The 48,073-nt window shown below is 63.4% G+C and carries 41 protein-coding genes, 1 tRNA gene and 1 pseudogene; 12 read left to right on the top strand and 31 right to left on the bottom strand.

Annotated elements, in window-relative coordinates; genetic code table 11:
• Together FZZ93_RS16675 and glpK are read right to left on the bottom strand one after the other, a co-directional pair.
• Positions 1-77 (bottom strand) — tRNA-Val (locus FZZ93_RS16675).
• 106 nt (positions 78-183) lie between these two features.
• The gene (gene glpK / locus FZZ93_RS16670; protein ID WP_149323428.1) at positions 184-1,692 is read right to left on the bottom strand and encodes a glycerol kinase GlpK; all 1,509 of its coding nucleotides are present in this window, start codon (positions 1,690-1,692) and stop codon (positions 184-186) included.
• 222 nt (positions 1,693-1,914) lie between these two features.
• On the opposite strand from glpK, the gene FZZ93_RS16665 reads away from it, so the two are divergent.
• Both FZZ93_RS16665 and glpD read left to right on the top strand, forming a co-directional pair.
• Positions 1,915-2,673, top strand: a complete 759-nt coding sequence (locus FZZ93_RS16665; RefSeq protein WP_149323427.1) for a DeoR/GlpR family transcriptional regulator — start codon at positions 1,915-1,917, stop codon at positions 2,671-2,673.
• Between the two features lie 195 nt (positions 2,674-2,868).
• A complete protein-coding gene (gene glpD, locus FZZ93_RS16660; protein ID WP_149323426.1) occupies positions 2,869-4,383 on the top strand; it encodes a glycerol-3-phosphate dehydrogenase in 1,515 nt (504 codons plus the stop codon).
• Between the two features lie 170 nt (positions 4,384-4,553).
• Here glpD and FZZ93_RS16655 read toward each other — a convergent pair whose 3' ends face one another.
• The gene (locus tag FZZ93_RS16655) at positions 4,554-5,258 is read right to left on the bottom strand and encodes a histidine phosphatase family protein (protein WP_309676417.1); all 705 of its coding nucleotides are present in this window, start codon (positions 5,256-5,258) and stop codon (positions 4,554-4,556) included.
• Between FZZ93_RS16655 and phnD the strand changes: the two genes are divergently transcribed.
• From phnD to FZZ93_RS16630, 5 genes are all read left to right on the top strand, one after another.
• Positions 5,257-6,249: a phosphate/phosphite/phosphonate ABC transporter substrate-binding protein gene (gene phnD / locus FZZ93_RS16650; protein ID WP_149323425.1), complete on the top strand. Its 993-nt coding sequence runs from the start codon at positions 5,257-5,259 to the stop codon at positions 6,247-6,249. The two genes, FZZ93_RS16655 and phnD, sit on opposite strands and share 2 nt — an antisense overlap.
• Positions 6,250-6,327: 78 nt before the next feature.
• A complete protein-coding gene (phnC, locus tag FZZ93_RS16645; RefSeq protein ID WP_149323424.1) occupies positions 6,328-7,137 on the top strand; it encodes a phosphonate ABC transporter ATP-binding protein in 810 nt (269 codons plus the stop codon).
• Complete coding sequence (gene phnE, locus FZZ93_RS16640; RefSeq protein WP_149323423.1) at positions 7,124-7,924, top strand: phosphonate ABC transporter, permease protein PhnE; 801 nt, start codon at positions 7,124-7,126, stop codon at positions 7,922-7,924. The genes phnC and phnE (FZZ93_RS16640) overlap by 14 nt, the downstream gene beginning before the upstream one ends.
• Positions 7,918-8,730 carry a phosphonate ABC transporter, permease protein PhnE gene (phnE, locus tag FZZ93_RS16635; protein ID WP_149323422.1) on the top strand — a complete coding sequence of 271 codons (813 nt, stop codon included), beginning with the start codon at positions 7,918-7,920 and terminating at the stop codon, positions 8,728-8,730. The genes phnE (FZZ93_RS16640) and phnE (FZZ93_RS16635) overlap by 7 nt, the downstream gene beginning before the upstream one ends.
• 161 nt (positions 8,731-8,891) lie before the next feature.
• Complete coding sequence (locus FZZ93_RS16630; RefSeq protein WP_149323421.1) at positions 8,892-9,956, top strand: endonuclease/exonuclease/phosphatase family protein; 1,065 nt, start codon at positions 8,892-8,894, stop codon at positions 9,954-9,956.
• A 102-nt stretch (positions 9,957-10,058) separates the two neighbouring features.
• Here FZZ93_RS16630 and ppc read toward each other — a convergent pair whose 3' ends face one another.
• From ppc to cysM, 5 genes are all read right to left on the bottom strand, one after another.
• Positions 10,059-12,707: a phosphoenolpyruvate carboxylase gene (gene ppc, locus FZZ93_RS16625; RefSeq protein WP_149323420.1), complete on the bottom strand. Its 2,649-nt coding sequence runs from the start codon at positions 12,705-12,707 to the stop codon at positions 10,059-10,061.
• Positions 12,708-12,778: 71 nt separating this feature from the next.
• Positions 12,779-13,636: a nucleoside triphosphate pyrophosphohydrolase gene (mazG, locus tag FZZ93_RS16620; protein ID WP_149323419.1), complete on the bottom strand. Its 858-nt coding sequence runs from the start codon at positions 13,634-13,636 to the stop codon at positions 12,779-12,781.
• Positions 13,636-15,918, bottom strand: coding sequence for a GTP diphosphokinase (gene relA / locus FZZ93_RS16615; RefSeq protein ID WP_149323418.1), 2,283 nt, complete (start codon positions 15,916-15,918; stop codon positions 13,636-13,638). The genes mazG and relA overlap by 1 nt, the downstream gene beginning before the upstream one ends.
• Positions 15,911-17,362 carry a TRAM domain-containing protein gene (locus tag FZZ93_RS16610; protein ID WP_149323417.1) on the bottom strand — a complete coding sequence of 484 codons (1,452 nt, stop codon included), beginning with the start codon at positions 17,360-17,362 and terminating at the stop codon, positions 15,911-15,913. Before FZZ93_RS16610 ends, relA begins: the two co-directional genes overlap by 8 nt.
• 1 nt (position 17,363) lies before the next feature.
• Positions 17,364-18,260, bottom strand: a complete 897-nt coding sequence (gene cysM, locus FZZ93_RS16605) for a cysteine synthase CysM (RefSeq protein ID WP_149323416.1) — start codon at positions 18,258-18,260, stop codon at positions 17,364-17,366.
• Positions 18,261-18,425: 165 nt separating this feature from the next.
• On the opposite strand from cysM, the gene FZZ93_RS16600 reads away from it, so the two are divergent.
• Positions 18,426-21,170: a hybrid sensor histidine kinase/response regulator gene (locus FZZ93_RS16600; protein ID WP_149323415.1), complete on the top strand. Its 2,745-nt coding sequence runs from the start codon at positions 18,426-18,428 to the stop codon at positions 21,168-21,170.
• On the opposite strand, the gene acpS is transcribed toward FZZ93_RS16600, so the two are convergent.
• The 9 genes from acpS to FZZ93_RS16555 form a co-directional block, all read right to left on the bottom strand.
• Positions 21,110-21,487: a holo-ACP synthase gene (acpS, locus tag FZZ93_RS16595; protein WP_149323414.1), complete on the bottom strand. Its 378-nt coding sequence runs from the start codon at positions 21,485-21,487 to the stop codon at positions 21,110-21,112. The two genes, FZZ93_RS16600 and acpS, sit on opposite strands and share 61 nt — an antisense overlap.
• The gene (gene pdxJ, locus FZZ93_RS16590; protein WP_149323413.1) at positions 21,484-22,308 is read right to left on the bottom strand and encodes a pyridoxine 5'-phosphate synthase; all 825 of its coding nucleotides are present in this window, start codon (positions 22,306-22,308) and stop codon (positions 21,484-21,486) included. Before pdxJ ends, acpS begins: the two co-directional genes overlap by 4 nt.
• A 74-nt stretch (positions 22,309-22,382) precedes the next feature.
• Complete coding sequence (recO, locus tag FZZ93_RS16585) at positions 22,383-23,084, bottom strand: DNA repair protein RecO (protein ID WP_149323412.1); 702 nt, start codon at positions 23,082-23,084, stop codon at positions 22,383-22,385.
• 91 nt (positions 23,085-23,175) lie between these two features.
• Complete coding sequence (gene era, locus FZZ93_RS16580) at positions 23,176-24,075, bottom strand: GTPase Era (protein WP_149323411.1); 900 nt, start codon at positions 24,073-24,075, stop codon at positions 23,176-23,178.
• Positions 24,072-24,761, bottom strand: a complete 690-nt coding sequence (rnc, locus tag FZZ93_RS16575; protein ID WP_149323410.1) for a ribonuclease III — start codon at positions 24,759-24,761, stop codon at positions 24,072-24,074. The genes era and rnc overlap by 4 nt, the downstream gene beginning before the upstream one ends.
• Before the next feature lie 43 nt (positions 24,762-24,804).
• Positions 24,805-25,611, bottom strand: a complete 807-nt coding sequence (lepB, locus tag FZZ93_RS16570; RefSeq protein WP_149323409.1) for a signal peptidase I — start codon at positions 25,609-25,611, stop codon at positions 24,805-24,807.
• Positions 25,612-25,626: 15 nt separating this feature from the next.
• A complete protein-coding gene (gene lepA, locus FZZ93_RS16565) occupies positions 25,627-27,444 on the bottom strand; it encodes a translation elongation factor 4 (protein WP_149323408.1) in 1,818 nt (605 codons plus the stop codon).
• 276 nt (positions 27,445-27,720) lie between these two features.
• A complete protein-coding gene (locus FZZ93_RS16560) occupies positions 27,721-28,869 on the bottom strand; it encodes a DUF1501 domain-containing protein (RefSeq protein ID WP_149323407.1) in 1,149 nt (382 codons plus the stop codon).
• A gap of 35 nt (positions 28,870-28,904) precedes the next feature.
• Entirely contained in the window at positions 28,905-30,314 is a 1,410-nt protein-coding gene (locus tag FZZ93_RS16555; RefSeq protein WP_149323406.1) for a DUF1800 domain-containing protein, read from the bottom strand.
• Positions 30,315-30,585: 271 nt separating this feature from the next.
• On the opposite strand from FZZ93_RS16555, the gene FZZ93_RS16550 reads away from it, so the two are divergent.
• Entirely contained in the window at positions 30,586-31,038 is a 453-nt protein-coding gene (locus FZZ93_RS16550; protein WP_187774559.1) for a DUF2501 domain-containing protein, read from the top strand.
• Positions 31,039-31,237: 199 nt separating this feature from the next.
• Here FZZ93_RS16550 and FZZ93_RS16545 read toward each other — a convergent pair whose 3' ends face one another.
• The 4 genes from FZZ93_RS16545 to rpoE all read right to left on the bottom strand — a co-directional run bounded on the left by FZZ93_RS16545 (position 31,238) and on the right by rpoE (position 35,382).
• Complete coding sequence (locus FZZ93_RS16545; RefSeq protein ID WP_149323404.1) at positions 31,238-32,662, bottom strand: DegQ family serine endoprotease; 1,425 nt, start codon at positions 32,660-32,662, stop codon at positions 31,238-31,240.
• Between the two features lie 164 nt (positions 32,663-32,826).
• Positions 32,827-33,810, bottom strand: coding sequence for a MucB/RseB C-terminal domain-containing protein (locus FZZ93_RS16540; RefSeq protein WP_246146254.1), 984 nt, complete (start codon positions 33,808-33,810; stop codon positions 32,827-32,829).
• Between the two features lie 29 nt (positions 33,811-33,839).
• Positions 33,840-34,583, bottom strand: a complete 744-nt coding sequence (locus FZZ93_RS16535) for a sigma-E factor negative regulatory protein (RefSeq protein WP_149323402.1) — start codon at positions 34,581-34,583, stop codon at positions 33,840-33,842.
• Positions 34,584-34,773: 190 nt separating this feature from the next.
• Positions 34,774-35,382, bottom strand: coding sequence for an RNA polymerase sigma factor RpoE (rpoE, locus tag FZZ93_RS16530; protein WP_149323401.1), 609 nt, complete (start codon positions 35,380-35,382; stop codon positions 34,774-34,776).
• A gap of 328 nt (positions 35,383-35,710) precedes the next feature.
• On the opposite strand from rpoE, the gene FZZ93_RS16525 reads away from it, so the two are divergent.
• Positions 35,711-36,790 (top strand): 3-deoxy-7-phosphoheptulonate synthase, encoded by a 1,080-nt coding sequence (locus FZZ93_RS16525; protein WP_149323400.1) that lies wholly within the window; start codon positions 35,711-35,713, stop codon positions 36,788-36,790.
• A 64-nt stretch (positions 36,791-36,854) separates the two neighbouring features.
• On the opposite strand, the gene FZZ93_RS16520 is transcribed toward FZZ93_RS16525, so the two are convergent.
• The 3 genes from FZZ93_RS16520 to rhlB all read right to left on the bottom strand — a co-directional run bounded on the left by FZZ93_RS16520 (position 36,855) and on the right by rhlB (position 41,390).
• Complete coding sequence (locus tag FZZ93_RS16520; protein WP_149323399.1) at positions 36,855-37,703, bottom strand: Nmad3 family putative nucleotide modification protein; 849 nt, start codon at positions 37,701-37,703, stop codon at positions 36,855-36,857.
• 36 nt (positions 37,704-37,739) lie between these two features.
• Positions 37,740-39,881: an ATP-dependent DNA helicase DinG gene (gene dinG, locus FZZ93_RS16515; RefSeq protein ID WP_149323398.1), complete on the bottom strand. Its 2,142-nt coding sequence runs from the start codon at positions 39,879-39,881 to the stop codon at positions 37,740-37,742.
• Positions 39,882-40,115: 234 nt separating this feature from the next.
• Positions 40,116-41,390 (bottom strand): ATP-dependent RNA helicase RhlB, encoded by a 1,275-nt coding sequence (gene rhlB / locus FZZ93_RS16510; RefSeq protein ID WP_246146252.1) that lies wholly within the window; start codon positions 41,388-41,390, stop codon positions 40,116-40,118.
• 147 nt (positions 41,391-41,537) lie between these two features.
• On the opposite strand from rhlB, the gene FZZ93_RS16505 reads away from it, so the two are divergent.
• Entirely contained in the window at positions 41,538-41,786 is a 249-nt protein-coding gene (locus FZZ93_RS16505; RefSeq protein ID WP_149323396.1) for a hypothetical protein, read from the top strand.
• Positions 41,787-41,788: 2 nt separating this feature from the next.
• Positions 41,789-42,625, top strand: coding sequence for an exodeoxyribonuclease III (xthA, locus tag FZZ93_RS16500; RefSeq protein WP_149323395.1), 837 nt, complete (start codon positions 41,789-41,791; stop codon positions 42,623-42,625).
• Positions 42,626-42,810: 185 nt separating this feature from the next.
• Here the strand turns inward: xthA and FZZ93_RS16495 are convergent, their stop codons facing one another.
• From FZZ93_RS16495 to FZZ93_RS18580, 7 genes and pseudogenes are all read right to left on the bottom strand, one after another.
• Positions 42,811-43,944 carry a tetratricopeptide repeat protein gene (locus FZZ93_RS16495; protein WP_149323394.1) on the bottom strand — a complete coding sequence of 378 codons (1,134 nt, stop codon included), beginning with the start codon at positions 43,942-43,944 and terminating at the stop codon, positions 42,811-42,813.
• Between the two features lie 10 nt (positions 43,945-43,954).
• Positions 43,955-44,740 (bottom strand): energy transducer TonB, encoded by a 786-nt coding sequence (locus tag FZZ93_RS16490; RefSeq protein ID WP_149323393.1) that lies wholly within the window; start codon positions 44,738-44,740, stop codon positions 43,955-43,957.
• On the bottom strand, positions 44,740-45,144 hold the full coding sequence (locus FZZ93_RS16485; RefSeq protein WP_149323392.1) for an ExbD/TolR family protein: 405 nt from the start codon (positions 45,142-45,144) through the stop codon (positions 44,740-44,742). The genes FZZ93_RS16490 and FZZ93_RS16485 overlap by 1 nt, the downstream gene beginning before the upstream one ends.
• Positions 45,137-45,673 (bottom strand): MotA/TolQ/ExbB proton channel family protein, encoded by a 537-nt coding sequence (locus FZZ93_RS16480; RefSeq protein WP_407650242.1) that lies wholly within the window; start codon positions 45,671-45,673, stop codon positions 45,137-45,139. Before FZZ93_RS16480 ends, FZZ93_RS16485 begins: the two co-directional genes overlap by 8 nt.
• Positions 45,654-47,042 (bottom strand): MotA/TolQ/ExbB proton channel family protein, encoded by a 1,389-nt coding sequence (locus tag FZZ93_RS16475; RefSeq protein WP_149323391.1) that lies wholly within the window; start codon positions 47,040-47,042, stop codon positions 45,654-45,656. The genes FZZ93_RS16480 and FZZ93_RS16475 overlap by 20 nt, the downstream gene beginning before the upstream one ends.
• Entirely contained in the window at positions 47,039-47,806 is a 768-nt protein-coding gene (locus FZZ93_RS16470) for a DUF3450 domain-containing protein (RefSeq protein ID WP_149323390.1), read from the bottom strand. Before FZZ93_RS16470 ends, FZZ93_RS16475 begins: the two co-directional genes overlap by 4 nt.
• A 168-nt stretch (positions 47,807-47,974) precedes the next feature.
• Positions 47,975-48,073, bottom strand: a pseudogene (locus FZZ93_RS18580) (electron transfer flavoprotein subunit alpha/FixB family protein); the annotation flags it as partial.

The raw sequence follows: 48,073 nt of genomic DNA, 5'->3' as shown, positions 1-48,073 counted from the left end.
TGGTAGGACCAGGCGGATTTGAACCGCCGACCTCCACGATGTCAACGTGGCGCTCTAACCAACTGAGCTATGGTCCTACGTCCCAGGCAATGTTCGCCTCGACAACGGATGCGTATTCTACCCATCCCGAGCCAAAATGCAACCCCTGATCGGCACGAACAGCCCCCCGCAAGGGCCCGGGGATCAGTGACTTGAGTCATGCTCCGCGGGCGCCGAGCGTACCCTGCCCACCGCTTCCAGCCAACCGGCGTAAAGCTGGCTCCGCTCCTCTTCAGGCATCGTCGGCTCGAAGCTACGCTCGCAGCGCCACAGATCGGCAATTTCCTCGAGGTCCCGATACCAGCCAAGCCGCAACCCAGCCAGGTAGGCAGCCCCCAGGGCCGTGGTCTCCAGAATCGTGGGGCGATCGACCCGCACACCGAGCATGTCGGCAAGAAACTGCATCACCCAATTGTTGGCCACCATGCCACCGTCAACCCTCAGGGTGCCGGGCGCGGCCGTCATGTCGTCATTGATGCAAACCTGCAGGTCTCGAGTCTGGTAGCAGACCGCCTGCAGGCCGGCAGCGACGATTTCAGCGATGCCGGTATCCCTAGTCAGCCCGAAGATCGCGCCGCGCGCCTTGGGGTCCCAATACGGTGCTCCCAGGCCGGTGAAGGCCGGTACCAGGTAGACACTGTGCCCACGACGCGTCTTGCGCGCCAGGGCCTCGGTCTCGGCGGCGTCGGCGAACAGCTGCAGGCCGTCGCGCAGCCACTGAACGGTGGCCCCGGCAACGAAGATGCTGCCTTCCATGGCGTAGGTCGTCACACCATTCAACCGATACCCCACCGTCGTCAGCAGCCGATTGCGCGACACACCCGCCTCATGGCCGGTATTGACGATCATGAAGCATCCAGTGCCATAAGTGCTCTTGCCCATACCGGGGGAAAAGCAGGCCTGCCCGACCAGCGCCGCCTGCTGATCGCCCGCGACTCCCGCGATGGGCAGTTCGCTCCCCAGCCATTCGGCATCGGCATGACCGAAATCGTCACTGGAATCCTTGACCTCCGGCAGCAAGCTTTCGGGAATGCCAAAGAGTTCGAGCAATGACGGATCCCAGCGCTGCTCATGGATATTGAACAAGGCGGTGCGCGACGCATTGGTGGCGTCCGTGGCGTGCACACGCCCACCGGTCAAGCGCCAGATGAGAAAAGTATCGACGGTACCGAAGGCCAGCTCGCCTCGCTCGGCGCGCTCCCGGGCCCCGGCTACGTTATCCAGAATCCAGGCCAGCTTGGTGGCCGAGAAGTAGGGATCGATCAACAAACCGGTGCGCGACTGCACCACCTCGGTATGCCCCTCCTCGCGCAGCCGCTCGCAGACATCAGCGGTGCGCCTGTCCTGCCAGACGATGGCATTGTACAGGGGCTTGCCAGTAGCACGATCCCATACCAGAGTGGTTTCTCGCTGGTTGGTGATGCCGATACCGACGATATCGTCGATGGAGATATCCATGCTTGCGATGGCCTCTCGACAGGTATCGACTACCGTCTCCCAAAGCGCCTCGGGATCGTGCTCGACCCAACCATCCTCGGGAAACTGCTGCGGAAACTCACGCTGAGCGGTAGTGACGACATGTCCCTCGCGATCGAAGAGAATGGCGCGGGAACTGGTGGTGCCCTGATCGATGGCGAGCAGATGAGAAGCCATGAAAGCGTCCTGTCGTTGTGAGAAGCGCACCCTTCCGCGCCTCCAGATCGGCCAATTTCGTTTTGCAACGGCAATGTTCGTTTGCGATCACAAAGCCTACTCCAGTGATCCCGGCCACTCAATTGAAGAAAGCCCGTCATCCCTACGACCTTCGGCGTATACCGGCGACTCGCTGCATCGCCGCCACCGATACAGTAGAATCGTCGACATCAAGGAGTCGCCATGAATCAACAACAACGCCAGGCTAGTATTCTCGAACTGGTAGGACGCCAGGGCTATGCCAGCATCGAGCAGCTCACCGAGCACTTCGCAGTTACCCCGCAGACCATACGTCGGGACCTCAACCAACTCTCGAGCGAAGGCCGCATTCGCCGCGTCCATGGCGGCGCCGGGCTCGAATCGAGTACGGTCAACACCGCCTACTCGACCCGCAAGACACTGAACCTGGAAGCCAAGCAACGCATCGCTGCCCTTCTCGCCCGGCAGATCCCCGACCATGCCTCGCTGTTCATCAACATCGGCACCAGCAACGAGGTCATCGCCGAGGCTCTATTGCATCATCACGGCCTGGAGGTCATCACCAACAACCTCAATGTCGCGGCCATCCTGCAGCACAAGGAGGACTTCAACGTCATCATCGCCGGCGGCCAGATACGCTCCCGGGATGGTGGCATTATCGGCGAGGCCACCATCGACTTCATCAACCAGTTCAAGGTCGATTTCGGCATCATCGGTATCAGTGGCATCGACGAAGATGGCTCGTTGCTCGAGTTCGACTACCAGGAAGTGCGCGTCGCCCAGGCGATCATCCACAATTCCCGGCAAGTCTTCCTGGCCGCCGATCATTCCAAGTTCCAGCGCAATCCCGTGGTCCGCCAGGGCAACCTTTCTCAGCTCAATGCCCTGTTCACCGACCGCGAGCCTCCGGCAAGCATCAAGCGACTGTTGAAGCAGCACGACGTGACACTCTACCTAGCCTGACTCCTCATTTCCGTGGCGCTCGCCGGCGGCGGCGCGCCCTTCGCATCATCGCCCATCGACAGCCTCCCTCGCCCTCGTCTCGCTCGCCTGCTGGAACGGGCCGACTTGATGTTCGTTTTCGATTGCTATATTTTCGCTTTCAAACACATCATGTTCACCTATGAACCCGGCGGCTCGCCGGTCGGAGCTTGTGCGATGGGCACTTCCACGGACGACATCCTGGATCTTTTCGTCATCGGCGGCGGCATCAATGGCACCGGCATTGCGGCCGATGCCAGCGGCCGCGGCCTCTCGGTCGCGCTATGCGAACAGGCCGACCTGGCCAGCGCCACCTCCTCGGCCAGCAGCAAGCTGATCCATGGCGGCCTGCGCTATCTGGAACACCACGAGTTCCGGCTCGTCCGGGAAGCCCTGCGCGAACGCGAGGTTCTGCTCGCCAAGGCACCGCACATCATCCGCCCCCTGCGCTTCATACTGCCGCATCGCGCGCATCTGCGGCCAGCATGGATGCTGCGTGCCGGCCTGTTCCTCTACGACCACCTCGGCAAACGCCAGCGGCTCTCCGGCTCCCGGGGTATCCGCCTATCATCATTGGGCCTGAAACCGGACATCCGACGCGGCTTCGAATATTCGGACTGTTGGGTCGATGACGCCCGCCTGGTGGTGCTCAATGCCATGCACGCCAGGCAACATGGCGCCGACATCATGGTCAGAACACGCTGTGTGGCGGCACATGATCATGGAGATCATTGGGAAATCGAGCTGGAAGACGGCGACAACGGTCGACGCTTCACCCGCCGTGCCCGGACACTGGTCAATGCAGCAGGCCCCTGGGTCGATGGCGTAGTGCGCGGTCAAGCAGGTCGTGTTTCGCGTTACGGCGTGCGCATGATCCAGGGCAGTCACCTGGTCGTACCGCGCCGCAACGCCGACGAACGGGCCTTCATCCTGCAGAACACCGACCAGCGCATCGTCTTCGTCCTGCCCTACGAGGAAGACTTCAGCTTGATCGGCACGACCGATCGTCGTTATCAAGGCGACCCGTCGCGCGTCGAGGCCAGCGAGGAAGAGATCGACTATCTGCTCGACGTCGTCAACGAGCACTTCACTACGCCTCTGACGCGCCAGGATGTCCTGCGCACCTTCTCCGGCGTACGCCCGCTGTGCGACGACGAATCGGCGGACCCCTCCGCCATGACTCGCGACTATACGCTGGATCTGGACGACACCACCGGTGCGCCATTGCTGTCGGTGTTCGGTGGCAAGATCACCACCTACCGCAAACTCGCCGAAGCCGCTCTCGACGCCCTATCTCCCCACCTGCCCGGAATGGGTGAGCGTTGGACGGCAAACAGCGCGCTCCCCGGTGGTGATATCGGCGATCAGGAAAGCTTCGCTGCGCAACTGGAAGCCGACTTCCCCTTCCTCGGACCGGCCCAGGCGCAGCGCTTCGCGCGCAGCTACGGCACCCTGTGTCTGGCATTTCTGAACGGAGCGCGTCGCGCCGAAGACCTCGGCGAGTCATTCGGTGCCGGCCTGACTGCCGCCGAAGTCGACTACCTTGTGGAACATGAATGGGCGTGCAGCGCCGAGGACATCCTGTGGCGACGCACCAAGCTGGGGTTGCGGCTGACGGCCGCCCAACGGCAACGCTTGACGGAATACTTGTCGCAAAGCCGATCCACCGTAGCCTTGTGCAATGTCTCGTAGGCACTGTCCGAAAAGTGCTTGCACTCGACCATACAGCGTTAAAAATTATCTCAAGAGCCTCATTTACCGCTCGTAAACTCCGGACTTTCGACAATTTTTGCCTTGCCTGGTCATCGCTCGTCGACTTTTCAGACAGCGCCTAGGTACGGCGTGTTGCCACGCCATGATAGTCACTCGAACAACGCCACCACCTCGGCGGGCTGCAACGGCGGTCGGTCGCGGTGGTGGCGCAGGTCGACACCGGCCAGGGCGCTCAGCAGGATCTGCAACGGATCGCCATGGCTCACCAGCAACACCACTTCCCCCTCGTAACGCTTCTCCAGACCTTGCATGACCGCGACCATGCGTTCGGCAACCGCATCGACGGGCTCGACGCCGAATCGTTGATGGCTCGCATCGACGGCATCCCAGGCCCAAACATCCGCATAGCGGGCATCCTGCTCACCTTCGAGCTCGCCGAACTCGCGTTCGCGCAGACCGGTATCCATGCTCGTGGCAACGCCGAAGTGTTCCGCCACACGCATCGCCGTCTGGGTCGTGCGCAAAAAATCGGAATGCACGATCCGCGTCGGCCTGGCCCAGCGCCAGGCGACCAAGGCCTCGCTTATCTCTTTGCGCCCCCGGGCCGACAGCCCGAATGAGTCAATGCCCCGTGCCGGAGAGCTGACAATGCAGCCGTGTTGATTGGCTTCGCTGTGACCATGGCGCATCACCAGGAAGCGATTGCGGCAGCTCAGCGGATCCAACGGTAAAGTGTTTGACATCGAACTGAAACAAACCCTAGATTGCAGAAGAGGCTTTCGAAAAGAGACATTCATGTCAATTTTCGAAAAAAGCATTCTTTTTTTATAACAACAAACATCGAGGTACGCCATGCGATACTTCCCCGCTTCTGCGGTCCGGCCACGGCTGGCCGCATCCGCCCTGCTGCCACTTCTTCTGGTCATGGGGCCTGCCATGGCCCAGGAAGACTGTCCCCGCGGCGACCTGGATGCCATCTACTGCGACAGGGACGGCGATCTGGTCGCCGACCGGCCAGAAGACGAGTCCGAATGGACCAATCCCGAGACGTTGATTTTCGCCTATACCCCGGTCGAGGATCCGGCGATCTATTCGGACATCTGGCAACCCTTCATCGAGCACCTGGAAGATGTAACAGGGCGCGACGTACGCTTCTTCGCCGTCCAGTCCAACTCGGCCCAGGTCGAGGCGATGCGCAGCGGGCGCCTGCACGTTGCCGGCTTCTCCACTGGCCCTACGCCTTTCGCGGTCAATCTGGCGGGTGCTGTGCCCTTCGCCCTGATGGGCTCCGACGACGGGCAGTTCGGTTATACCCTGCAGCTCTATACCCATGTCGACTCGGGCATCGACGAGATCACCGATCTCAAGGGCAAGCGCGTGGCACATACCTCGCCGACATCCAACTCCGGCAATCAGGCACCGCGCGCCCTGTTCCCCGAGCTCGGCATCGTCCCGGATGAGGACTACGAGGTTCTCTATTCCGGCAGCCACGACCAGTCGATGCTCGGCGTGGTCGCACAGGACTACGACGCCGCGCCTGTGGCTTCTGAGGTGGTCGAGCGCATGGCCGACCGGGGCCTCTACGACCCTAATGACGTGAAGATCATCTACGAATCCGACCGCTTCCCGACCACCTCCTATACCTACGCCCACAATCTGCATCCCGATCTCGTCGACAAGATCAAGGAGGCCTTTTTCAGCTTCGATTTCAAGGGCACCGAACTCGGCGAAGAATTCGAGGGCGTAGAGAAGTTCATCCCGATCAACTATCAGGACCACTGGAAGGTGATACGCACCATTCAGGCTTCCAACGGTGTCGAGTATACCCCCGACAACCTGCAGTGAGCCTGCTCGATTGACACCCAGGGCGGTTCGCCAGAGCCGCCCACTTTACTTCTTGCGCCTTCCCGGTCGGATACTGCCATGCTCGAGATTTCCCAACTGACCAAACGCTACGGTCAGGACGACCCGGTGCTCACCGGCCTGGACCTGACGGTTGAAGGCAACAGCGTGGTTGCCATCGTCGGCGCGTCCGGTGCCGGCAAGAGCACCATGCTGCGCTGTATCAATCGCCTCGTCGAACCGACATCCGGCTCGATCAAGCTCAACGGCCATGAGTTGGTCGGCCTGAAGGGCGCCGAACTCAGGCGCGCTCGGCGCCGCATCGGCATGGTCTTCCAGGGCTTCAACCTCATCGATCGCCTAAGCGTGATGGAGAACGTGCTCGCCGGTCGCCTGGGCTACGTGAGCCTCTTCCAGGCCGTGACTCGACGCTACCCTCAAGCGGATATCGAACGAGCCTTCCAGCTCATGGAAAGGGTCGACATTGCCCACTATGCCAACAAACGCGCCGATGAACTCTCCGGTGGTGAACGTCAACGCGTCGGCGTGGTCCGCGCCCTGATGCAGGAGCCCGAGGTACTGCTGGCCGACGAGCCTACCGCCTCGCTCGACCCACGCACCTCCGAACAGATCATGATGCTGCTGCAGAGCCTGGCCAGCGAGTTGTCACTGCCGGTCCTGATCAACATTCACAACGTCTCACAGGCCAAGACCTATACCGAACGCATCGTCGGTCTCCGCCATGGCAAGATGATCTTCGATGGTCGGCCGGCCGATTTCACCAGCGATGCTCTCGACGCCATATATGGCGGCATCGAGGCCGCGCAGGACGAGCCTCCTGCCCCGCCAGCGGCAACACGCAAGCACGAGGCGCCCCATGAACCGTTCTGACACGCCACGTACTTGGCGCAAGCCTCCGTTCATCGCCAACCCGCTGTTGCGCTACGGCATCCTTGCCGTTACCGCGACCTACCTCGTCTGGGCCTTCGCCACCCTGCCATTCAACTGGCAACGCATCGCCGAAGGCCTGCCGCGTTCCGCACGCATCTTCGGTGGCGGCTTTCCGCCGAATTTCTCGCGGGTCGACCTGTTGTTGACCGGTTTCATCGAGAGCTTGCAGATCGCTATCCTGGCCACCCTGCTCGGGGTCGCCCTATCGATCCCCTTCGCCATCATGGCGGCGCGCAATATCGCCCCGTTGCCCGTCTACCTGCTGGGCCGGGCGGTGATCATCGTGTCGCGCAGCTTCCATCCGGTGATCGTGGCAATCCTGTTCGTCGCTGCCGTGGGCTTCGGCCCTCTCGCCGGCATTCTGACCTTGACGCTCTACTCCATCGGTTTCGTCGGCAAACTGCTCGCCGAGGAAATCGAGGAGATCGACTGGGGGCAGGTGGAAGCCATTCGAGCCGCCGGGGCCGGCTATCTCGCCACTCTGATCTATGCCGTCTTTCCGCAGATTCTGCCCCGCCAGGTGGGACTGTCGATGTATCAACTCGACAGCAACCTGCGCGCCTCCGCCGTGGTCGGTATCGTCGGCGCCGGCGGTATCGGCAGCACCTTGATGAATGCCTTCGGGCGCTACGACTACGATTTCGCCTTCGCCATCCTGCTGGTCATCATCGCCGTGATTCTGGTCAGTGAAGGCATCAGTGGCTGGGTGAGGAAACGTCTATGGTAGAAGAACAAGCAGAGCGCCCCGCCGACCGTATATGGCGCCGCTATGATCGCCGCCAGCGACTGATCCACTATGCCGTTGTCCTGGCCGTGACGATGGCAGTGGTCTGGGCAGTCCATGACATCGACATCTTCTGGCCCTGGGTCTGGGATGCTCCGAACCAGATCTCGAACCTGGGGGCACGCATGTGGCCCCCCGACCCGACACGTCTTGGCGCGATCGTCGCGGCCATGCTGGAAACCGTACACATCGCGACCCTGGCCACCATGCTGACCGTGTTCATCGCCTTGCCGGTCTCCTATATTGCGGCCCAGAACACGACCCCCAATCGCGCCTGCCTGTGGCTCGGCCGCTTCATCCTGGTGGCCAGCCGCTCCGTCAACACCATTATCTGGGCCTTGCTGTTCGTGGCCATCTTCGGCCCCGGCGTGCTGGCCGGCATTCTCGCCATCATGTTTCGCTCAGTGGGATTCATCGGCAAGCTGATGGGCGAGGCCATCGAGGAGATCGACCGCCGCCCGGTGGAAGCGATGGAAGCCACCGGCGCCTCCAAGGCCAAGATCATCGTCTACGCGGTGGTGCCCCAGGTCATGCCGGCCTTCTTCGCCATCCTCATCTTGCGCTGGGACATCAACATCCGCGAGTCCACGGTACTTGGCCTGGTCGGCGCCGGCGGCATCGGCGTGATCCTCCAGGGCGCCATCGACACCTTTGCCTGGCCCACCGTGGCCACCATTCTCGTCGCGATCATCGCCCTGGTATTGATCGGTGAAGCATTGACCAGCCTGCTGCGGCGCAAGGTGCTTTAGTAACAGCAACAACAGCGACTGCAATGACATAGAATGACTTCAACGACAGCGAGTAACGACAGCAAATAACGACAACCGTCAACTCGGCGGCTCTCCCATCGCCGTGATATCCGGGGTATGCTCCGCTGGGCACCCGCTGGCATCGACATGGAGGACGAGCCATGCTGTCCATCGTCATCGCGACTCTCGCTATCCTGCTCCTGGGCATCACGATCCTGGCTCGCCTGCCGTTTCACTGGTGGTGGATACGCAGCTGCGAATTTCCGCGCCTGCAGATCGCCACACTGGCGCTGCTGACACTACTGTTCGCTCCCTTCAGCGAGGCGCCCTGGCGCTGGCTGATCGTGTCGAGCAGCCTGGTTACCCTGGTGGTCCAGGCCTGCTATATCCTGCCCTGGACACGCCTCTGGCCCGTCCAGGTCCAGCGTGCCGAGCCCGGCCACGACGAACGCTGCCTACGCCTGCTGATCGCCAATGTGCTGACGCCCAACCGTAATGCCGAAGGACTGATCGAGCTTATCCAGCAGCACTCGCCAGATATTGTCCTGACCCTCGAGTCCGACGACTGGTGGGGACAGCATCTCGACGCCGCCCTGGCCAGCCAATGGCCTCACGCCGTTCGCATTCCCCAGGATAACCTTTACGGCATGCACCTCTATTCTCGGCTGCCCCTGGTGTCGCCGCGCGTTGAACGACTGATCCAGGACGACATTCCGTCTATCTCGACCGGCATCACGCTACCCTGCGGTGACAGCATCCAGCTCTACGCCGTGCACCCCCGCCCGCCGGCACCCAACGAAAGCGAGGAGTCGCTGTGGCGTGACGCCGAACTCCTGCTGATCGGCAAACGTATCCATGACGCCCCCGCCCCGACCCTCGTGGCTGGCGATCTCAACGACGTGGCCTGGTCGCGCACCACCCGACTCTTCTGCCGCATCAGCGGCATGCTCGATCCACGTCGTGGCCGCGGCATGTTCAGCACCTTCCATGCGCATTATCCGGTACTGCGCTGGCCGCTCGACCATGTCTTCTCCAGCGAACACTTCACGCTACGCGACATGCGACGCCTGCCGGGATTCGGCTCGGACCATTTCCCGATTCTCACCACGCTCTGTTACCGCCCTTCCCGCGCCGACGAACACGAGACGCCTGACGCCGACCGCGACGAACACCGGGAAGCGCACGCCACGATACGAGAGGGCAAGGAGAGGGAGCAGGAAACCTAGACAGAGACGAGTGCCCTGAAACACCAAACCCTCCGAGGCATGCCTCGGAGGGTTTTCGTACGGTTTGCCGTCAGGGCGCGACGCAGCCCGGCCCTTCGGGCATCAGCCGGTGTTGCGCAGCCCGGCGGCGATGCCGGCCATGGTCACCATCAAGGCCCGTGACAGGTCGGCGCTGATGGCGCCGTCGGCATCTCGGTTACGCTGCAACAGCTCGGCCTGCAAACCATGCAGCGGGTCGATATAGGGGTTGCGCACCTCCACGGCCTGACGGATCAGCGGCGTATTCTCGAGCAGTTCCTGCTGATCGAGAATCTCCAGCACGACCTGATGCAATCGGCCGAAACGTTCGCGCAACCGCTCGCCCAGCGCTTCCAGCGCCGGCTCGTCCACCAGGCGATGCTCGTAATAGGCGGCGATGCTGACATCGGCCTTGGCGAGCAGCATCTCCAGCATTTCCAGGTAGGTACCGAAGAAGGGCCAGCGATCACGCATGTCGCGAAGCACCGCCAGGCCGCCCTCGTCTTCCAGACGTTTCGCAAAGGCTTCGCCGCTGCCTAGCCAGGCCGGCAGCATCAAGCGAGTCTGGGTCCAGGCGAAGATCCAGGGAATCGCCCGCAGCGTCTCCACGCCACCATCCTGACGGCGCTTGGCCGGCCGCGAACCGAGTGGCAACCGCCCCAGGGCCCCTTCAGGCGTCACTGAACGGAAATAAGGCACGAAGTCGGGATCCTCGCGCACCACGTCCACATAGGTGCCATGCGCCACTTCCGCCAGGCGGTCCATCTCTTCCCGCCAAGCGGGTTCCGGGGTGGGCGGCGGCAACAGCGAGGCCTCCAGGACTGCACAGGCGTAGATCTCCATGGAACGCAGGGCAATCTCGGGCTGGCCGAACTTGAAGCGAATCATCTCGCCCTGCTCGGTCACCCTCAGGCTGCCATTCACCGAGCCGGGGGGCTGCGAGAGAATGGCCGCGTGGGCCGGGCCACCGCCACGCCCCACGGTGCCGCCCCGGCCGTGGAACAGCGTCAGGTCGACGCTGTGGTGCCGACATACCTCGACCAGGGCCTCCTGGGCGCGATACTGGGCCCAGGCTGCCGCCAGTTGGCCGGCGTCCTTGGCCGAGTCCGAGTAGCCGATCATCACTTCCTGACGGTCGCCCGTCAGTTCGCGGTAGCCGGGCAGCGCCAGCAAGCGGTCGATGACATCCCCCGCCCGGTTGAGATCGTCGAGGGTCTCGAACAGCGGCGCGATGGGCAGTTTGGCGTCACCGCCGACTTCCTTCATCAACAACGCCACGGCCAGCACGTCGGAGGGCTGCGCGGCCATCGAGATGATATAGGTACCGAGCGCCTCGGCATGTTCGCCGGCCGCCACCCGGAAGGTATCGAGCACCTCGCGGCTCTCGGCGGAACACTCCCAGCGCCGAGGAATCAGGGGCCGACGCGAGGCCAGCTCGGCAAGCAGGAATTCCTGGCGCTGCTCCTCGTCCCACTCGCGATAGTGACCGAGCCCCAGTCCGTCGGTGAGTTCCTCCATGACCTGTTCGTGGCGCCCAGCCTCCTGGCGCAGGTCGAGCTTGGTCAGCGTCACGCCGAATACCGCCACCCGGCGCAGGGTGTCGAGCAGCACGCCATTGGCAATGGTGTCCAGCCCCACGTCGCAGAGCGAGCGATAACAGGTCAACAGCGGCGCATAAAGTTGATCCCGGGTCTCGATGATCGGGCCGCCATCGTAGCTCTTGCCGTCGAGTTCGGCCTTGGCCCAGTCCCGGGTCGCCTCGACCCGAGCCAGCAGCCGCTTGAGCAGCTCACGGTAAGGCTCGGCGACATCGCCGACCTCGGCCTTGAGCGCGCTGTTGGCCTTCCACATCGACAGCTCGGTCTTGAGCTGGTCGAGATCGCGCAGATAGAGATCGGCGGCCATCCAGCGCCCCAGAAGCAGGACTTCGCGGGTCACCCTGGAGGTGACGTTGGGGTTGCCATCGCGATCGCCCCCCATCCAGGAGGCGAAGCGGATCGGCGCGGCATCCAGCGGCAGGCGCTCACCAGCGGTGTCGAGCAGCAGGTTGTCCAGGTCGCGATGAAAATCCGGCACCGCCTGCCACAGGGAATTCTCGATTACCGCGAAGCCCCACTTGGCCTCGTCGACCGGGGTGGGTCGCTCGTGGCGAATCTCGTCGGTGTGCCAGGCCTGGCCGATCAGCTCTTCCAGGCGCCCCTTGGCCCGGGCACCACGTTCGGGATAGTCCGCCGAGGACTCGATGGCCGTCAGGCAATCATCGATGGCGTCGTATTTCTGGATCAGCGTACGCCGGATGACCTCGGTGGGATGCGCGGTGAGCACCAACTCCACGCGCATGTTGGCCAGGCTCTCCACCAGCTTGCGCGGCGAGTGGCCTTCGCCGCGGGCACGTTCGAGCAGCTCGCCCAACACCGGCTGGCTACCTGGCTTGTAGTCCTCGACCCGGCGGAAACGCGCGCGATAATGCTGCTCAGCGATGTTGGCCAGGTTGAGGAACTGGTTGAAGGCCCGCGTCACCGGCAGCAACTCGCTGTCGGGCAGTTGTCGCAGGTACTCGATCAGTTCACGACGCCCATCGGCTTCCCCTTGGCGCCCTCGCTTGGCGAGCCCGCGAATCGTCTCGATGCGATCGACGAACCCCTGCCCCAGGTCATCGGCAATGGTGCGCCCTAGGCTGTCACCCAGGATTCGGACATTGTCGCGCAGTGATTCGTGCAGGTCGTGACTCATGATCGAGACTCTCCTTCTGACGATGGCATTGGCATGGTTTCTTGTTGCCTGACGTGTTGATTGGATGCTTGCTACTTGGCTTTTTGTTGACTGGCGTTTTGTTGACTGGTTTCTTGCTGCTTGGCGACTTGCCAGTGTCGCTCCATCCTCGACAGCCCGGCCTCGGCGAGCGGCACACCCTCTTCGGCCAGCGCGGATTCCACATGGTGAAAACGCCGCTCGAACTTGGCGTTGGTGGCACGCAGGCAGCGTTCGGGGTCGGCATCAAGGGTACGCGCCAGGTTAACGGTGGCAAACAGCAAATCGCCGATCTCCTCCCTGACGTGCGCGTGATCCCCCGCATCCAGCGCTTCGGCGACCTCATCGAGCTCCTCGCGCAGCTTGTCGATCACCCCGCGAGTATCGGGCCAGTCGAAGCCGACCCGGGCGGCGCGCTTGGAAAGCTTGGCGGCCCGCGATAGCGCCGGCAGGTTCAGCGGCACGTCATCGAGTACTGAACGAGCCTCGCGGGCATCGCGCTCCTCGGCCTTCAACGCCTCCCAGCGGGAATGCACCTGGTGGGTCTGTACCTCGGCGGCACTGACGTCCCTGCGGCGCGATGCCAGGGTGCCGTCCGGGAAGACGTGCGGATGACGCTTGAGCATCTTGGCGGTGAGCACATCGACCACGTCGTGGAAGTCGAACCGCTCCTGCTCGGCGCCGAACTGGCTATAGTAGATCACTTGGAACAGCAGGTCGCCGAGTTCGCCAGGCAGCTCGTCGAAGGCGCGACGCTCGATGGCATCGGCCACCTCGTAGGCCTCCTCCAGCGTATGCGGCACGATGCTGTCCCAGTCTTGCTTGACGTCCCAGGGGCAGCCCTGCTCGGGGTCGCGCAGCACCGCCATGAGGGTCAGCAGGTCGTCGAGTGTGTGGCGCTGCCGGCTCATCAGTGTTTGCCTCCACGTTTGCCGCCACCCTTGATCTTGTCCTTGCCTCCCGAGCGCAGGCGCCGCACCTCAATGACATTGGACAACTGCTGGATGCGCGAGAACAACCGGCCCAGGGTTTCCAGGCCATCGACCTCCACGGTGATGGCCATGCGCGCGATGCCATCGTCGGTGTCGGTCAGGGTATTGACCGATAGCACATTGACACGGTCATGGCTGAGCACGGCGGTCACGTCACGCAACAGTCCCGCGCGATCCCATGCCTGTACCTCGATGTCCACCGGGTACTGGGTGCGCGCTCGCTCGCCCCACTCCACCTCGATCACCCTCTGGGGCTCATCGAGGCGTAGCTGCAGAATGTTCGGGCAGTCCTGGCGGTGCACGGTCACCCCGCGCCCCTGCGTGATGAAACCAACGATGGACTCGCCGGGAACCGGATGACAGCAGTTGGCCATGCTGGTCTTGAGGTTGCCAACCCCCAGCACGGTGATGTCACTGTCGCCCTTGTCCGCCGAACGACGGGGCTTGGCCAGCAGCTTGTCGAGCTGCTCCTGACCGTCGCTCTCGCCGAACAATTGCTGAGCCTGGTGCAAAACCTGGCCAATGCGCAGATCGCCGGCACCCAGAGCGGCGTACATGTCGTCGGGGCCACTGTAATTGACCTTGTTGGCCAGCCGGGTGAGATCCATGTCCTCCACATCAAGGCGCTTCATCTCTCGCTCGAAGAGCACCCGTCCTTCCTCGAGATTGCGGTCCCGCGCCTGATGCTTGAACCAGGACTGGATCTTGGCCCGGGCGCGTGAGGTGCAGACATAACCGAGGCTGGGATTGAGCCAGTCGCGGCTGGGCCCCCCCTTGCTGGCGGTGAGAATCTCGACCTGCTGGCCGGTATGCAACCGGTAGGTCAACGGCACGATGCGCCCGTTGACCTTGGCGCCACGACAGCGATGCCCCACCTCGGTATGCACTCGATAGGCGAAGTCGATGGGCGTCGCCACGCGCGGCAGGTCGATGACATGACCATCCGGCGTGAAGACGTAGATGCGGTCCGGCGCCACATCGCTGGAGAGCCCCTCGCGCAGGTCGCCGAAATCGCCGACCTCCTCCTGCCACTCCAGCACCTGGCGCAACCAGGCGATCTTTTCCTCGTAACTGGCGCTGCGCGCGCTGGTATCGTGGCCCTTGTAACGCCAGTGGGCACACACCCCGAGTTCAGCCTCCTCGTGCATGGCGAAGGTGCGTATCTGGATTTCCAGCACCTTGCCTTCCGGGCCGAAGACCGCGGTGTGCAGCGACTGATAGCCATTCTTCTTGGGATTGGCGATGTAATCGTCGAATTCGTTGGGCACGTGATGCCAACGCGAATGCACGATGCCGAGCACCGCATAGCAGTCGCTGACATCCGGCACCAGGATGCGCACCGCGCGGATATCATGGACCTGGGAGAAGTCGATCCGCTTGCGCTTCATCTTCCGCCAGATCGAGTAAATGTGCTTGGCACGACCATCGACTTGATGCTGGATGCCCTGGGCGTCCATCAGCGACTTCAGCGTCTCGACCACATCATGGATGTAGCGGTCGCGATCCAGGCGCTTCTCGGCCAACTGGCGGGCAATGGCCTTGTAGTCGTCCTCGTGCAGGTAGCGGAACGACAGGTCCTCGAGCTCCCACTTGAGGTGCCCGATGCCCAGCCGGTGCGACAACGGCGCATAGATATCGAAGACCTCGCGAGCCACCTGCAGGCGCTTCTCACGCGGTGCATCGCGCACCTGGCGCAGCGCGCAGGTGCGTTCGGCGATCTTGATCAGTGCCACCCGCACGTCATCGATCATGTTGACCAACATCTTGCGCAGATTGTCCTGCTGATCGTGCTGGCTAAGCCCTTGGGTCGGCATCTGGGTCGTGCTGATCGCCGCCATCTGCAGTACGCCCGATATCAGCCCGGCGACTTCCTCGCCAAAGCGCTTCTTGACCTCTTCCAGCCCGATCAGCCGCTCACGCACGGCGCGGTACAGCACAGCGGCCTCCAGCGCCGGCTGATCGAGACGTAGTTCACCCAGGATGTCGGCCATCTCGAGCCCCATGCGAAAGCTCGACCCATCCTTGAGCCAAGCCTTGTGAGGGCGTTCGGATTCCAGCTCCAGACGCTGGGCGATATCGCAGGCCGCACGCATCTCGTCGGGCGCGCGCAGCTTGACGTCTTCCTCCAGGCGTTCGACCCAACGGCCGATATCGACCCGTCCATTGGGGTCCAGCGGCTGGTCTTCCCGCACTTTAACCATCGGTTGACGCTCCTTGCCGCCGCCGCGCCGAGTCCGGATGCTCGAGCAGCAGCATGGATTCGAGATGTGAGGTATGAGCGAACATATCGGCCACCGCGCTGCGCCGGACGACGTAACCGGCAGACACGAGCCGGGCCGCATCCCTGGCCAAGGTCGCCGGGTCGCAGGAGATGTAGAGCACCCGAGGCACCGGACGTTCCGCCAGTTGGCGGCACAGTGTCTCGGCTCCGCTGCGTGGCGGGTCCAGGACCAGCACCTCGGGCGCGGCGGTTTCCAGCAATCGCCGGCAGGCGTCGGCATCGTTGAGATCGGCCTGACGCGCCGTCACCGCCACCTGGTTGCGCGCGGCGTTGCTCGCCAGGCGCTCGACCATCGCCGCATTACCCTCCACCGCCGTGACCTCGGCACCCTGAGTCGCCAGCGGTAGACTGAAGTTACCAATACCGGCGAATAGATCAAGCACCCGCGTTCCCTGTGCCTCTGGCGACAGCGACGACGCCAGCCAGCTCAGTGCGGTGTCGACCATGCGCTGGTTGACAGCTTCGTTGGCCTGCAGGAAGTCGCTGGGCTCGAGCCCCAGGACGAGCGTGTTTTGCTCCGCCGTCAGGCGGCAATGCAGCGCGGGTGCGGATGTCAGCCACTCGAAACGCGGCGACTCGCGCCCCAGCCAGGCGCCAAGATGCAGCCCCTGCGCCTCGGCGAACGCCCGCCAGCGGCGTTGATCGACGACATGTTCGCGCAACTGCCGCACGACCAGCGTCACGGCGCCATCGCTGGCCAGCAGTTCCAGATGGCCGACATGGCGCGGCGCTTCGAGGCTTTCGACCTGCTCACGCAATGGACGCAGCAACGACGACAGCGCCGGCAACAGTACCGGGCAGTCGTCCAGATCCACCAGCCGGTGGCTGTGCCGGGCCCGAAATCCCAGACGCACCTGCCCGCTGCTGTCGACGCGCACACCGAGCCGGGCGCGGCGACGGTATCCCTCGCCGGCCGCGGCCAGCAGCGATATCGCACCGGGCAGCTCGATGCCCTGTCGCACCAGCAGCTCGCGCAGCACCTCACGCTTGTGATCACGCTGCGCTTCGAGCGACAGATGCTGCAGATCGCACCCACCACAGCTGCCGTAATGTCGACAGGGTGGCGTGGCACGCGAGGTCGACGCCACGATGATCTCGCTCACATGGGCTTCATCGAAGCGCTTGCGGCTGCGATGCACGCTGACCACGACACGCTCGCCGGGCAGCGCGCCTTCGACGAAGACGGTCTTGCCGTCGGGATCCCGCGCCACACCACGGCCATCGTGAGCCAGCCCCTGAATCTCGACCTCACGGGAGCCTACTGAGCCGGCGGAGCGCTCGACGCTCGCAGGCTGTCGACGTTCCCGCAAGCCAGAGACACCGGAGCGCGTCCGTGCGGGCCGACGCTTGCCGAGTCCCGTCACCTCAGATCTCCGGAGCGAATAGACCGGTGGACAGATAGCGATCCCCGCGGTCGCAGACGATGAAGACAATCACCGCATTCTCGACCGTTTCAGCGACGCGCAGCGCGCCAGCCAGGGCACCTCCCGAAGACACGCCGGCAAAGATCCCCTCCTCCCGGGCCAGGCGCCGCATGTGCTCCTCGGCCTCGTACTGGCCGATGTCCAGCACCTTGTCGACCCGCGCGGCGTCGAAGATGCGCGGCAGGTACGCCTCCGGCCAGCGGCGGATGCCGGCGATACTCGCGCCATCCTCGGGCTGCAGGCCGACGATCTCCACCTCGGGATTGTATTCCTTGAGGCGCTGCGACACGCCCATGATGGTGCCGGTAGTGCCCATCGAACTGACGAAGTGGGTAATGGTGCCACCGGTCTGCTCCCACAGCTCCGGAGCGGTCGTCTGGTAATGCGCCAGTGGGTTGTCGGGATTGGCGAACTGATCGAGCGGCTTGCCCTCGCCCCGGGCGATCATCGTCTCGGCCAGGTCGCGGGCTTCTTCCATGCCCCCTTCCTTGCTGACCTCGATGAGTTTGGCACCGTAAGCGGCCATCGCCTGCTTACGCTCGCTCGAGGCACTTTCCGGCATGATCAGCACCATCCGATACCCCTTGATGGCGGCGGCCATTGCCAGGGCGATACCGGTATTGCCGGACGTCGCCTCGACGAGGGTGTCCCCGGGCGTGATGGTGCCGCGCTTCTCAGCCTGTTCGAGCATCGACAGCGCCGGCCGGTCCTTCACCGAACCTGCGGGGTTGTTACCCTCGAGTTTCGCCAGCAACGTATTGTTGTGCCCGGCGGTGATACGCGTGAGGCGGACCAGCGGCGTATGGCCGATGGTGTCCTCCAGAGTGGGGAAATGCATTCAGCCTTCCTTATGGAAAAGTCTGTGGCCCATTATATCCTTGGCCACCCGGAGTGGACAGGCATGTGCCCCGGCTATGGCATACTGAGCCACGACACTGTCTTCAATACTTGCTTCAACACTTGCTTCGACATCTCTTTAACACACTCTTCGCGAGACGCGCCGATGTCCGTCAAGACACGCCTGATGCTCTGCATTCTCGTCCTGCCGCTGATCCTGCTGACGCTGCTTATCGTCGCCGTCACCGAACTGGAGCATCGGCATCATCAGCAGCAACTCGCCCAGCGCCTGACCCAGGCCGCCAGCATGCTGACGCCTGAACTCGACGCGGCATTGGCCGAGAATCGACAGCGCGCCCTGTCACCCATCGCCACCCGGCTGCTCGAGCTCGACGAAATACGGGCCCTGGCCATACGCGACGCCCAGGGCAATGCTCCACTAAAACAGGGTCGGCTACGCGACATGCCCGACGAGCTCCTCTCCAGTGAAGAGGCCCTGGTCAAGGACGGCACCCAATGGCGACTGCGCCTGCCATTGTCGAGCGCCAACGCCCGCTTGCTCCTCGATATCGATGCCTCGTCGCTGTCGCTGGCCTATTACCGCCAGTTGGTTAGTGGCGGCCTGCTGCTGCTGCTCACCGGACTGCTGTTGTTCCTGGTTGCCTACTCGACTGTCCGCCGACTCATCCAGCCCCTCGAGGAGGCCAGCGAGAGCCTGTCGCGCCTGGCCGCCGGCATGACCCCCGAGCCACTGCCAATGCCTGTCGGTGCCGAACTCGTCCAGCTCGTGCAACGCCTCAATACTCTCCGGGACCACCTGGCCTGTGCCCACGACGACCTGCAGATCCAGGTCGAGCAGGCAACCCAGGAACTGCAGGAATCCATGGAAACCATCGAGGTCCAGAACATCGAACTCGACCTGGCCCACCGACACGCCCTCGACGCCAACCGTGCCAAATCGGAATTCCTGGCCAATATGAGCCACGAGATCCGCACACCGCTCAACGGCATTATCGGCTTCTGCCGACTGCTGCACCGCTCGGAGCTGAACGCACGACAACGCGAATGGTTGGACCATGTCCTGCGCGCCTGCGACAACCTGCTGATGCTGGTCAACGATGTCCTCGACTTTTCCAAGATCGAAGCCGGCCGGCTGGAACTGGAACACCGGCCGCTGGACATGGTCGCCCTGGTCGATGAAGTACTGGGCCTCCAGGCGCCACAAGCACAGCAAAAGGATCTGCAACTGCTTGGCCTGGTGTATGACGACGTCCCCGAGGAACTGGTCGGCGACCCCCTGCGCATCCGGCAGGTGCTGACCAACCTGGTCCACAACGCGGTCAAGTTCACCGACCAGGGCGAGGTCATCGTGCGCGTCTCAGTGGAGGATGCCGCCCACAACCAGACCACCCTGGGCATCTCGGTCAGCGACACTGGTATTGGCCTGTCGCAGGCGTGCCAGCAACAACTCTTCGACGCCTTCCGCCAGGGAGAGACCAGCCACCAACGCCAGTTCGGCGGCACCGGCCTGGGGCTGGCCATCTGTCGCCAGCTCGTCGAACAGATGGGAGGCGAAATCAGCGTCGACAGCGAGCCCGGCCTGGGAGCGACCTTCTCCTTCACGTTACCCCTGGGCGGCCATGTCAGCGGCGAGCGCCCTCGCGAAGTGGACCTGGCTGGCGCCACCGTGGCCATTGTCGAGCCCCACCCCCTGACCCGGCGAGCCTTGCATCACCTCATATCACGCTGGGGAGGCCGCCCCCTCGAGCTCGATGAGGCCGAGGCCAACGGCGCCAACCTGGCCCTGATCGGCCTGGCCAGCGAAGACCTGCACGACGATGCCCTGGCCAACTGGCGAGAACGACTGTCGCGGCTCGGCTGCCCCGCCCTGTTGATGGCCAATGCCAGCCCCCACGACCTTCCTGACGACCCACCGCTGCCTCATGGTGGCGAACTGCTGTGCAAGCCACTGTCACGCTTTGCCCTGGCCGACGCGATCCGCCGAGCCCGACAGTCGACGACGCCCGCCCTCCCGGAAGCGACGACGGCGACGACGGCAACCGCGACCTCCCATGACGACGCCACACGTCCCTGGCATATCCTCTGCGTGGACGACACCGAATCCAACCGGCTGCTGCTCAAGGAACTGATCCTGGGCGCCAGCAGCGGGTTCGAGGTCAGCCTGGCGGACAGCGGAGAGGAGGCCCTGGCCATGGCCCGGCACACCACATTCGACATGGTCTTGATGGACATCCGCATGCACGGCATGGACGGCGTGGAAACCACTCGCGAACTACGCCGCCTGGGCGGTCACTGGCGACGCCTGCCGATCATTGCTGTCACGGCCCACGTTCAGGAGAATCAGCGCCGCGACCTGCTGGACAACGGCCTGGATGGCATGCTGGAAAAACCGGTCGACGTCGCTCAGTTGTCTCAAATGATGCGACATCATCTTGGTGTCGGCGTCGACGGCGAGACGGCCGGACCCGCTGCATTGCCACGCGCGATCCGCGCGGAAGATGCCGAACTGGCCGAGGTCGACCTGGCACTCGGTACGCGCCTGGCAGGAGGACGCGAGCAACTGGCTCGCCAGTTGCTCGATCAGTTGATCGCTTCGCTCGAAGACACCGAGACAGCGATCCGCAACGCCACCGCACGGGACGATGACGAAGCCCTGCTCGACGCCATCCACGCTCTCAACGGGGCCTGCCGTTATTGCGGCGTGCCACGCTTGGCCCTGCTGGTGGAAACGCTCGAAACCCGGCTACGCTCACGCGGCGGCAACGCCGTGGCCCCTCTGTTGCCGGACCTCTACGCTGCCATGCAAAGCTTACGCGCCCGGGGTAGCTCTCACGCCTCCAGCACCACGAAGGCCACGGCAAACGCAACCTCGTCCGACAACGACACATGAAGCCCCCGAACCCCCGAGGCCGTGGCCAGTTCCTCGGCCCGGCCCGACAGCCGCAGGGCGGGGCGCCCCAACGCATCGTTGACCACCTGGATCTCGGTCCAGCGCATGCCGTGACGCAGGCCAGTGCCCAATGCCTTGACGAAGGCTTCCTTGGCGGCAAAGCGCTTGGCCACGTAGTTCGCCGATTGCCCCCGGTCCCGAAACGCCGCGCGCTCATCCTCGCCCAGCAGGCGCATGACGAAACGTTCGCCATGGCGCTCGATGGCGCGCTCGAAGCGCGCCACCCTAGCAATATCGGTCCCAATTCCGATGATCATGCGCTGTCGTCAGCCGTATCATCATGGTCATGGTCGTGGTCGTGGTCATGCTCGTGGCCATGCTCGTCGAGCGCGGCCAGCAGGCCCGCCTCCTGACCAGCGATGGCCAGCCGCTTCATCTCAGTTACCGCCTCCTTGAGACCGACGAAGATTGACCGGGCGATCAAGGCATGGCCGATGTTGAGTTCATGAATGCCGGGAATCGCCGCGACCGCTTCAACGTTGTGATAATTCAGGCCATGGCCGGCATTGACGATCAAGCCAAGCTCGGCGGCCATCTCCGCGGAGGCGACCAGTCGAGCATGCTCCTGCCGGGCCGCCTCGCCACTCGCCTCGGCATAGGCGCCGGTATGCAGCTCGATCGTCGGCGCCCCAGCCTTGGCAGCCGCCTCAACCTGCTCCGGCGTCGGATCGATGAACAGCGAGACCTCGCAGCCGACTGCCGCCAGCCGGCGACAGGCATCGCTCACGCCGTCCAGGCCACCTGCCACGTCGAGACCGCCTTCGGTGGTCAACTCCTCACGCTTCTCGGGCACCAGACAGACATGGGCCGGGCGAATCTGTTCGGCAAACGCCACCATCGACTCGGTGACGGCCATCTCCAGATTCATGCGCGTGTTGAGCACCTCGGCCAGCAGGCGAACATCGCGCTCCTGGATATGCCGGCGGTCCTCGCGCAGATGAACGGTGATGCCGTCGGCACCGGCCTCCTCGGCCAGCAAGGCCGCCTGGACAGGATCGGGATAGCGCGTGCCACGCGCCTGGCGTAGCGTGGCGACATGGTCGATGTTGACACCGAGCAGGATGCGAGGGGGATGCATAAGACTCTCCTTGTAGACGGAAAAAGCAAGCAGGAAGCGAGAAGACAAGAACAAGGATATGGCGAAGCCACGCCTTATGTCTCCCGGCGAAGCCGAGTGGTGGCGAGTTGACGCATCAGCTCTCGCGAGCGCAACGGCCGGCTGCCCAGCAAGGGAGCCAGAGCCGCTCGCATCACGGCCTTGGCCGGTCCTGCGAGGCCAGGCGAGCGCCAGTCGCCCGTTGCAAGCAGTTTGAGGGTACGCCCGTCGATTCCCCGCTCTCCGGGGACAAAGGCTCGCGAGGTGGCGTCGAAGATGTAACGCGTCTGCGAGTCCAGCGCCTGGCCATCCGGGCCGCCGAATCGCGGTTCGGCATCCAGCGCCTCGAGCAGGGACAATTCCAGGCGTCGCAAGGCCGCGGCTCGGCCGTCAGGCTGAGGCAGAGCATCGAGGGCGGCGGCGTAGAAGGCGAAGACATCGTCGACCGGCATTTCGACCGGCAACAACCGCGCCAGCAGCTCGTTGGCGTATAGCCCGCACAGCAGCCCCTCGCCCACCAGCATGGAGGCCGAACCACGGCTTTCCATCAGCGCCAGGCGCTTGAGGTCCCCACTTCCACTCCAGGTGACATACAAGGGCGCGAACGGCTGGAGCACGGCACGCAATCGGCTTCCCGGACGCTGCACGCCTCGCGCCACGGCCCGTACACGCCCATGGTGAAACGTCAATAATTCCACCAGGGCGCTGGTCTCGCGGTAAGGGCGTTTATGCAGCAGGTAAGCCGGTTCAGGAGTCATGGAGCGCCGTTCTGAATACGAGCTGCGAGACACGAGCTACGAACCCAAGCTCGAAGCTCGAAGCTCGAAGCTCGAAGCTCGAAGCTCGAAATCAATCTAGGTCATAGCCGAGGCTCTTCAAGGCCCGATCGTCATCGGACCAGCCCCGCTTGACCTTGACCCAGAGGTTGAGCATGACCTTGGTACCGACGATTCGCTCCAGCTCGAGCCGGGCGTCGTGACCGATCTTCTTGATACGCTCGCCACGGTCGCCGATCAGAATCTTCTTCTGGCCTTGCCGTTCCACCAGAATCAGCGCGCTGATATGGGTGACCCGATTTTCTTCCCGGAACTCCTCAATCTCGACGGTCATCTGGTAGGGAAGCTCATCGCCGAGCTGGCGCATGATCTTCTCGCGCACCAGTTCAGCGGCCAAAAAGCGCAAGCTGCGGTCGGTCACCTGGTCGTCGGGGAAGTAGTGCACGCTTTCAGGCAGATATTTGGCTACCTCGGCCTCGAGCTCGGCCACATTGGTGCCATGCTTGGCGGCGACAGGCACGATGGCGGCGAACTCGCGCCGCCCGCGCACTTCGTCCAGCCAGGGCAACAGAGACGACTTGTCATTGATCCGGTCGACCTTGTTCACCGCCAGGATCACCGGCGCCTCGACCGTGGCCAGCCGCTCCAGGACGATCTGGTCCTCGGCGGTCCAGCGGGTGCGATCGATGATGAAGATCACGCAGTCCACATCCCGCAGCGCCTGGGTGGCGGCCTGATTCATGAACCGGTTGATCGCTTTGTTGCGATCCTTCTCGAGCACATGAATGCCCGGCGTGTCGACATAGATGAACTGGGCGTCCCCCTCGGTCTTGATGCCCATCACCTGGTGGCGAGTCGTCTGCGGACGCCGCGAGGTGATCGAGATCTTCTGGCCAAGAATATGGTTCATCAGTGTCGACTTGCCGACATTGGGTCGCCCGACGATTGCCACGAAACCACAGGTCTGAGTCATGCTTGCGGCCCCTTTTTCTCGAGCTTCGACAGGGCCTTTTCGGCGGCCTGCTGCTCGGCGTGTCGTCGACTGGAGCCGATGCCCTGGGTGTGCTCATCGAGCATCTCCACATGACATTCGACCGTGAAGGTCTGGGCATGGGCTTCGCCTTCCACCGAGACCACCTCATAGCGCGGTAATGCGACCTGCCGGGATTGCAGGAATTCCTGCAGGCGGGTCTTGGGATCCTTCTGGGTATCCTGGAGGTTGATGGTTTCCAGGCGCTCGGCGAACCAGGACAACACTCGGGTCCGCGCCGTATCCATGCCGGCATCCAGGTAGATGGCACCGATCACCGCTTCCACGGCATCGGCCAGTATCGAATCGCGGCGATGACCACCGCTCTTCATTTCACCCGATCCCAGGCGAAGGCATTCTCCGAAGGCCATTTCCCGGGCCAGCTCGGCCAGGGTCTGCCCCTTGACCAACCGAGCACGCAGGCGCGACAGCTGCCCTTCACGCGCCTGAGGGAAACGCTGGAAGAGATCTTCAGCGATGACGAAATTGACAATGGAATCGCCAAGAAACTCCAAGCGCTCATTGTTGCGACCGCCATAACTGCGGTGGGTCATGGCCAGCTCCAGCAGTTCGGGCTGGGCAAAACAGTGCCCGATGCGGCGGCTGAAAATATCGAGGGAATTACTCACGAAGCTCCTGCTATGTCATGACAGCGATGCCGTTCCTGGCACTTCAGTGGATACCACGTACGTCGGTGAAACTCGGCAGACCACCATCCCAATGCATCCATACGGCAAAGGCCTTGCCCACGACATTTGCTTCGGGGATGAACCCCCAGTAACGGCTGTCGTTGGAGTGGTCGCGGTTGTCTCCCATGGCGAAATAGTGACCTTCCGGCACCACGAGCTCACGCACCTGAGGCCCCGGGTCACGAGGATTATTGTAGATATCGTGGGTCGCCTCGCCCAGTTGCTCTTCCATCAACAGCTCATCAGGCTGTCCTTTGGGTCCCGCTTCGAGCAACTGCTTGGGCACTGGTTCGCCATTGACGTAAAGCTGCTTGTCCTCATAGCGAATATGATCGCCCGGCAGACCGATCACACGCTTGATGAAGTTCACCGACGGATCCTCGGGAAAGCGGAATACCATGACATCGCCACGCTCGGGCTCACCGAGTTCGACGATCTTGGTATTGACCACCGGCAACCTCAGACCATAGGAAAACTTGTTGACGAGGATGAAATCCCCCACCTCCAGTGTCGGACGCATCGAGCCCGAAGGAATCTGGAATGGCTCGACCAGAAAGCTGCGCAGCAACAGGACCACCAGCAACACAGGAAAAAACGAGCGGGCGTAATCCACCGGCCAGGGATCCTTGAGCGCCTTCTCGCGCGCTGCCGGATCGATGCCCTCGGTGGTGCCGACCTCTACGCTGGCAGTCAGGCGCGCGCGGCGCGCCGGGCGCCACCAGACCAGATCAAGTAACCAGATCAGCCCGGTGACCGCCACTGCCACCACCAGCAGAAGTGCAAAATCCATTGTCTCGGTCCTTCCCTAGTCGTTCACCTTGAGCACGGCAAGGAAGGCATCCTGGGGAATTTCCACCCGGCCGACCTGCTTCATGCGTTTCTTGCCCGCCTTCTGCTTCTCAAGCAGCTTCTTCTTGCGGGTCGTATCGCCGCCATAACACTTGGCGGTCACGTTCTTGCGCAGCGCCTTGACGGTGGAACGCGCCACGACCTGGCCGCCGATCGCCGCCTGGATGGCAACATCGAACATCTGCCGAGGAATCAGTTCCTTCATCTTCTCGACCAGCGCCCGTCCCCGAGAGTGGGCATGATCGCGATGGATGATCACTGCCAGGGCATCGACGCGATCACCATTGATCAGCACGTCGAGACGCGACAGATTGGCAGCCTCGAAACGCTCGAAGTTGTACTCGAGCGAAGCATACCCCTTGGAGATGGACTTCAGGCGGTCGAAGAAGTCCATGACCACCTCGGACATGGGCAACTCGTAGGTCAGCTGGATCTGGCTGCCCAAGAACAGCATGTCCAGTTGAGTACCACGCCGCTGCTCGCACTCGGCAATGACATTGCCGACGAAGTCTTGCGGCACCAGGATGCTGGCACGCACGACGGGCTCGCGCATTTCCTCCACGTCGGCCATGTCGGGCAGCTTGGAAGGATTGGAGACATAGCGGGTCTCGCCATTCTTCATGAGCAGCTCGTAGACCACGGTTGGCGCCGTGGTCAGCAGATCCAGGTCGTACTCGCGCTCGAGCCGCTCCTGAACGATCTCCATGTGCAGCGTGCCGAGGAAGCCGACCCGGAAGCCGAAACCCATGGCATCGGAATTTTCCGGCTCGTAATCCAGGGAGGCATCGTTGAGGGCCAGTTTCTCCAGAGCGTCACGGAAGTCCTCGTAGTCATCGGAGCTGACCGGGAACATGCCGGCATAGACCTGGGGCTTGACCTTCTGGAAACCTGGTAGGCGTTTCACGTCCGGCGTCTTGGCGTGAGTGATGGTATCGCCCACCGGAGCGCCATGGATGTCCTTGATGCCGGCAACCACGAAGCCCACTTCGCCGGCACGCAAGACATCGGTCTGGCGGCGCTGCGGCGTGAAGATCCCCACTTCGGTGGCCTGCCAGTCACGACCGGTTGAGGTGATGCGAATCTTGTCGCTCTTTTTCAGGGTACCGTCGAAGATGCGTACCAGCGACACCACACCGAGGTAATTGTCAAACCAGGAGTCGATGATCAACGCCTGCAAGGGCGCCTCGGGATCGCCCTTGGGCGGCGGAATGTCGCGTACCAGACGCTCCAGCAGCTCATCGATGCCCAGGCCGCTCTTGGCGGACACCTGACAGGCATCGGTGGCATCCAGGCCAATGATTTCCTCGATCTCCTCGCCCACCTTGGCCGGGTCGGCCTGGGGCAAGTCCATCTTGTTGAGCACTGGCAGAACCTCGAGCCCCTGCTCGATGGCCGTGTAGCAGTTGGCCACCGACTGGGCCTCGACACCCTGGGCGGCATCCACCACCAGCAGCGCGCCCTCGCAGGCATACAGCGAACGCGACACTTCATAGGAAAAATCGACGTGCCCGGGGGTGTCGATGAAGTTGAGCTGATAGACGTTGCCATCCTGGGCGTGGTAATCGAGTGTCACCGATTGAGCCTTGATGGTGATGCCCCGCTCACGCTCGAGGTCCATCGAGTCGAGCACCTGCTCCTTGAGCTCGCGTTCAGTGAGCCCGCCACAGGTTTGAATCAGACGATCGGCCAGGGTCGATTTGCCGTGGTCGATGTGCGCGATGATCGAGAAATTCCGTATCCCGTTGATTATCTTGCGATTATCAGTATCTGTCATTCAATAAGGTCCGCTTCGTGTACGCACTTCGTACAGGCTTGGCTATTGCCGCCGATCGAACGAGCGCGACGAGAAAGTTGCGCGCATTGTAGCGTGAGGGAGGCAGGATGTCGCCAACCCCTACCCCGAGTAGGCAACTCTTAGCCGATGAGGGGGTACATCCAGGGGGCGCTGGCGTCCTCTGGATGCAAATGGCCTGGATCAAGTGCCATTGATGGAATGCAAGGTTCGACTGCTGCATCACAAAATGCCAACGCCAGACGGAACACGACAGCGCTATGCAATGAGTCCGTCCAGTGGTCGAGCATCACGGCTATCGGGAAAAACTCGGGCGTCCAGCGCCTTAGTATCGATATGCAGATGATCTCGCAACACGCCTTTCAACACGCTGCGCATATCCTGGGCAGCGATCAAATCGCGGTTATCCCGTAACCGCGATAATCCGGGCCACTCGCCATGCACCTTGCCGCCCCGCACGGCCCCACCCGCCAGCAGGACGCTGCTGGCCGTACCATGATCAGTGCCTCGCGTGCCATTGATGCCCACCGTTCGGCCGAACTCGGTGACGATGACGACGACCGTATGCCGCCAATCATCCCCCAAGGTGGCCCGTAATCGTTTCACGCCGGTGTCCAGCCCCCTCAGCTTTCGCTTCAGCACCGCATTCTGGCGTGCATGCGTATCCCAGCCTCCGTCCTGCACCATGGCGATCCGCGGCGCATTCTCCGCCGACAGGAAACGTCCGGCAGACTGCATGACCCCTGCCAACTGCTCACCACCACCGCGGCTATCGGGCACTATCTGTTGCGAGGTGAGCGCCTGGGCAAAGGGCTCGGACAACCTTTCATCCTCGTCATAGAGATCGGCAACGCGATGGGCAAGATCCTCGGGGCCATGCTTGCCTGGCGTGGGTGACCATGTCACGAAAGGTGCCTCGCCACGTACCAACAACGGCCTTGCTGAAGAGATGCTCAGCCCCTGCTGCCCCTGCAATTCCCCTACCGCACGGTTAAGCCAACCGGTACGGCTGCCATCCGGCGAATCACTACCGTTTTCCAGGCAGTCCTGTGCGGCGAAGTGCGAGCGTCCCGTGTAGGGCAAGCCGCAGGCATGCACCACGGCGAATTCCTGGTGCCGAAAGAGTTGATGACAGAATTCCAGGGAAGGGTGCAGGGCAAAGGTATCGTCCAGCTTGCGCATGACTTCCTGCGCTTTGTCAGGGAACGCCAGTTCGCCCCGCAGCTCCTCGAAGCGCGGTTCGCCATAGCTGGGTACCGCGGTCAGCCCGTCCATCGCTCCGCGTAGCAGAACGACCACCAGGCGCTGTGGCTGCCCGGCTCCGTCGGCAAGCGTCGTCACACCGGGCCAGAGCAACAGACTGCAACCTCCGGCCAGGCGAGTGAGGAATTGGCGTCGAGTCAACATAGGCGGTTCTCCATGTGACGCTAAAAAAGCGCTGTTCAGCGCCACTGAAATTCCGGGCTCGCCAGTACGATCGCGGCCCCCTGGCGACGGCCTGACTGGCTGATGGCGATTGCCGTCGACTCCTGCAATGTCGGGCCGAGACTGTCCTGCGCAAGCTCCATGGGATCACGCTCCCGGGGAAGCTGTTCGGCATATTGCTGAGCGATCAACAGGCGTTTCCATAGCGCATCGGCACCGATCCAATCATCGGCAGTGTCTCCCCAGCCTGCGGGTGAACCGGGGCGAAAGGCTCGCTGTCCGAGCAGCTGTAACTCGCGCTTCCAGTGCGGGCCCTGCGCAGCGGGCAGTTCGCCAAGAGCACGATGCAGCGCAACCAGATATTCGTCGGGACGCCGGAACTTGCGAGGCTGCTCCTGCCATGCCAGTTCGTGCGTGAACAGCGCCCGATACACGGGCAGGAGTCGTCCCTCGTGGCGGCGGTATGCTTTCGCCAGATGCTCCACCAACTCGCGCGGAGGATCATCGTCAACATAATGCCGAGCAAGCGCCGTGGCCACATGGGCGGCGGTCGCCGGCTGATCGGCCAGGTAGCGCAACATTGCACGCCCCTGCGTCGCATTTCGCTGGCTGAATGTCTTACCCAACAACTTCCGGCTGCCCGGTTCATGAGCATGATGCTGAAACACGCTGCCATGCGGCGTCAGTGCCTGCCCCTTGTTGCGGTCAGGGACCTGGAAACGAGTGCGCCACCCCGTCAATGCGCGCGCCAGTTCCAGGACATCCTGCTGACGATATCCGCCATCCACGCCGAGACTATGTAGTTCCATAGCCTCGCGCGCGAGATTTTCATTGATGCCGGCCGGCTTGCCACGCCCCTTTGCCGCACGTCGATTACGCTTTCTGCCCATCCGTGCTCCGGGACCGATGGAACTCACGTTATCCAGATACAGCAACATGGCAGGATGCTGCTCGGCACTGAGCAGCAAGGTGGCGAAGTCATCACTGATATGCGGACGAATGGCCTCACGCTCAAAGGCACCGGCAAGCAGTCGTACGATCTGCTTTTCGGCCGAGACGGTGAAGTGGTTGCTCCAGAACATGACCAGCCGTTCATGTACCGGCGAGGCTGTGCCACATTGCTGCCGAGCGCGAAGCTGGATCTCGGTCAACATATCGCCATTGAAACGTTTGCCGAACTTCGGCACAGCCGCCTGTTCATCCTGCTGCCGAGCGGCACGACGCTCGCGACGATACTGCTTGAAGCGAGCCAGATACTCAGGGCTCCCCTGAAGCCCCAGCAACGCCTCATCAGGAGGCTCTGGCTGCTCCAACTGCGCCAATACCCACTCCTTGGGATCGTGCGCTATATCCTCAATCTCTCCCGGCCCTGCACCAAGCCCGAAGCGGTTTGCCGCTATAATGGCGCGGCCAAGGCCATTGTCCATGCATGAATCCTCCCATTCGCCTGCCGCATTAGGCCAGACCTACCCCAAGAGAGTTCACCTCTCGACAACATTTCTCGCTCAATGCAGTCGACACACTGCACGATCAATGCGCCCCTGGCCCACCACGCCTGAGACATGGCGATAGAAATGGATGACCACCGATGCGAGGACGGGCAGGAACACCATGGCGAGTGATAGGTCACAGGGATGGCCGCCCACGGGCTACTCCCACTCTGGCGGCCACCCTTTACCCGTATATGGAGACGATTGTATGGACACACGCTTCAAGACGCTTGCCCTCGCCGGTTTGTTCGGCCTCATGTCCATCGGACAAGCCCAGGCCTCATCTCTCGACAGCATGAAAGACCAGGCCGGTGACATGCTGTCCGGTGGCGGAAGCGGTGGAGGCACCAGCCTGCTGAGCACACTATCTAGCGGATCTTTCAACCCCGGCAGTCTTACCAACCTGACGGGCGTGATCAGCTATTGCCAGGAGAACGGGTATCTCGGCAGTACCGCCGATGTCGCGAAGAACCAGGTGATGGAGCAGTTGGGCGTCAGCTCTGAGCCCACGGATGACAGCGACTACCAGCAAGGTTTGAGCGGCATCCTCCAGGGCGAGGGCGAGGACCAGACATTCAATCTGGCGTCTCTCGGTGATCAGGTCGGCGAAAAAGCCTGTGGCATGGTTGCCGACAAGGCCATGTCGTTCGTCGGAGGCTAACGCTCCGCCACTGCCCCGCCACGGCGGGGCATCTTGGTCGGATCAGTAATCGCGACGACAGCGGCCGTCTCTCCGACACCTGGCGCGAGCATGCACGCAGGCAAGGACAGCCGTAGCGGAAGCCCTGAAAATACTGCGCCCCGACGGTTTGACCGTCGGGGCGCAGTTCAGGGTTTAATGAGAAGAAGGGAAGGCTTCTTCACTCCTGTGCCAAGCGCAGCGCCACATAGTAGGAATGGCCGCTCCGATAGAGACGCACCGGTACCGCACGGTCCTCGGGCAGTTCGCCGATCAGCTCGCTGAGCTGTTCGGGACTTTCCACCGCATGCTCGCCAATGCTGACCATGATATCACCGGCCCGGATACCCGCCTTGGCGGCGACTCCCGTGGGGTCGACTTCGACCACGCGCACGCCGTTGTCGATGGCTTGATCGTGCTGGCCATCCTCCAGAGGCCTGACCGCGAGCCCCAGGCGCGCCGGCGCGGTATCGCCGGCCGCCCCGACATTACCCTGCTCGGCATCCGGCCAGTCACCGACGGTGACAGTCACGGTCTGGTGTTCTCCATTGCGCAGTACTTCAAGGTCGACCTCGTTGCCCGGTGACACTCGACCAACCAGCCGCGGCAAGGTACTGGAGCGGTCCACTGCCTGACCATCCACCTCGAGAACGACATCGCCAGCCTTCAGACCATCTCGCGCGGCCGGGCCCTCGGGATCGAGATCGGCAACCAGTGCACCTTCGGGATTATCCATGCCAAAGGAATCCGCCAGTTCACGGGACACCGGTTGGATCATCACCCCGAGCCAGCCCCGGCTCACCGAACCATCATTGCGCAGTTGATCCGCTACATCCATGGCCACGTCGATCGGGATAGCGAAGGACAGCCCCATGTAGCCGCCGCTGCGGGTGAAGATCTGTGAATTGATGCCGATCACCTCGCCATCCAGGTTGAACAGCGGCCCACCGGAGTTACCCGGGTTGATCGCCACATCCGTCTGGATGAAGGGCACATAGACATCCCGCGGCAGGGTGCGATTGATGGCGCTGATGATCCCGGAAGTCACGGAGTGATCCAGGCCAAAGGGCGAGCCGATGGCGGCAACCCACTGCCCCACTTTCAGATCCTCGGAACTCCCCAAGGTCAGGGTTGGCAGGTTGTCGGCATCGACCTTGAGAACTGCAACGTCGGTCTTGGTGTCAGCGCCGACCAGCTCGGCCTTGAGCTCGCGACGATCATTGAGGCTCACGAGGATCTCATCAGCGCCCTTGACCACATGGGCGTTGGTCATGATGTAGCCATCCTCGCTGATGATGAAGCCCGAACCAAGCGAACGACGCTCCTCACTGCGGCCATGGGCCCCGGGCGGCATCGGTATCTGGTCGCCGAAGCGCTCGCCGAAGAACCGCTTGAAGATCTCCGGCAGTTCCTGACCACCGAACTGGTCGAACGGCATGCTGCTGGTTTCTACCTTGCGTGATGTGGAGATATTGACCACCGCCGGGGCCGCGTCCTCCACTAGACGGGTGAAATCCGGCAACTTCTGCGCCATGGCAGACTGACTGACAAGAACCGCCAGGCTGAGGAGCATCCACAGGGATAGGTGTCGCGTCATGCGTGTCATGAAAGACTCCTGTGACAGGATTGAGTTGGGTGAGAATCTTGCATCCCTCTAAACCACAGTGGTGCGAAAAGGTTCAGCGGCCGAATGACACGTCCGTGAACATGAAATCACGGTCAGCCGTCTGCCTCCGCCGACCGGCGGCATCAACCATGTACAACGAGGATTCATGGAGAAGAAGCGTCATTCAGGGCAGTGTTCTGTTCGCCGCGCCACTCGACGGACTCGGCCACCCGCTGCAGCACCGATGGCGGCAGCTCGCCCATGACCACGACTTGGCGCGGACGCCCGCCGAGCTCGCGGTGCTGAACGGCGGCATGAGACACTCCCAGGCGGTGTACACCAGGCTTGAGCAACTGTTGCCCGGACACGGGTTCGACGAACAGGCTGAGGGTAGCAAGCCCATCGCCGTACACCCGCTGCTCGACATCGGAGTCCACAACCTCGGACACCTCAGTGACCTGCGGCTCGAAGCCCTTGGGCAACCAGCCGGGACGCCATGAATGCTCGACCTGAGAGCCCATTCCGGGTAACCGTTCGATTTCGCCTCGATACAGCTCGGGGTCTCTCAACTCGGTGATCTGGAAGGTTTCGACGGCGCGGCCACTCTCATCAAGCAACACCTGCTTGAGCGGTAGAGCCGTGGACGAATCCAGCCACAGGCGACGCCCGTAGCGTTGGTCATCCAGTGGTTCGATCTCGAGACGGACCGCTTGACGACTGGCAATCCGCGACTCGCCGGCCAGGCGGAGGCGATAGAGGTCCTCAAGGTGGCGGACACTGGATTCGAGACGTACCGCTCCCGTTTCACCACCGAGGCGACCGACGCCGCCGTTTCGCTCATGGACCACCGGCGGACCATCCAGGAACCGAGCCACCTCGCGCTCAATACCGTTCGTAACGTCATGAGACAACGCCAGCGTCCGAACACCATCGACGCCGATGCGTACCGCGCGAGCCTGAAAGACATAACAGTGACTCGCCCAGCGACTGCGCACGAACCAGGCATCAGCCGACGCTGGCGCTTCCTGCTCGGCAAGTGACGTACAGTCGAGAGGATCGCGATCAGGCGCCGACACGTCTTCCTGAGCCAGCGCTGGCAAGGCGACACAACCGGCCAGCAGGACACAAGAGACCACCCCCGACCGCATCTGCTCCGAGCATTTCTGCCGGCACCACATCAGCGTTGCCCCAGCGACTCGCTTCCAGTGGAACGCAACAGCGGCATCCAGACATCGGCGCCACTGGCGGCAGCACCTTCGGCATGCCGGTCCAGGTAGGACTGCAACAAGCGGGCCTGCTGCTGATCCATGCGCACCGACTGGCGCTGGCTTGGCGATATCATCATCGGATAGGCATCCGCTCCCACTGTCATCAGGCCGCGGTTGCTGCCCGACGACTGGAACATCGGCAAGTCGGCCAGCGACGGCCCCTGGCTCGCCCGCATCGCACCACTGTTGGCGGAAACGTCCGGAGTGGCCGCGACAGTAGATGCCGTGGCGCCACCAGAGCCGGAGACACCGACAGAGGCAGGTGCATCGGCGGAGGAAGCCAGTGGCGCAGCCTCGTCACTGTCGAGCGGAGAGGCACCGTTATAGAACTGCACCCCGGTGATGACCATCAGCGATACCGCAGCAGCGACACCGGCACTGCGTGCCAGCGGCAGGGAGCGCCACCCCTGGGTCGACGACTCGACGACCGGCAGCGGCTCATCCTGCAAGCGTGCCATCACGCCCACCGAAAGATCGGTGCTCGCATCGATGTCACTCTCGCGACGCAGCATGCTGCGCATCAGGTGGTAGCGGCGCCAAGTGTCCGCCGCATCGGGTTCATCGTCCAACGACTTCAGTACACGACGCAACTCGAGCTCATCGCCCTCGTTGTCCATCAGTGCAGAAAGCGATTCCCGTGCGTTCTGACTCATCTCTTCACACCCTCACACTCATCAAGGCTGGCCCGCCTTGCATCCATTGGAAGCCCGGTAGTCCGGCATCGAAGTATCATGCCGGTCGCGCCGAGGAGCCACTGCCCCACCGCATGCAGGCCGGTCACCGCATATGACGTCACAACGGCGCGACAGTTCAGCCAATCGACAAAAACCATGCAAATTCGCCTCATTCGGTCATCGTCTCCTGGTTGCGGGACGTGGTGACCAGCGGGCGGATATGCTGATCCACGGCTTCACGCGCGCGAAAGATCCGCGAACGAACCGTGCCTACCGGGCAGTCCATGATATTGGCGATATCCTCATAGGAGAGCCCATCGAGCTCGCGCAGCGTGATCGCCGTGCGCAGGTCCTCCGGGAGGCCCTCAATGGCCTCGAACACAGCCGACTGAAGCTGGTCGCGAGCGATGGACGCCTCCGGCGTCTCGATGTCGGCCAACCGCCCACTGTGGTCGATGACCTCGGCATCCACGATATCCATGTCGCTGCCCGGCGGGCGTCGCCCCTTGGACACCAGGTGGTTCTTGGCAGTGTTGATGGCAATCCGATACATCCAAGTATAAAACGCGCTCTCGGCCCGAAACTTGCCCAATGCCCGATAGGCCTTGATAAAGGCTTCCTGCGCCACATCCTGAACCTCGGCATGATCGTGCACATAGCGGCCAATCAACCCGATGATCTTGTGCTGGTATTTCTTGACCAACAAATCGAAGGCTCGAGTGTCCCCTTTCTGGGCACGCTCGACGAGTTGCTGATCGGTCTCCCGAGTCGTCCCCATTCAAGACCTCCCCGGGGCGGGAGCATGGCGAAGCGCCGGTTTGCGGCATCGCAATGAAACGGGTGTCGCTTGCATAAGTATCAACCTGAAGCCCTGGCCGCTGGGTACAATGTCATTGTGCGCCCGTGAAAGAAGTGCTCAAGTGTTCCTGTTTCTCGGGCATCCATCAAGCCGGCGGCCCCGAAACCGCCCTGCCGGCGGTCTGACAACCGGTGAGCATCACGGTTCCCAGACGATTGAATTTACACGACTCGCGGGCGATAGTAGGCGCCATTCATCATGAGTAGCCTTGTTTCTCCATCAGCGCTGACACGACACAGGTAGCAACATGTCCGAACAACAGGTCAACAACCTCAACGTCCTTAGCGAGGACGTGCTCATCACCCCCGTGGAGCTCAAGCAGCATATCCCCTTGAGCGCGCGGGCGGAACGCACGGTGATCGAGGGACGCGAGACCATCCAGAACATCCTGGAAGGCCGTGACCCACGGCTGCTGATGGTGGTCGGCCCCTGCTCGATCCACGACGTGGATGCCGCCATGGACTATGCCCGCCGCCTGCGCAAGCTGGCCGACGAGGTCCAGGACAGCCTGTATATCGTGATGCGCGTCTACTTCGAGAAGCCCCGCACCACCGTGGGCTGGAAAGGCCTGATCAACGACCCGCACCTCAATGGTTCCTTCGAGATCGAGCAGGGCCTGCACACCGCTCGCCAGTTGCTGGTGGACCTGGCCGAACTGGGCCTGCCACTGGCCACCGAGGCCCTGGACCCGATCTCACCCCAGTACCTGCAGGACTGCATCAGCTGGTCGGCGATCGGTGCCCGTACTACCGAATCCCAGACCCACCGCGAAATGGCCTCCGGCCTCTCCTGCCCGGTGGGCTTCAAGAACGGCACCGATGGCAGCCTCGACGTGGCCGTCAATGCCCTGCAATCGGTGTCCCACCCCCACAACTTCCTCGGCATCGACCAGGCCGGCAAGGTGGCGATCATCCGCACTCGCGGCAATGCTTACGGCCATGTCGTGCTGCGGGGTGGCAACGGCAAGCCCAACTATGACAGCGTCAGCGTGGCGCTCGCCGAGCAGGAACTGCGCAAGGCCGACGTCACGCCCAACATCATGATCGACTGTTCCCACGCCAACTCCAACAAGGACCCCGGCCTGCAGCCGCTGGTGCTGGAGAACGTCACCAACCAGTTGCTCGAGGGCAATCGTTCCATCATCGGCCTGATGGTCGAGTCCAACATCAACTGGGGCAACCAGAAGATTCCCGATGACATCGACCAGCTCGCCTACGGCGTCTCCGTCACCGATGCCTGCATCGACTGGGAGACCACCGAAAAGGCCTTCAAGGAAATGAACGACAAGCTGACGGCCACCCTGGCCTCGCGTCGCGACAACGCCTGACGTCTCGAGCCGCTCGCCCCATGATCCCGCCGGGGCGAGTGGCTGACACCATGCCCATTCCCGCTCAGTTCTGTACCAGCTCACGCACCCAGGGCAACGCCTCGGGATACTGCCCGGTATCCAGCACAAACTCCTGCCCCCGCGCCACGGCACGCAACGCGGTCTTCCCGCCCGAGCGGCGCCAGCGCTTCGGATCACCGTGGTAACTCAAGGGGCTACGCCCATCATCAGGATACCACCAGCCCGGCAGCTCCCAGTCGGACACCCGCGCCGCATTCTCCGCCGTCAGCCGGCGCTCCACGGCATAGTGCGAAAAGATCCCTGCTCCAGGCAGATTGCCCTCGCCCTCTGTCAGCTGTAGACGACGGCGCGCGATATACAAGGCATTGCCGGCCTCTCCAAGCCGCTGACAGTGCGGATGATAGCCGGCCCATGAGTATGCCGACGGCAGCCCCTCGCCCAGCGACAGAACGTCCGATACCTGCATCCAGCCCCACAGCACATGACAAGGGGCGGCATCGCTGACCCAGCGCCAACGCTGCGCGACCCGCTCGACACGCCGGAAGAGCCCGAAGAACAGAAACAGATCCCCCGGCCCGACGCCCTGGTTGCGCAAGTGACCGAGGGCCTGGCCCATCTGTCCGAACACGGGGCGCCAGCCTGGCTGGCGCGGCAGACTTTCCCTGGTCAGATCGGGATCCAGGTGGGCCCTCGTATCCGCCGCAATTCGCCCTCGCGTGAGGTCGGAGACAAGCGACCCCAGCGGCTCCCCGGCATGGGAGATGGCCGCATACGAAATGGTGGAGCGGGCATCCGGAATGGGCAGAACGACCAGGCGACCATCGGGCAATATCGGGCTTGGCACCCCGCCGGCGGCGGAGTCGAATCCCTTGCGGCTCAGAATCAGTTTCATGCGGCATCCGGCTTCATCGCGAACGCAGGCGTCGAATCAGTCCTGCACCAGGCCATCGATCTCCCGAGTGAACGGCGGCAGCGCATCGAGCAGCGCCCGGCCGTAACGTCGGGTCAGGACCCGCCTGTCGAGCAGGGTGATACGGCCGGTATCGGCCTCCTTACGGATCAGTCGGCCACAGGCCTGCACCAGCTTGATGGACGCATCCGGCACGCTGATGCGCATGAAGGGGTTGCCGCCCTGGCTCTCGATCCACTCGGCCAGTGTCGCCCCCACCGGGTCGTCGGGCACGGCGAAGGGAAGCCGGGTGATGACCACATGAGTCAGGTACTCGCCCGGCAGGTCGATACCCTCGGCGAAGCTCGCCAGCCCGAACAGGATACTGCCTTCGCCCTTGTCGACTCGCTCGCGATGCCGCTCCACCAGCTCGCGCTTGGGCAGTCGATCCTGGGCCAGCACCCTGTCGCGACGCTCACGGCTGAGGGCTCGCTCCACGCCGCGCAACTGGGCGCGCGAGGAGAACAGCATTAAAACGGCTTCCTTGTCGTCGAGCGCTTCGACGAACTCGACGATGGCGCGCTCGTGCCCTTCCCGGTCGGCGGGATCCACCGCCTCGCGGGGCACGCTGAGCACCGCCCGGGAATAATCGAAGGGACTCGGCAGGCGCTGATAGCGATAACGATTGGCCAGCCCGGCCCGTTCCTGCAAACGCTCGAATCGCCCCAGTGCCGTCAGGGTCGCCGAGGTCACCACAGCCCCGTGACAGCGCCCCCAGAGTGACTTGGCCAGGGTGCGCGCAGCGGAGACCGGGCTGGCCGAGAAGGTCAACTCCGGCTCGCCACCGAAGCGCTCCAGGGTCAGCCATCGCGCCCGGGGCGGCTCGTCCGCGGAATCCGGCTCGGCGAAGGCGAGCCACAGGGCGTGGGCCTCCAGCGCCCGGCCATGCAGCAGTGCCACCAGCGGCAGCCAGGGCTCGGCCTGTTCGCGGGGCAAACCGGTGGATTTCTCGGGATCCAGGCTTTCGCGCAGGATATCGCTCATCGATTCCAGCGTGCGCGAAAGCTCGGCGAAGATCGTCACCAGGCCTCCGGACGCCTCGCGCATGGCCTCTGGAACACGGCCCATCTCGAAGCGATGCTGAGCGCCCTCCTCGGCGTCGGCGAGCCCCTCCGGTCGGCCAGCCAACTGGTGGCCCAGCGAAAAGATCTCGCCGAGGCGCGGCTCGAGCGCCTCGATGGCCTGAGGCAGGCCGGACAATAGTCGCGCGAGCGTCGGCTGGACGCCGAGTTGCTGGTTCAACTCGGAGAGCGACTTCTTGAGGGTGCCCAACCAGCGCAACCCGCCCCCTACGGCGAAGCGATGGGTGAAGTGGTTGAGCGCCTTGTCGGGCAAGTGGTGGCCCTCGTCGAAGACGTAGAGGCAGTCGCCGGGGTCCGGAAGGACCACGCCGCCACCCAGGGCGAGATCGGCCAGCACCAGGTCGTGGTTGGCAACGATGATATCGGCGCTGTCCAGGTCGCGGCGTGCACGAAAGAAGGCACAGGCGCCGAAATGCCCACAGCGCCGATTGGTGCACTGCCGATGATCGACAGTGAGCTTGCGCCAATGGGCGTCGTCGATGGCCTCCGGCCAGCTGTCGCGATCCCCCTGCCAGCGGCCGTTGCCGTAGGCCTCGCCGAGGGACTGCACCAGTTTCTGGAAGTCATCGCCACCGCTGTCCAGCGACTGCTCGAACAGCGACAGGGTCGGGTTGTCCTCACCGCCGTCCATGGCTTGATCGAGCCGCGCCACGCAGACGTAACGCCCTCGCCCCTTGGCCAGGGCGTAGTCGAAGGCCAGGCCACTGTGTGCCTTGAGAGCCGGCAGATCCTGGTGCAGCACCTGCTCCTGGAGCGCCACGGTCGCGGTGGCCACCACCAACCGTTTGCCCCGCGCCTTGGCCACCGGCAAGGCCGCCAGCAGATAGGCCAGAGTCTTGCCAGTACCGGTACCGGCTTCGAGCACGCAGACATGCTCATCACTGGTACGCCGGCCGGCGTCATCGGTCTCGATACCGGCCAGGGTGCGGGCGATCTCGGCGATCATCAGCCGCTGCCCGTAGCGTGGCGTGAGTTCGAGGCCCTCGAGCACACGGCGATAGGCGGTCTGTATCTCGTCCTTCAGGACCTCGTCAAGCATGATGCATCCATAGAGAAGCGCGGCTTGCCCGGCGACAGGCCGACGCGGAGGCGCTGTAAACCCTTCCCTGGGCGCTACCGATTCCCTCCCTGGAATCGGACCTCCGCTCTGGCCTGTCCCCGTCGCCGCTCACCAAGGGGCCAACGCAGCCCGGCAATCTTTCTTCAAGCGGCGTAGCCGCTGTCTTCCAGCTTCCAGGCGCACGGCGCCGCTCTTCAAGCTTCAGATCAAGCTTCAGAGCAGTCCTTCCGGCGGATGCTCGCAGGGCAGCTTGTCGTTGATGAAGCGCTCGATTTCCGGCAGCGAGAAGGCATCTTCCTCGCCCACGAAACTGATCGACACGCCCTTGGCGCCGGCCCGGCCGGTACGGCCGATACGATGGACATAGTCCTCCGGATCCTCGGGCAGGGTGTAGTTGATTACGTGGCTGACATCCTCGATATGGATACCACGCCCGGCCACATCGGTGGCCACCAACACCTGAATCTCGCCCTCACGGAACTGTTCGAGGGTACGAATGCGCTGATTCTGGGGTACATCGCCGGACAGCATAGCGACATTGATGTCCGCCTTGCGCAGCAAGCCATCGAGCTTGCGTACCAGGTCGCGGCGATTGCCGAATACCATCACCCGATCGAAGCTTTCCTGCTGCAGCAATTTGACCAGCAGGCGCTCCTTGTCGTCATCGCCGACCAGGTAGACGCGTTGGTCGATGTCGGCGGCGTTGTCGACGGTCACCTCGATATCCACATGGGCCGGCTCCTGGGTCCACTGCTCGGCCAGGTTGAGGATGTCGTCGGTGAAGGTCGCCGAGAACAGGAAGGTCTGGCGCTCTTCGGTTTTCGGCGTATGGCGAATGATGCGCTTGACGTCGGGGATGAAGCCCATCGACAGCATGCGATCCGCCTCGTCGAGCACCAGCACCTCGACCTGAGTGAGATCGACGTCGCGTTTCTGGTGGAAATCCAGCAACCGACCGGGCGTGGCGACCAACAGGTCAAGCTTCTTGCCCAGACCCTCGCGTTGCTTTTGATAATCCATACCACCGACGACGCTGGCGACATTGAGATTGGTAAAGCGCGCCAGTTCCTTGGCATCCTTCTCGATCTGCAGCGCCAGTTCGCGAGTCGGCGCGATGATCAGTGCGCGGGGTGCACCAGGCTTCTGACCATCAGGCGCCTCTTCCTCCAGGAAGTAGGCCAAAATGGAGATCAAGAAGGCGGCCGTCTTGCCGGTTCCTGTCTGGGCCTTGCCCACCACATCGCCGCCGAGCAGGGTATGGGTCAATGCCTCGGCCTGGATCGGCGTGCAGTACTCGAACCCCTGGGCATGGATGGCCCGCATCAGCGGCAGCGGCAGGTCGAAGTCGTGAAAGCGCCACTTGCCCGCCACCGCGGGCACCTGGAACTGGCGAATATCCCAGCTCGACTGGCGGCGGCGCGGCTTGCGGCGGCGACGCTTTGGCTTGCGGTTCTGGGCCGGTGCTGTGGTCTGTTCCGACTCGCTCATAGGCTGTGCTGTCTCGTCCGTGTTGTGGATGGATGCGTGACACAAAGCGCCATTGTACCAGTTCTCACGCGCCAAGGGCGCACCCCTTGCTGTCGACGGTACGCCCGGGCCTGCTAGAATGCCGCCATTATCCAAGGAGCATGCGTCATGACACGCCGAAAGAAGACCCGCTCGCTTTCCGACAAGGTGACGATCCGCACCGGGCGACGCAAGGACTACAAGCAGTGGCGTCACGACAATCCCGATCAGGTCGGCCCGTCACGGCGTTTTACCCAGAAAAAACGCCAGCAGCGCAAGCTGCAGGCCGCTCGCAAGCAAGAACGCCAGGAGAGTGGCCAGTCGATCGACATCCATACCGACAACACCCACGATAATTCCCACGACAAGGACGACTGACGATGCGCCTGGTGTCATTCAACATCAACGGTATTCGGGCCCGCCTGCACCAGCTTGAGGCCCTGGTCGAGCGTCATCGCCCGGCGGTGATCGGCCTTCAGGAAACCAAGGTTCAGGACAGTGAGTTCCCGGCCGAGGCGGTGGAAGCACTGGGCTATCGCGTCTATTACCATGGGCAAAAGGGGCATTATGGCGTAGCCCTGATGTGCTGCCGCGAACAGTGCCCGGATGAACCCGAGCTCGTCCTGCGCGGCTTTCCCGATGACGAAGAGGATGCCCAGCGACGCCTCATCGGTGTGCGCCTGCGTGGTGCCGACGGCGAGCCGTTGACGGTCTGGAATGGCTACTTTCCCCAGGGCGAGAACATCGAGCATCCGGTGAAGTTTCCTCACAAGCGGCGCTTCTATGCCCAGCTCAGCGCATTGCTGAAGGAACAACATCGTCCGGACGAGCGCCTGGCGATCATGGGCGACTTCAATATCTCGCCTGCGGACATCGATATCGGCATCGGCGAATCCAACCGCAAGCGCTGGCTGCGCGAGGGCAAGACCAGCTTCCAGCCGGTGGAGCGCGAATGGCTGGGTGCCATCAAGGCCTGGGGGCTCTCGGACAGTTACCGACACCGCTACCCCGAGGTCGACGACCGCTTCAGCTGGTTCGATTATCGTTCCAAGGGCTTCGACCGCGACCCCAAGCGTGGCCTGCGGATCGACTACATCCTGACCACCGCGCCCCTGGCGACACATATCGTCGATGCCGGGATCGACTATGACCTGCGCGGCATGGAGAAGCCGTCGGATCATGCGCCGGTATGGACGGAGTTCGATCTGAACGATTAACCCGGCAAGCATTCAGGCCAGGGCAGGCGCGGTACAGGGACGTGCCGCCGCCGGACGACAGGCCGGCGCGAGCCTACACCACGCCGGCAGACTCCCCATCTGCGCCAGCGTAGGGTGGGCGACAATCAGAGCGTTCAGGATGATCTATTTGATTGCCAGGTTAATAGCCGAGCGAGCGCAGACACTCAACTATCCGCTTCTCCGCTCACCTGATTGCCCGACGTTTCGCCCTCGTTCTCGGGCAACGATGCCAGCCAGTCGCTCGCTTCCGTGGCACCGCCCTGACGGGCACGTTGCAGGGCTTCCCGGGCCAGCTCCAAGCGGTCCCATTCGACGGCCAACTGGCCCAGCCGCAGCCAATCCTCGGCTGCATCGCCCCGCTCGGCGACCTTGTGCCAGGCGATCAGCGCTCGGTCACGCCCCCGAGCCGCCTGCCAGGCCTCGGCCAGCAGACGGCGATTCTCCAGGGAATCGTCCAGGCTGCCCTCTTCCAGCGCGCGACTCAGGATCTCCGCCGCCCGAGCCGGCGTGCCCGCCGCCAGATGCAGCCGAATACGCTGCATCAGATCGTCCGCGCCGCTGAGGATACCCCGCCGCCAGGCCGTCTCCCACAGCGCCACCGCACGGCCCGGATCGCCCATGCGCTGTGCCAGCCCCGCTGCACGGCGCCAGGCCTGGGGATCGTCCTCGGCACCCGCCAGTTGACGCTCCAGCACCGCCAGCGCTGCTTCCTGCCGACCGGCACGTTGCAAGGCCGTGGCCGCCAGCCCCAGACGCTGCTGCGAAGGTGACGCATCGCCTGCCAGGGCACGCTGCGACCAATCGGCGGCCTGCTCCCAGCGGGAAGATTCGGCCTGAAGCTGTGCCATCAGCCAATGCGCTTCGGTGTCGCCATCGTGACGCCCGAACCAGTCACCCAACAGTTCCCTGGCCCGCTCCGTCTCGCCGAGCCGGGCACGCAGCCCGGCCTCCTGCCTCAGCCAGCGGTCTGCCTGGGCAGGCTCGACGCCGCGGATGCCACGGGCGGTCGCCAGATGCGCGACAGCCGCCTGAACATTGCCACGGCGCACCTCGGCATTGGCGGCGAGCTGCAGATACAGCGCTCGCGCCCAGCGATCCGAGGCATTACCGCCCGCGAGCCGCTCGGCCTGTCGGGTCGCTTCCGCCTCGACGGCCGCATGCTCGCCCGACTTGAGGCGAGCCTCGAGGCCCTTGAGATCATCGATGATGCCGCTGGACAGCGTCGGCGCCGCCCAGGCCGACGACGCGAACAAGCAGGCGCCGGCGATCAGGATGCAAGCATAGGGGGCATGACGCATGCGGCTACCTCTATTCAAGCTGAAACTCGAAACGCTGACGGGCACGCCGACGCTGATCGGCCGTCTGGAACTGCCATTCGACGATCGCCTGCCTGGCGGCACGCTCGAACACTCTGGGCGGCTTCGCTTCCAGCACTTCGACGCTACCCGGGTCCACGCTGCCATCGGGGCGAATAATGAATTGCACCACGACATGCCCCTCTATACCCCGGCGCTGGGCCCGCGGCGGATATGTCGGCTGGCCCCGCCGCGTTGCCTGGGCCGACGTTCCCACATCCACGGGCTCCTGCGATGCTGCCGGAGCCGCAGATGCGCTCGTCGACTCGCTGGGCGCCGCAGAGGTGCTGGCGGCCGCCGGCTCGGAGGTTGGTTCCGGCGAAGGCTCGGGAGCCGGCTCAGGCTGCGGAGTCGGTTCAGGCTCGGGTTTCGGCTCGGGCTCCGGGCGAGGCTCGGGTGGTGTCTCCTGCAGTTCCGGCAACGACTCGTCCAACGGCACCTCGGGCGCCTCCATTGGCGGCAGCTCGGGTTCCGGCAAGGCGATATCGCTGCTGACACTGGGTGCAGGCGCCGGCTGGGGCGGCGTTGCTGCTGCCGGTGGTGGCGAAGGAGGAGCATTGGTGGCGGGGGCCGGATTCGGCTCGATTTCTTCAGCCGGCGCCTCGGCCATGTTCATGGTTATGGTTTCCAGGCGCTGCTCGGGTTCGGCCTCCGGCGGCACCACCAGCAGCGCCAGCAACATGAAGAGCACCAGCGCCAGGGCCGCGCCGGCGACCAGGGAAAAGGGACCGCGCAGCATCAGGCGCCGCTCCGTTGCGCCGCCACCGCGACCTGCTCGACATCAGCCTCACGCAGTCGGTCCATGACCTCGATCAGCACACCGGTAGTGGCCTCACGATCGGCCTGGATCACCACCGAGCCTTCGTCGCTGACCATACCGGCCACCTTGGGGCCGACCCGATGGATATCCACGGGCTCGCCGTCGACCCAGACGGCCCCCTCCGGGGTGATCGCCACCAGAACCTGAACATCGGGACGCGGCGTGGCCGCGCTCGATTCGGGGCGTTCGATCTCGACGCCACTTTCCTTGATGAAGCTGGTGGTGACGATGAAAAAGATCAGCATGATGAACACCACATCCAGCATCGGCGTCAGATTGACCTCGCTGGACTCGTCAATAGTACCGAGTCGACGTCTACGCATGTGCGTCCTCCGCGGCGCGGGCGAGACGATCATGCAACCGCTGGTCCTCGCGCCGGATGATGTGTTCCAGGCGTGTGATGAAGAGCAGGCCCACCACCGACACCGCCATCCCGCTCAGGGTGGGCAGCGTGGCGCGCGCCACGCCATCGGCCATGGCCCGAGCCTGATTGACCTCGCTGATCGACAGGCTGTCGAAGACCGTAATCATGCCCGTCACGGTACCCAGCAGGCCAAGCAGCGGGCAGATGACCACCAGCAGCTTGAGCCAGGGCAAGGGCCCGCGCAGCGAGGCGATCAACTCGCGCACCCAGACCTCGCGCAGGGTCATGGCGCTCCAGCTGACACGGTCGCCTCGCGTCACCCAGCGTTCCACCAGCGCGCGGCGCGCCGGGCGATAATGGAAGCGAAAGAACCACCAGCGTTCGAGCGCCACCGAGAACAGCAGCATGGCCACCCCGGCAATGACCACCAGGACCAGGCCACCGGCATCGATCAGCCGAATGAGGGGATCAAGCCAAGGCATCGACATGGCGCTTCGTCGTCGTAGTGGCGGAGGCCGCAACCTGGTCGGCCTCCAGACGATCCGCGAGCACCGCGCTAGCACGCCCTTCCATGGTGCCGATCAACGCACGGCTGCGGCTGCTCAATGCGGTATGGGCGAACAGCAAGGGCACGGCGGTGATGAGGCCCAGCACCGTGGTCACCAGGGCCTGACTGATCCCGCCGGCCATCAACTGCGGGTCGCCAGTGCCGAACACGGTGATCGACTGGAAGGTCACGATCATGCCGGTCACGGTGCCCAGCAGGCCGAGCAGCGGCGCCACCGCCGCCAGCATCTTGACCAGCGGCTGGCCCCGTTCGAGACGCGGCTGTTCGGCCAGCATGGCCTCGTCGAGTCGTGCCTCCAGCGCCTCGGGGGCATGTCCGGTGCCCAAGGCATGGAAACGCTTGAGCACCCGCCCGAGCGGATTGTCTTCGCGCAACCGCTCCAGATCGCCGAGCTGGCGCTTGAGCGTGACCGTGACACGCAGCAGGTAGAGATACTGGAACAGCGCCACCAGCAGGCCGAGCACACCGAGCACCACGACTACATAGCCCACGGCGCCACCCTGCTGGAAGCGTTCCAGCAGGCTCGGCTGCTGAGCCATGGCCTCGAGCACCTGGCCGTCGGTGGGATCCAAGGAGATCACATCGCCCTGCCCGGCCTGGAAAGCGTTCAGACGATCACTGACCGCGCCAGGCGTATGGTCGAGTACCGACAGATCTCCCTCATTGCCAGTGCGCTGCAACAACTGCCCTTCACTGAAGGCCAACAGGTCACCGATCCGTGTCACCGCCCGCTCACTGCGCTGGCCATCCTGCCCGGCCACGGGCGCACTCAAGTTCACGATCCGCGATGTCTCGCGGGTCATGCCCATCAGACTATCCATCAGAATCTCGACCTGGCCGGGTCGCAGCACCCCGTCGCTGTCCAGGCGCGGCGGTAACGAGGCCTCGGCACCCAACGTCAGCCAACTCTGGCCAAGGTCGTCGCGCAGTTCGCCGCTCACGCTCGCCACTTCGTCGAACACCGGGCCGAGATCGCCGCCCTGCTCATCGATCTGGCTGGCCAACTCCTGAAGCTCGGCTTTTTGCGACTGCTGTTGCGCTTCCAGCTCCTGACGCCGCTCGCGAACCGCCTCGAGATCGGAACGCGCTTCCTGCAAGGCGGACTCGAGCGCCTGGCGGTCATCCACCAGCTCGGCGAGGCGCGCTCGGTCGCGCGCCTCGGCCGCTTTGCGTTCGGCCTGAAAGGTCTGCAATGGTTCATCGCTGGACTGCGCCAGGGCGGCGCCCGACGGCAAGACCGCCAAGGCGACGATGGCAAGGGCACGGAGCACGGGGTGACGACCGATCATGAGGCGTCCTCCACCGGTTGAGAGACGGGTAGGTCGAGCATCGCCGGAGCTCGCTGTTCGCGTACGATACGCAGTCCCTTGCGGACTTCCGCCAAGGCCGATTCCTCGAGGGTTTGCCATTCACCGGTCTCGGCTTTCCAGACCCCACCCTGATGGCCATCCGGCGTCAGGTAGTACCAGCCGACCCGCCCAATACGCAGGAAATCCACGTCTCGCGGCGTATCGCCCGGCAGTTCGCCGCGCCAGGCATCCAGCTCGCGACCATAATCGAGCTCGGCGCGCCACGCCGCCAGTACGCGTTCCAGCTTCTCGGCACTGCTCAGGTCCGCTTGCGAAAGCGTCGACTCGAGCGAGGCCACCCGAGCCAGGCGCTCGTCGCGCAGAAACGGCATGTCCTGCTCGACCCAGCTCCCCAGACGCTCGACCATCTCGCGCATCATCCCGGGCAGGGCTTCACGGGTCTCGGCCAGCGATTCGACACCGGAGCGGCGCTCATCGAAGGTAGCGGCCTGGCGTTCCACGATCGGCGCCAGCTCCTCGTTGTAGGCCTGCAAGCGACGGGTCTCTTCCCGCGCCTGACGAAGTTCACGCAGTTGCTCGCGGACCGCCTCGTCCGCATTGTCGATGCGCTCTTGCAACTCGGCCTGGGTGCGTTGGGCGTCTAGCGACTCGTCGCGAAGCGACGACTGGGCCGACGCCGAAGCCGCCAGGGTCAGGGCGAGACCCGCCACCCCCCAGCGAATCCATGGTTTCCTATACGGCACGCTCGTCTCCCGGAAGGTGCACTGAACGCCTGGCACATTACTTCAAACAAGAATTATTATCAATATTCTGATCGTTGTGACGATGCCATGAAAAAGCCGGCCTCCCCAATGGGAAGGCCGGCCGTTGAACCTGCAGCGCTAGTAACTCTCACGCGCCTGAACGGTACTCTACAGCTTCTGCTCGAGTTCAGGCAGCGCCTCGAACAAGTCAGCGACCAATCCATAATCGGCCACCTGGAAGATCGGCGCCTCCTCGTCCTTGTTGAT

The sequence above is a fragment of the Halomonas eurihalina genome, assembly GCF_008274785.1.
Taxonomy (GTDB): domain Bacteria; phylum Pseudomonadota; class Gammaproteobacteria; order Pseudomonadales; family Halomonadaceae; genus Halomonas; species Halomonas eurihalina.
The sequence above is the reverse complement of the archived record's forward strand: the minus strand, read 5'-3'. Positions and strand labels throughout refer to the sequence as shown.

Coding starts and splice junctions, on each gene's coding strand:
- rpoE (WP_149323401.1), bottom strand. CDS start 35,382: ATGGGGACGACTCGGGAGACCGATCAGCAACTCGTCGAGCGTGCCCAG.
- FZZ93_RS16665 (WP_149323427.1), top strand. CDS start 1,915: ATGAATCAACAACAACGCCAGGCTAGTATTCTCGAACTGGTAGGACGC.
- relA (WP_149323418.1), bottom strand. CDS start 15,918: ATGGTTAAAGTGCGGGAAGACCAGCCGCTGGACCCCAATGGACGGGTC.
- FZZ93_RS16600 (WP_149323415.1), top strand. CDS start 18,426: ATGTCCGTCAAGACACGCCTGATGCTCTGCATTCTCGTCCTGCCGCTG.
- FZZ93_RS16630 (WP_149323421.1), top strand. CDS start 8,892: ATGCTGTCCATCGTCATCGCGACTCTCGCTATCCTGCTCCTGGGCATC.
- FZZ93_RS16505 (WP_149323396.1), top strand. CDS start 41,538: ATGACACGCCGAAAGAAGACCCGCTCGCTTTCCGACAAGGTGACGATC.
- pdxJ (WP_149323413.1), bottom strand. CDS start 22,308: ATGCATCCCCCTCGCATCCTGCTCGGTGTCAACATCGACCATGTCGCC.
- glpK (WP_149323428.1), bottom strand. CDS start 1,692: ATGGCTTCTCATCTGCTCGCCATCGATCAGGGCACCACCAGTTCCCGC.
- phnE (WP_149323423.1), top strand. CDS start 7,124: ATGAACCGTTCTGACACGCCACGTACTTGGCGCAAGCCTCCGTTCATC.
- cysM (WP_149323416.1), bottom strand. CDS start 18,260: ATGCATTTCCCCACTCTGGAGGACACCATCGGCCATACGCCGCTGGTC.
- xthA (WP_149323395.1), top strand. CDS start 41,789: ATGCGCCTGGTGTCATTCAACATCAACGGTATTCGGGCCCGCCTGCAC.
- lepA (WP_149323408.1), bottom strand. CDS start 27,444: ATGACAGATACTGATAATCGCAAGATAATCAACGGGATACGGAATTTC.
- FZZ93_RS16540 (WP_246146254.1), bottom strand. CDS start 33,810: ATGCGGTCGGGGGTGGTCTCTTGTGTCCTGCTGGCCGGTTGTGTCGCC.
- phnD (WP_149323425.1), top strand. CDS start 5,257: ATGCGATACTTCCCCGCTTCTGCGGTCCGGCCACGGCTGGCCGCATCC.
- FZZ93_RS16560 (WP_149323407.1), bottom strand. CDS start 28,869: ATGTTGACTCGACGCCAATTCCTCACTCGCCTGGCCGGAGGTTGCAGT.
- FZZ93_RS16525 (WP_149323400.1), top strand. CDS start 35,711: ATGTCCGAACAACAGGTCAACAACCTCAACGTCCTTAGCGAGGACGTG.
- rhlB (WP_246146252.1), bottom strand. CDS start 41,390: ATGAGCGAGTCGGAACAGACCACAGCACCGGCCCAGAACCGCAAGCCA.
- FZZ93_RS16490 (WP_149323393.1), bottom strand. CDS start 44,740: ATGCTGCGCGGTCCCTTTTCCCTGGTCGCCGGCGCGGCCCTGGCGCTG.
- FZZ93_RS16550 (WP_187774559.1), top strand. CDS start 30,586: ATGGACACACGCTTCAAGACGCTTGCCCTCGCCGGTTTGTTCGGCCTC.
- acpS (WP_149323414.1), bottom strand. CDS start 21,487: ATGATCATCGGAATTGGGACCGATATTGCTAGGGTGGCGCGCTTCGAG.
- lepB (WP_149323409.1), bottom strand. CDS start 25,611: ATGGATTTTGCACTTCTGCTGGTGGTGGCAGTGGCGGTCACCGGGCTG.
- FZZ93_RS16520 (WP_149323399.1), bottom strand. CDS start 37,703: ATGAAACTGATTCTGAGCCGCAAGGGATTCGACTCCGCCGCCGGCGGG.
- FZZ93_RS16545 (WP_149323404.1), bottom strand. CDS start 32,662: ATGACACGCATGACGCGACACCTATCCCTGTGGATGCTCCTCAGCCTG.
- recO (WP_149323412.1), bottom strand. CDS start 23,084: ATGACTCCTGAACCGGCTTACCTGCTGCATAAACGCCCTTACCGCGAG.
- FZZ93_RS16485 (WP_149323392.1), bottom strand. CDS start 45,144: ATGCGTAGACGTCGACTCGGTACTATTGACGAGTCCAGCGAGGTCAAT.
- FZZ93_RS16555 (WP_149323406.1), bottom strand. CDS start 30,314: ATGGACAATGGCCTTGGCCGCGCCATTATAGCGGCAAACCGCTTCGGG.
- FZZ93_RS16480 (WP_407650242.1), bottom strand. CDS start 45,673: ATGTCGATGCCTTGGCTTGATCCCCTCATTCGGCTGATCGATGCCGGT.
- FZZ93_RS16535 (WP_149323402.1), bottom strand. CDS start 34,583: ATGAGTCAGAACGCACGGGAATCGCTTTCTGCACTGATGGACAACGAG.
- glpD (WP_149323426.1), top strand. CDS start 2,869: ATGGGCACTTCCACGGACGACATCCTGGATCTTTTCGTCATCGGCGGC.
- era (WP_149323411.1), bottom strand. CDS start 24,075: ATGACTCAGACCTGTGGTTTCGTGGCAATCGTCGGGCGACCCAATGTC.
- FZZ93_RS16655 (WP_309676417.1), bottom strand. CDS start 5,258: ATGGCGTACCTCGATGTTTGTTGTTATAAAAAAAGAATGCTTTTTTCG.
- mazG (WP_149323419.1), bottom strand. CDS start 13,636: ATGAGCCGGCAGCGCCACACACTCGACGACCTGCTGACCCTCATGGCG.
- phnE (WP_149323422.1), top strand. CDS start 7,918: ATGGTAGAAGAACAAGCAGAGCGCCCCGCCGACCGTATATGGCGCCGC.
- ppc (WP_149323420.1), bottom strand. CDS start 12,707: ATGAGTCACGACCTGCACGAATCACTGCGCGACAATGTCCGAATCCTG.
- FZZ93_RS16495 (WP_149323394.1), bottom strand. CDS start 43,944: ATGCGTCATGCCCCCTATGCTTGCATCCTGATCGCCGGCGCCTGCTTG.
- dinG (WP_149323398.1), bottom strand. CDS start 39,881: ATGCTTGACGAGGTCCTGAAGGACGAGATACAGACCGCCTATCGCCGT.
- phnC (WP_149323424.1), top strand. CDS start 6,328: ATGCTCGAGATTTCCCAACTGACCAAACGCTACGGTCAGGACGACCCG.
- FZZ93_RS16475 (WP_149323391.1), bottom strand. CDS start 47,042: ATGATCGGTCGTCACCCCGTGCTCCGTGCCCTTGCCATCGTCGCCTTG.